Annotated in this window: 55 protein-coding genes and 1 pseudogene (1 of these 56 running past the window's edge); 43 read left to right on the top strand and 13 right to left on the bottom strand. The window is 58.3% G+C overall.

The genetic code is table 11. The features are described 5' to 3' along the window. The 10 genes from ABD837_RS07965 to ccsA (ABD837_RS07920) all read left to right on the top strand — a co-directional run. On the top strand, positions 1-153 hold the 3' end of the coding sequence (locus ABD837_RS07965; RefSeq protein ID WP_345052589.1) for an NAD(P)/FAD-dependent oxidoreductase. The gene continues 924 nt to the left of window position 1, outside the view; the window shows 153 of its 1,077 coding nt (coding positions 925-1,077); its start codon lies beyond the left edge, outside the window; the stop codon is at positions 151-153. 166 nt (positions 154-319) lie between these two features. After that, complete coding sequence (locus ABD837_RS07960) at positions 320-3,619, top strand: hypothetical protein (protein WP_345052587.1); 3,300 nt, start codon at positions 320-322, stop codon at positions 3,617-3,619. Positions 3,620-3,749: 130 nt separating this feature from the next. Beyond that, positions 3,750-4,421 (top strand): heme exporter protein CcmB, encoded by a 672-nt coding sequence (locus ABD837_RS07955; protein ID WP_425554315.1) that lies wholly within the window; start codon positions 3,750-3,752, stop codon positions 4,419-4,421. Between the two features lie 112 nt (positions 4,422-4,533). After that, complete coding sequence (ccsA, locus tag ABD837_RS07950; RefSeq protein ID WP_345052584.1) at positions 4,534-5,289, top strand: cytochrome c biogenesis protein CcsA; 756 nt, start codon at positions 4,534-4,536, stop codon at positions 5,287-5,289. Further along, on the top strand, positions 5,279-5,527 hold the full coding sequence (locus tag ABD837_RS07945) for a CcmD family protein (RefSeq protein ID WP_345052582.1): 249 nt from the start codon (positions 5,279-5,281) through the stop codon (positions 5,525-5,527). Before ccsA (ABD837_RS07950) ends, ABD837_RS07945 begins: the two co-directional genes overlap by 11 nt. A 92-nt stretch (positions 5,528-5,619) precedes the next feature. Beyond that, positions 5,620-6,048, top strand: coding sequence for a cytochrome c maturation protein CcmE domain-containing protein (locus tag ABD837_RS07940; RefSeq protein WP_345052579.1), 429 nt, complete (start codon positions 5,620-5,622; stop codon positions 6,046-6,048). Positions 6,049-6,114: 66 nt separating this feature from the next. Continuing rightward, positions 6,115-7,218, top strand: a complete 1,104-nt coding sequence (locus ABD837_RS07935) for a hypothetical protein (RefSeq protein WP_345052576.1) — start codon at positions 6,115-6,117, stop codon at positions 7,216-7,218. 62 nt (positions 7,219-7,280) lie between these two features. After that, positions 7,281-7,700 carry a nucleotidyltransferase substrate binding protein gene (locus tag ABD837_RS07930; protein ID WP_345052574.1) on the top strand — a complete coding sequence of 140 codons (420 nt, stop codon included), beginning with the start codon at positions 7,281-7,283 and terminating at the stop codon, positions 7,698-7,700. A 3-nt stretch (positions 7,701-7,703) separates the two neighbouring features. Continuing rightward, complete coding sequence (locus ABD837_RS07925; protein WP_345052571.1) at positions 7,704-8,030, top strand: nucleotidyltransferase domain-containing protein; 327 nt, start codon at positions 7,704-7,706, stop codon at positions 8,028-8,030. A 15-nt stretch (positions 8,031-8,045) separates the two neighbouring features. After that, positions 8,046-10,667: a cytochrome c biogenesis protein CcsA gene (gene ccsA, locus ABD837_RS07920; protein ID WP_345052568.1), complete on the top strand. Its 2,622-nt coding sequence runs from the start codon at positions 8,046-8,048 to the stop codon at positions 10,665-10,667. 296 nt (positions 10,668-10,963) lie between these two features. Here ccsA (ABD837_RS07920) and ABD837_RS07915 read toward each other — a convergent pair whose 3' ends face one another. Further along, a complete protein-coding gene (locus ABD837_RS07915) occupies positions 10,964-13,768 on the bottom strand; it encodes a T9SS type A sorting domain-containing protein (RefSeq protein ID WP_345052565.1) in 2,805 nt (934 codons plus the stop codon). A 199-nt stretch (positions 13,769-13,967) separates the two neighbouring features. Here ABD837_RS07915 and ABD837_RS07910 point away from each other — a divergent pair, with 199 nt between their 5' ends. The 7 genes from ABD837_RS07910 (at position 13,968) to ABD837_RS07880 (ending at position 18,446) form a co-directional block, all read left to right on the top strand. Next, a complete protein-coding gene (locus ABD837_RS07910; protein ID WP_345052562.1) occupies positions 13,968-14,756 on the top strand; it encodes a Rossmann-like and DUF2520 domain-containing protein in 789 nt (262 codons plus the stop codon). Positions 14,757-14,826: 70 nt separating this feature from the next. Further along, positions 14,827-15,162, top strand: a complete 336-nt coding sequence (locus ABD837_RS07905) for a 2Fe-2S iron-sulfur cluster-binding protein (protein WP_345052559.1) — start codon at positions 14,827-14,829, stop codon at positions 15,160-15,162. Between the two features lie 123 nt (positions 15,163-15,285). Beyond that, a complete protein-coding gene (gene iscX, locus ABD837_RS07900; protein ID WP_345052557.1) occupies positions 15,286-15,522 on the top strand; it encodes a Fe-S cluster assembly protein IscX in 237 nt (78 codons plus the stop codon). Positions 15,523-15,664: 142 nt separating this feature from the next. Next, on the top strand, positions 15,665-15,859 hold the full coding sequence (locus ABD837_RS07895; RefSeq protein WP_345052554.1) for a cold-shock protein: 195 nt from the start codon (positions 15,665-15,667) through the stop codon (positions 15,857-15,859). 152 nt (positions 15,860-16,011) lie between these two features. Further along, the gene (locus ABD837_RS07890; protein ID WP_345052551.1) at positions 16,012-16,950 is read left to right on the top strand and encodes a geranylgeranylglycerol-phosphate geranylgeranyltransferase; all 939 of its coding nucleotides are present in this window, start codon (positions 16,012-16,014) and stop codon (positions 16,948-16,950) included. Positions 16,951-17,057: 107 nt separating this feature from the next. After that, the gene (locus tag ABD837_RS07885; RefSeq protein WP_345052549.1) at positions 17,058-17,750 is read left to right on the top strand and encodes a YjjG family noncanonical pyrimidine nucleotidase; all 693 of its coding nucleotides are present in this window, start codon (positions 17,058-17,060) and stop codon (positions 17,748-17,750) included. Between the two features lie 147 nt (positions 17,751-17,897). Beyond that, positions 17,898-18,446, top strand: a complete 549-nt coding sequence (locus ABD837_RS07880) for a nucleoside/nucleotide kinase family protein (protein WP_345052546.1) — start codon at positions 17,898-17,900, stop codon at positions 18,444-18,446. Between the two features lie 363 nt (positions 18,447-18,809). Here ABD837_RS07880 and ABD837_RS07875 read toward each other — a convergent pair whose 3' ends face one another. Beyond that, positions 18,810-19,196, bottom strand: a complete 387-nt coding sequence (locus tag ABD837_RS07875) for an RDD family protein (protein WP_345052542.1) — start codon at positions 19,194-19,196, stop codon at positions 18,810-18,812. Between the two features lie 157 nt (positions 19,197-19,353). Here ABD837_RS07875 and pruA point away from each other — a divergent pair, with 157 nt between their 5' ends. After that, positions 19,354-21,018, top strand: a complete 1,665-nt coding sequence (gene pruA, locus ABD837_RS07870) for an L-glutamate gamma-semialdehyde dehydrogenase (protein WP_345052539.1) — start codon at positions 19,354-19,356, stop codon at positions 21,016-21,018. Between the two features lie 68 nt (positions 21,019-21,086). On the opposite strand, the gene ABD837_RS07865 is transcribed toward pruA, so the two are convergent. Beyond that, positions 21,087-21,506 carry a response regulator gene (locus tag ABD837_RS07865; RefSeq protein ID WP_345052537.1) on the bottom strand — a complete coding sequence of 140 codons (420 nt, stop codon included), beginning with the start codon at positions 21,504-21,506 and terminating at the stop codon, positions 21,087-21,089. Beyond that, a complete protein-coding gene (locus tag ABD837_RS07860; protein WP_345052535.1) occupies positions 21,481-23,040 on the bottom strand; it encodes a sensor histidine kinase in 1,560 nt (519 codons plus the stop codon). Before ABD837_RS07860 ends, ABD837_RS07865 begins: the two co-directional genes overlap by 26 nt. A 408-nt stretch (positions 23,041-23,448) precedes the next feature. Here ABD837_RS07860 and ABD837_RS07855 point away from each other — a divergent pair. The 12 genes and pseudogenes from ABD837_RS07855 to ABD837_RS07800 all read left to right on the top strand — a co-directional run. Continuing rightward, positions 23,449-23,841 (top strand): annotated as a pseudogene (locus tag ABD837_RS07855) (NADH-quinone oxidoreductase subunit A); the annotation flags it as partial. Positions 23,842-24,014: 173 nt separating this feature from the next. Next, positions 24,015-24,572, top strand: a complete 558-nt coding sequence (locus tag ABD837_RS07850) for an NADH-quinone oxidoreductase subunit B (protein WP_345052533.1) — start codon at positions 24,015-24,017, stop codon at positions 24,570-24,572. 92 nt (positions 24,573-24,664) lie between these two features. Then, positions 24,665-25,225: an NADH-quinone oxidoreductase subunit C gene (locus ABD837_RS07845; protein ID WP_345052530.1), complete on the top strand. Its 561-nt coding sequence runs from the start codon at positions 24,665-24,667 to the stop codon at positions 25,223-25,225. 93 nt (positions 25,226-25,318) lie between these two features. Beyond that, the gene (nuoD, locus tag ABD837_RS07840; RefSeq protein ID WP_345052858.1) at positions 25,319-26,506 is read left to right on the top strand and encodes an NADH dehydrogenase (quinone) subunit D; all 1,188 of its coding nucleotides are present in this window, start codon (positions 25,319-25,321) and stop codon (positions 26,504-26,506) included. A 15-nt stretch (positions 26,507-26,521) separates the two neighbouring features. Next, entirely contained in the window at positions 26,522-27,097 is a 576-nt protein-coding gene (locus ABD837_RS07835) for an NADH-quinone oxidoreductase subunit NuoE family protein (protein WP_345052528.1), read from the top strand. A gap of 30 nt (positions 27,098-27,127) precedes the next feature. Then, positions 27,128-28,468 carry an NADH-quinone oxidoreductase subunit NuoF gene (nuoF, locus tag ABD837_RS07830; RefSeq protein WP_345052525.1) on the top strand — a complete coding sequence of 447 codons (1,341 nt, stop codon included), beginning with the start codon at positions 27,128-27,130 and terminating at the stop codon, positions 28,466-28,468. Positions 28,469-28,594: 126 nt separating this feature from the next. Then, positions 28,595-29,611: an NADH-quinone oxidoreductase subunit G gene (locus tag ABD837_RS07825; protein WP_345052523.1), complete on the top strand. Its 1,017-nt coding sequence runs from the start codon at positions 28,595-28,597 to the stop codon at positions 29,609-29,611. 144 nt (positions 29,612-29,755) lie between these two features. Then, entirely contained in the window at positions 29,756-30,835 is a 1,080-nt protein-coding gene (nuoH, locus tag ABD837_RS07820) for an NADH-quinone oxidoreductase subunit NuoH (protein WP_345052520.1), read from the top strand. A 130-nt stretch (positions 30,836-30,965) separates the two neighbouring features. Then, positions 30,966-31,544, top strand: a complete 579-nt coding sequence (locus ABD837_RS07815; RefSeq protein ID WP_345052518.1) for a NuoI/complex I 23 kDa subunit family protein — start codon at positions 30,966-30,968, stop codon at positions 31,542-31,544. Between the two features lie 81 nt (positions 31,545-31,625). Next, complete coding sequence (locus tag ABD837_RS07810; RefSeq protein ID WP_345052515.1) at positions 31,626-32,135, top strand: NADH-quinone oxidoreductase subunit J family protein; 510 nt, start codon at positions 31,626-31,628, stop codon at positions 32,133-32,135. A gap of 75 nt (positions 32,136-32,210) precedes the next feature. Further along, entirely contained in the window at positions 32,211-32,780 is a 570-nt protein-coding gene (locus ABD837_RS07805) for a YegJ family protein (protein ID WP_345052513.1), read from the top strand. 6 nt (positions 32,781-32,786) lie between these two features. Next, a complete protein-coding gene (locus ABD837_RS07800) occupies positions 32,787-33,620 on the top strand; it encodes a hypothetical protein (RefSeq protein ID WP_345052511.1) in 834 nt (277 codons plus the stop codon). Between the two features lie 53 nt (positions 33,621-33,673). Here the strand turns inward: ABD837_RS07800 and aspS are convergent, their stop codons facing one another. Next, positions 33,674-35,437, bottom strand: coding sequence for an aspartate--tRNA ligase (gene aspS / locus ABD837_RS07795; RefSeq protein ID WP_345052508.1), 1,764 nt, complete (start codon positions 35,435-35,437; stop codon positions 33,674-33,676). Between the two features lie 452 nt (positions 35,438-35,889). Here aspS and ABD837_RS07790 point away from each other — a divergent pair, with 452 nt between their 5' ends. The 6 genes from ABD837_RS07790 (at position 35,890) to ABD837_RS07765 (ending at position 40,948) form a co-directional block, all read left to right on the top strand. Further along, positions 35,890-36,330, top strand: coding sequence for a T9SS type A sorting domain-containing protein (locus tag ABD837_RS07790; RefSeq protein WP_345052506.1), 441 nt, complete (start codon positions 35,890-35,892; stop codon positions 36,328-36,330). A gap of 153 nt (positions 36,331-36,483) precedes the next feature. Beyond that, positions 36,484-37,035, top strand: a complete 552-nt coding sequence (locus ABD837_RS07785) for a hypothetical protein (RefSeq protein WP_345052504.1) — start codon at positions 36,484-36,486, stop codon at positions 37,033-37,035. Between the two features lie 3 nt (positions 37,036-37,038). Beyond that, positions 37,039-37,476 carry a nucleoside deaminase gene (locus tag ABD837_RS07780; protein ID WP_345052501.1) on the top strand — a complete coding sequence of 146 codons (438 nt, stop codon included), beginning with the start codon at positions 37,039-37,041 and terminating at the stop codon, positions 37,474-37,476. Positions 37,477-37,587: 111 nt separating this feature from the next. Further along, positions 37,588-38,202 carry a superoxide dismutase gene (locus tag ABD837_RS07775; protein WP_345052498.1) on the top strand — a complete coding sequence of 205 codons (615 nt, stop codon included), beginning with the start codon at positions 37,588-37,590 and terminating at the stop codon, positions 38,200-38,202. Between the two features lie 181 nt (positions 38,203-38,383). Further along, entirely contained in the window at positions 38,384-39,514 is a 1,131-nt protein-coding gene (locus ABD837_RS07770) for an alkene reductase (protein ID WP_345052495.1), read from the top strand. A 147-nt stretch (positions 39,515-39,661) separates the two neighbouring features. Continuing rightward, entirely contained in the window at positions 39,662-40,948 is a 1,287-nt protein-coding gene (locus ABD837_RS07765) for a nucleoside permease (RefSeq protein WP_345052492.1), read from the top strand. A 126-nt stretch (positions 40,949-41,074) separates the two neighbouring features. Here ABD837_RS07765 and ABD837_RS07760 read toward each other — a convergent pair whose 3' ends face one another. Beyond that, positions 41,075-42,100: a cyanophycinase gene (locus tag ABD837_RS07760; protein WP_345052490.1), complete on the bottom strand. Its 1,026-nt coding sequence runs from the start codon at positions 42,098-42,100 to the stop codon at positions 41,075-41,077. A 327-nt stretch (positions 42,101-42,427) separates the two neighbouring features. Further along, the gene (locus tag ABD837_RS07755; protein ID WP_345052487.1) at positions 42,428-42,838 is read right to left on the bottom strand and encodes a nucleoside-diphosphate kinase; all 411 of its coding nucleotides are present in this window, start codon (positions 42,836-42,838) and stop codon (positions 42,428-42,430) included. 226 nt (positions 42,839-43,064) lie between these two features. Between ABD837_RS07755 and ABD837_RS07750 the strand changes: the two genes are divergently transcribed. From ABD837_RS07750 to ABD837_RS07730, 5 genes are all read left to right on the top strand, one after another. Beyond that, on the top strand, positions 43,065-44,111 hold the full coding sequence (locus ABD837_RS07750) for a DHH family phosphoesterase (protein WP_345052485.1): 1,047 nt from the start codon (positions 43,065-43,067) through the stop codon (positions 44,109-44,111). 38 nt (positions 44,112-44,149) lie between these two features. Further along, positions 44,150-45,193, top strand: a complete 1,044-nt coding sequence (locus tag ABD837_RS07745; protein ID WP_345052482.1) for an FKBP-type peptidyl-prolyl cis-trans isomerase — start codon at positions 44,150-44,152, stop codon at positions 45,191-45,193. Between the two features lie 88 nt (positions 45,194-45,281). After that, positions 45,282-45,875 (top strand): FKBP-type peptidyl-prolyl cis-trans isomerase, encoded by a 594-nt coding sequence (locus ABD837_RS07740; RefSeq protein WP_345052479.1) that lies wholly within the window; start codon positions 45,282-45,284, stop codon positions 45,873-45,875. Positions 45,876-46,022: 147 nt separating this feature from the next. Continuing rightward, positions 46,023-46,388, top strand: coding sequence for an FKBP-type peptidyl-prolyl cis-trans isomerase (locus tag ABD837_RS07735; RefSeq protein WP_345052477.1), 366 nt, complete (start codon positions 46,023-46,025; stop codon positions 46,386-46,388). Between the two features lie 28 nt (positions 46,389-46,416). Beyond that, positions 46,417-47,364, top strand: a complete 948-nt coding sequence (locus tag ABD837_RS07730) for an FKBP-type peptidyl-prolyl cis-trans isomerase (RefSeq protein ID WP_345052474.1) — start codon at positions 46,417-46,419, stop codon at positions 47,362-47,364. A 71-nt stretch (positions 47,365-47,435) separates the two neighbouring features. Here the strand turns inward: ABD837_RS07730 and recO are convergent, their stop codons facing one another. From recO to ABD837_RS07710, 4 genes are all read right to left on the bottom strand, one after another. After that, positions 47,436-48,155, bottom strand: coding sequence for a DNA repair protein RecO (gene recO / locus ABD837_RS07725; protein WP_345052472.1), 720 nt, complete (start codon positions 48,153-48,155; stop codon positions 47,436-47,438). Positions 48,156-48,290: 135 nt separating this feature from the next. Then, complete coding sequence (gene porZ, locus ABD837_RS07720) at positions 48,291-50,657, bottom strand: type IX secretion system anionic LPS delivery protein PorZ (protein WP_345052470.1); 2,367 nt, start codon at positions 50,655-50,657, stop codon at positions 48,291-48,293. A gap of 73 nt (positions 50,658-50,730) precedes the next feature. Continuing rightward, positions 50,731-51,369, bottom strand: a complete 639-nt coding sequence (locus ABD837_RS07715; protein ID WP_345052468.1) for a thymidine kinase — start codon at positions 51,367-51,369, stop codon at positions 50,731-50,733. 154 nt (positions 51,370-51,523) lie between these two features. Then, on the bottom strand, positions 51,524-51,844 hold the full coding sequence (locus ABD837_RS07710) for a 2Fe-2S iron-sulfur cluster-binding protein (protein WP_345052465.1): 321 nt from the start codon (positions 51,842-51,844) through the stop codon (positions 51,524-51,526). A gap of 36 nt (positions 51,845-51,880) precedes the next feature. On the opposite strand from ABD837_RS07710, the gene ABD837_RS07705 reads away from it, so the two are divergent. Together ABD837_RS07705 and ABD837_RS07700 are read left to right on the top strand one after the other, a co-directional pair. After that, positions 51,881-53,062, top strand: coding sequence for a hypothetical protein (locus tag ABD837_RS07705; protein ID WP_345052462.1), 1,182 nt, complete (start codon positions 51,881-51,883; stop codon positions 53,060-53,062). Between the two features lie 76 nt (positions 53,063-53,138). Beyond that, on the top strand, positions 53,139-54,110 hold the full coding sequence (locus ABD837_RS07700; RefSeq protein WP_345052459.1) for a hypothetical protein: 972 nt from the start codon (positions 53,139-53,141) through the stop codon (positions 54,108-54,110). Here the strand turns inward: ABD837_RS07700 and ABD837_RS07695 are convergent. Together ABD837_RS07695 and rodA are read right to left on the bottom strand one after the other, a co-directional pair. Continuing rightward, complete coding sequence (locus ABD837_RS07695; RefSeq protein ID WP_345052456.1) at positions 54,079-55,389, bottom strand: hypothetical protein; 1,311 nt, start codon at positions 55,387-55,389, stop codon at positions 54,079-54,081. The two genes, ABD837_RS07700 and ABD837_RS07695, sit on opposite strands and share 32 nt — an antisense overlap. A gap of 32 nt (positions 55,390-55,421) precedes the next feature. Then, positions 55,422-56,717, bottom strand: a complete 1,296-nt coding sequence (rodA, locus tag ABD837_RS07690; RefSeq protein WP_345052454.1) for a rod shape-determining protein RodA — start codon at positions 56,715-56,717, stop codon at positions 55,422-55,424. Positions 56,718-56,951: the final 234 nt, after the last annotated feature.

Here is a 56,951-nt window from a genome sequence, read left to right as displayed (position 1 = left end):
CTCAGCTTCTGCGGGGGCTACGGCTCGAAGGGCGTGATGCTGGCCCCACGCCTCGCCACGCTGCTGGCCGACTGGCTGGTGGGCCAGGCCGAAATATGGCCCGAAGCAAGTGTGCAGCGCTACAACGCCTTGCAGCCGGCTAGCGTAAGTTGACCACCCGGCGACCTTCGTAAACATTCGGCCGTAATTCTACCTTTTCGCTCCTACCTTCCCGACCCAATGTCCGCACTCAACGGCAGACAAGGGGGTTAAACCCGGACTGGAATTTTTTTCTATTCCGACGGATTAATTTTTTGATTTTGCTCGTTGCCCTCTTACTATGACTAACTCAGTATTCGTAAAGGCGGCCCTGGCCGGGCTATTGGGACTGGCAGGGGCTCTGCTGGCTCCTACCGCGCAGGCCCAAACGGCGCAGGAGCCCTTCGGCCGGGTGCGGGTGCAGTATCAGCAGCCCCGCTGGCAACAGTTCAATACTCAAAACTTCAACATTCTTTACTATCAGGGCGGCGAAGGCAGTGCCCGCCGCGCCGCCGAGTACGCCGAGAAGGAGTTGGGGCGCATCACGGCGCTTATCGGCTACTATCCGTACTCGAAAACCACGCTGCTGTTCTACAACTCGGTCGGCGACCTGCGCCAGAGCAATATCGGCCTGACCGCGACGCAGCAGCAGGTTAACGGCGGCGAAACGCCGCTGGCCCGCATGAGCAAGGTGCAGATTGCCTTTGGCGGCCAGGAAACCGAGTTCAAGCGCGAGCTCAGCACCCAGATAACCCAGGTGCTGCTCAACGACATGATGTATGGTGGCTCGCTGAAGGAAGTGCTGCAAAGCAGCTACCTGCTCCAGTTGCCCGACTGGTTTATTGGTGGGGCTTCGGCCTATGCTGCCGAGGGCTGGAGCGTGGACATGGACGGCTACATGCGCGACATGGCCAAGCGCTACCCCACCGGCAACCGCACGGCCCCGTTCTTTCTGCGCAGCTCGCCGCTGGCCGGGCAAAGCATCTGGAACTACGTGGCCGAGCGCTACGGCTACACCACTATCCAGAATATTCTGAACCTGACACGCATCACGCGCGATGTTGAGGTGGGCATCAGCTCGTCGCTAAACGTGCCGTACAAGGTTTTCTTGAAAGACTGGCTCACCTACTACCGCGACCTGAACGGCCAGCCCGTGGCTACCCTGGTAGAGCCCGATACCAAGTTCCGCCAAAACGGCCGCAACCGCCACGCCGACGTGTTTTCGCAGCCCGTTATCAGCCCCAATGGCCAATTGGTGGCCTACGCGCAGAACGAGGGCGGCCGCTACCGGGTGATGGTGGTGGACCGGGACGGTAAGCACCGCCGCATTTTGCGCCGCGGTGGCTACAAAACCCCCGACCAGCAAGTAGAGACGCGCCTGCCATTAGTGGCCTGGCGCGGCAACAGCCAGGTAGCAGTGGCCGAAATGCGCCACGGCGACATGAGTCTGCACCTCTACGATGCCGACGGCCGGGGCCTGCTGACCCGGGTACGCGAGGCCATCCGCTTCTCGCACCCCGAGTCGGTGTTTTCGGGTTTCGACCAGGTGCTGAGCATGAGCTACTCGCCCGATGGCAAGGCGCTGGTGTTTAGCGCTGTGCGCGACGGTCAGAATGACTTGTTCCTGCTCCGGGCTGGCAGCCGCAAAGTGGAGCAGCTCACCAACGATTTGTTTGACGACGTGCAGCCGGTGTTTCTGCCCGGTGGGCAGAGCCTGGTATTCAGCTCGAACCGCTACCTCGACTCGCTGGGCCGCGCCCGCCCGGCCACGTTCCAGAACGTGGTGAATAACTACGACCTGTTCACCTACCATCTCGACGGCCGCACGCTGCCGGTAGAAACCGTAGTAAGCACTATCTCGAACGAAACCCGGCCCCGGGCCCTGTCCGACGACGAGATTATGTACCTGGGTGAGGAAAGTGGCGTGCGCGCGCTCTACCGCTATTCCCTCAAAACCAAGCAGCGTACCCTGGTTAGTAACTGGCTGCCCAACACGCAGGACTTCGATTACAACTCCCAAAGCACGGCGCTGGTGTTTGTGGCGCCGGCCCAGGCTCGCGATATTCTGTACGTATACCCGCAGTACGCATTGCCCACCGCGCTGCCCCTCACCAAAACGGCCCGCCAGCAAACGCTGGAAGACCGGTCGGTAGCAGCCGTGGCGCCCAAACCGGCATCTGTGCCAACCCCTGCCGTGACGAAAACGATTGAGCTTGGTTCGGCCGCCGCACCGGCCGCCGATTCATCAGATGCCTCATCGCCCGCTACCAGCCGCAAAAAAACCGATACCGCTGTGAATACCAGCGACTACCAGTTTGAGGAAGACGAGCCAGTCTCGCCCGGCAATAACACGGCTCCTTCGGCGGCAGCTCGGCGCCGGCGTCTCACGCCAACGGCGGCCTCTAATGCAATAGCGGCGGCCGCTGCTGCGCAGGCTACGAACCCCGTGGCGGGCCCGTACCGCTACGACACGCGCTTTATGATTGACAATGTGTCGAGCGCGCTGTACGTGGACCCTTTGCTGGGCATGGGCCTGCAGTTCAAGGCTGTGCTGACGGACGTGCTCGAAAACCAGCGGCTCGATGCCAGCCTGTTTGGCCTGTTCGACCTGCGCACCAGCAACATCCGGCTGGCCTATACCAACCTCACGCACCGCTACGACTGGAGCTTGGCCTACCAAAAGCAGGCGTACTTCTTCGATGCCGGCGCCAGCGGCGTGCGCTTTGGCCGCCACGAGTTTGCCCCCACCATTGGCTACCCACTCACGCACAACCTGAGCCTGCGCGGCGGGCCCCGGCTCATGAACATCTCGCGCACCGTGCTGGGCGACGTTTCGACCGACTACGACCAGTCGTTCAACTACGCTGGTGTGAACGCCGAACTGGTTTTCGATAACACCCTCATTACCGGGGTGAACATGATGCACGGCACCCGCATGAAAGCCAGCGTGCTGAGCCTGAAAAACCTGAACGATGGAGGCTTGAGCTATGGCAAGTTTGTCATCGACCTGCGCCACTACCAGAAAATCAGCCGCTCGCTGGTATGGGCCAACCGGGCCAGCTACGGCCAGTTCTTCGGCCCGCGTGCGCAGGTATTCCGGCTTGGCGGCATGGATGACTGGCTAAACGCCGGGTACACTGATAACCGCTTCTTAAGCAACTACAGCGGCGTGGACCAGGTATTCGGCCAGGAGTTTGTAACCAACCTCCGTGGCTTCGACTATGGTGCCCGCAACGGCCCGCGCTACGTGCTTTTCAACAGCGAGCTGCGCTTTCCCATTGTGCAGTATTTTGCGCGGCGGCCCATTTACTCCGGCTTTTTCCGCAATCTGCAGCTCTCCGGCTTCGCCGATGCCGGTACTGCTTACTCGGGCAGCAACCCCTTCAGCATTGACAACTCGTCCAATACCCGTCGGCGCGAGTACAGCCAATACTTCTCGGCCACGGTTATCAACTTCCAGAATCCATTTCTTGTCGGCTACGGCGCGGGCATTCGCAGCACCCTGCTGGGCTTCTATGGCAAGTTTGACGTGGCCTGGGGCCAGGAAAACTACGTGACCACCAGCCCGCACTACTACTTCACGCTGGGCTACGACTTCTAAGGCGGCCACCCTAGATTCACTCAACCATCCAACGCGTCAGGCGGGCCTAGCTCTGCCTGACGCGTTGTTTTTTATCACCTCGCTGGGCCGTTCGGGCGTATCTTTGCGGCCCGAAACTGAACCTCCGCCTGTGCTGCTCCGCGAAATATTCACCCTGCTGGCCAAAGACTTCCGCCTCGAATGGCGGCAGCGCGCGGCGCTGGGCGGGCTGCTGCTCTACGTAGGCAGCACGGTGTTCGTATGCTTCCTAAGCTTCAGCCTGCGCGGCGGCACGCCCCCACCCCCGGCCTGGAACGCCCTGCTGTGGGTGATTCTGCTGTTCGCGGCCTTGAACGCGGTGGCCAAAGGCTTCATGCAGGAAAGCGCCGGCCAGCGGCTCTACTATTACACGCTGGTGCGCCCCCAGGCCGTGATTTTGGCCAAGATGCTGTACAACGCGCTGCTGCTGGCGGCCGTGGCGTTGCTTGGCCTGTTTCTGTACACGGTTTTTCTGGGCAATCCCATCCAAGATGCGCCGCTATTTGTTGCCAACCTGCTGCTGGGGGCCGTGGGCTTTGCCACCACCCTCACGCTGGTGTCGGGCATCGCGGCCAAAGCCGGCGGCAATGGGGCTACGCTCATGGCCATTCTCGGCTTCCCACTGATGGTACCCATGCTGCTGCTCCTCATCAAGGTGAGCAAGAATGCCCTTGATGGGCTGGACCGCGGCCTGAGCCAGCAGTCGCTGCTCACGCTCCTAGCCTTGAATATGATTGTGGGCGCGACCTCGTATGTGTTATTTCCTTTTCTGTGGCGCGGTTAAAACCCTCTTGGGTAATAAGTCATTAATAGTAAGTAGTAACACAGGCACTATTGCCCGGTTTTTCATATGATGCCTGTCTTACTCCCTATTACTTTCTATTAAATACCTACTTATGAGTACAGCGGCAATTATCGGCAGTGTGTCGGGCCTCGTGATGACGGTGGGCGGCGTGTGGGGCGGGCAGCGCCTGGTAGAGCAACGCGGCGGCGGCATGCTCTGGAAAGCCCTGGCGGTGCTGCTGATTGTGGGCGCAACGGTGGCGGGCTTTTTGGCTCCGGTGCCGGCCCTGCCCATCGTGAATGAGAGCATCCGCAACCTGTTTTTCCACGTGCCCATGTGGTTTGCAATGATTATGGTGCTGCTGGTGTCGGTATGGTATTCCATCCGCTACCTGCGCGAACCGTCGGCCCGGCTCGATGTGCTGGCGCATGAGTCGGCTAAAACCGGCATTGTGCTGGGCCTGCTGGGCCTGGCCACCGGCAGCCTGTGGGCCCGCTATACCTGGGGCGCTTGGTGGACACCCGACCCGCGCCTGAACGGGGCGGCGGTGGCCATGCTCATTTACGGCGCTTACCTGGTGCTGCGCGGCTCGTTTCAGGATGAGCAGCAGCGGGCCCGGGTGTCGGCTATCTACAATATTTTTGCTTTTGCGGCGGCTATCCCGCTGTTGTTTGTGCTGCCCCGCCTGAGCGGCCCCTCGCTGCACCCGGGCCAGACCGGCAACCCCGGCTTCAACCAGTACGACCTTGATAACACCATGCGCCAAGTGTTTTACCCAGCCGTTATCGGCTGGATTTTGTTTGCCTTCTGGGTGGCCCAGGTGAGCAGCCGCTACGTTTTCCTGAAACTGAAACACGATGAACAATAAGCTTTTTGCGCGCCCGCTGGGCCGTTTCTTCCAGTTACTGCTGCCGCTGCTGTTTTTAGCCTCAATGGCTTTTGCCCAAACGCCCGAGGCGGCCCCGGCCATGGCCGACGACCTGCGCGCCAGCGGCAAAATCTACGTGGTGGTGGCCGTGGTGGCCGTCATCGTGGCGGGCCTGCTGGCCTACCTCATCAGCCTCGACCGCAAGGTGAGCCGCCTCGAAAAGGAAATTAAAGCCTAACCGGGCACCCGAGCCCACCGTCCGGTGTTGCTTAACCCAAGGCCCCACGGAACCCCAAATAATCTGTTGAAATCCGTTAAATCTGTGGTTTTATGAAGAAGACGCACCTATTCATTGTCGCCATCATTGCGGTGGCCGCTGCCATTATCCTCAGCACCACCGCCGATGCCAGCGTGTACGTGGGTTTCGGCGAGGCTCGCACTCGCGCGGCCGAGGGCAACACCACCAAAGTGCACGTTGTCGGCAAGCTGCCCCGCGATGCCCAAAAAAAGCCGATGGGCCTGGAATATGACCCCGTGACTGACCCTAACTACTTCGCCTTTACGCTGATTGACACCACCCAGCTGGCTCAGCGCGTGGTTTACAATAACCCCAAACCCCAGGATTTCGACGCTTCGGAGCAGGTCGTTATCACCGGCTGCATGAAGGGCAACGTGTTTATGGCCGATAACATCCTGCTGAAGTGCCCCAGCAAGTACGTGAAGAAGGATTTGAAGGACGCGACGGCTTCAGTCAACTAATTTTTGACAAGCCCACTAACTCCGCAGCACCCGGTTTCTGAAACGCTTCGCCGCGTCAGAAACCGGGTGCTGTTTTCATTGGTACTGGTAGGCTTAATCTGCAAGACTGCCAACGCTCAGGTAGCCAACGACAACATCGAAAACCGCCGCGTACTGCGACTCGAAGAAACCATTACATCCAGTACCACTGGCTGCACCGTACAGCGCAGCTGCGTGGACGAGCACCTGACGGGCAAGTGCATCGAGTACCACAACGACCAGTGGTTTGAGTTCACCCCCAAGGCTTCCGGTCGTTATTTTGTGAACATCGGCGGGCAAAAATGCCGCGACGTGCGTGGGGTACAGCTAGTTGTCCTCCTGGGGCAGCCGTGCCAGCCGGCCACTTACCGAATACTAAGCTGCACCTCCCTCGGCACGCAGGACGACGTTTTTGTGACGTTGGATTCGCTGCGTGCTGGCCAGCCCTACTTGCTGGATGTGGACGGTTACCTTAAGGACTTCTGCCAGTTCTCGCTGCAGGTTAGCCAGACGGCCACGGGCATGCCCGTCAGCTACTTCCCGCCCAGCCCTACCCGGCTGCTACCTACGGCTAGCCGGATGGTGGAACTGAGTTGGAACCTGCCCGATTCGCTGGCCAATGTGCCCGCCAGCCGGGTGATGCGCCGCGAGATTCATCAATACCGCAGCACTGAAGTGCGGCGCGTGCCCGTGCGGCGCGACACTTACGGAAAGCCCGAAACCAGTTATGCAATAACTGATACCCTGCCTGGCCCGGGCATCTACGATTATCAGATAGTGACGGAACGGGCCGAACCGGGCCCGTCTGCTACCCGCCTGCGGCAGTGGTGGTATGCCTATGGCACGGCAGCCACCATGCCTTTGCCTGGCACTGTGCCCAACCGTAACGTGGTAGAACTGCCCCTACGGAAGTATCCAGCCAAGGCGCGCCTTTCGGTGGTGGTGACAGACCCGGCCAATGGGCGGATATTACTTGCCCGCCAACTCATCAACCAACCCGGCGAGCCACGCCAGCGCGAGCTGCCCGTGCGCAAGTGGCAGGAGGCGGGATTAGAAAAAATTGCCGTTGAAATCACTTGTCATCCGCCGCGCGGCGACTTTTTCGTCGACCGCTTGTTATTGAATATCCCGGCTCCGGCGGCGCGGCCGTAAATTTGCCCTCCGCTTCGGTTAACACCTGTCTTTTTCTACTGTTATTCTCTGCATCCTGTTTCATGGACACGCTCGACCTTACCGCTCTGGAACGCTGCCTGGCTACGTTGGAGCGCGCGCATGCCCGGCTGGTCGTGACCAGCCCGACAGACGATGACCACGACCTGTTTCGAGCGGCCTGCGTGAAGGAATTTGAATTGATACTGGAAATTGTGATAAAACTGTTACGCAAGGTGTTGCGAGAATACGTAACCTCAACCCGCGAACTGAATACCCTGCCATTCAAACAAATTTTGCGGCTAGCGGCACAGCACGGTCTGCTCAGCCTCGATGAAGTAGACCGTTGGCTCCTACACCGCGACAATCGCAACACCTCGGCTCACGAATATGGGAAGCAGTTCGCCGAGAAAATCGTGAGTGCCCTCCCTGTCTTCATCAGCGACACCCACGCGGCACTCATCACCCTGCGCCAACAAACCTGAGCCATGCTGCACCTACGCCCTAAAGACCTAGCATTAGTGCACGACCTCCTCGCCCGGCACCTGCCCGCCGAGGTGGCCGTGTGGGCCTACGGCAGCCGCGTGAATGGCAACCACCACGAAGGCAGCGACCTCGATTTGGTGCTGCGTACCTCCGACCTCACGGCCCTGCCGGCTGGCCTGCTCAGCAACTTCCGCGAAGCGCTGACGGATAGCAAGCTCCCGATTTTTGTGGATGCACACGACTGGGCGTTGCTGCCCGAGTCGTTTCATCCGAGAATTCTTTACCGCTACGAAGTGGTGCGCCCCGGCGCGCCCGCGGTTCTCGCCTGATTTTACTTGTTGCTTATGAACTTATTAGTAGGACAAATTGGTCACTTCAGCGTCATCGTGGCTTTTGCGGCGGCGCTGGTGGCGGCCTATAGCTATTTTCAGGCCTCGCGGGGCCGGGCGCTGGGCCAGGAAGACTCGAGCTGGCTGCGGCTAGCGCGCGGCGCATTTTTCGTGCACGGCGCAGCCATCCTCTCTGTGATTGTGTGCCTGTTCAACATTATTCACGCACACCGCTACGAGTATTACTACGCCTGGAGCCACAGCTCGAACCATCTGCCGGTGCAGTACATGATTTCCTGTTTCTGGGAAGGCCAGGAGGGCTCGTTCCTGCTCTGGATTTTCTGGCACGTGGTCATTGGCTTCTGCATCATGCGCTTCAACAAGCAGTGGGAAGCGCCCGTGATGGCCGTATTCAGCGGCGTGCAGGTGTTTCTGGTGAGCATGATTATCGGAGTGGTTGTGGGCGGCGTACGCTTAGGGTCGTCCCCATTTATCCTCCTGCGGGAGTTCCTCACCGACCTGCCGGTGTGGAAGATGAACCCCAACTTCGTGCCCAAGGACGGCACCGGTCTCAACGCCCTGCTCCAGAACTACTGGATGGTTATTCACCCACCCACGCTGTTTCTGGGTTTTGCGCTCACGCTCGTGCCCTTTGCCTTTGCAATCGCGGCGCTCTGGAAGCGCGAGCTCACGGCCTGGGTAAAACCGGCCTTGCCCTGGACGCTCATTGGCGGCGGGGTGCTGGGAGTGGGCGTGGTAATGGGCGCCTATTGGGCCTATGAAACGCTAAACTTCGGTGGCTACTGGAACTGGGACCCGGTCGAAAACGCCGTTTACATTCCGTGGCTGGTGCTGGTGGCCTCGCTGCACGGCCTGGTGCTGTGGCAGAAGCGTCGTACTGGTCTGCGCACCGCCTTTGCGCTGGTAGTGGCCACGTTCGTGCTCATTCTCTACGCAACCTTCCTTACCCGTAGCGGTGTGCTGGGCAACGCCTCGGTGCACTCGTTCACGGACCTGGGCCTGTCGGGCCAGTTGTTCATCTACATGGCCTTCTTCACGGTACTGGCCGTGGCCCTGCTGATTTCGCGTTGGAAGGAGATTCCGATTTCGGCCAAGGAACTGAACGCCTACAACCCCGAGCTGTGGGTATTTGTGGGGGCCACGGTGCTGTGCTTGGGCGCGTTCCAGGTGCTATTCACAACCAGTATTCCGGTCTACAATTCCTTTATGGGGCTTATTGGCATCAAAACCAACGTGGCCCTGCCCGCCGACCAGATTGCTCACTACTCCAAAATGCAGCTCTGGATGGGCGTGTTTGTGGCTCTGCTTTCCGGCATTGCGCAGGTGATGTGGTGGCAGCGCAACAACAAGGAAACGCTCATCAACTCGCTCAGCGCGCCCACGCTGCTCGCCCTGCTGGGCACGGCGCTGGTGGTATTGCTGGTGCGCTACAACGGCCTCACAATTTCGCCGGCCTATGTAGTGCTCACGCTGGCGGGCCTTTTTGGCGTGCTGGCCAACTTCGGGATGATTTTCACGCTGCTACGGCGCGGCGTACGCCTCTCGGGCGGCGCGGTGGCCCATCTGGGCATTGCGCTGATGCTGCTGGGCATTCTGGCTTCGGCCGGCTATTCCAACATCATCTCGCGGAACGTGTCGGGCCTCTTGTATTCGCGCGAATTCAGCGAGGACCTGAACCGCGACAACGTGCTGCTGTGGCGCAACGAAACCGCGCCCATGCACGGCTACCAGCTCACCTACACCGGCCAATATTTTGAGGTACCTGGCGTGCCCGGCTACGTGGATAAGCAGTTCTTGTTCCGCACCGACGACGAGTACAAGGCCGTTGCCCGCGCGCCCATTGCCGTGGAAGGTAAGACCTACTACGCCACCGGCGACACGGTCGAAATCCTACCCGAAAACACCTACTACCGCATCAACTACAAGAATGAGAAATCGGGCGAACAGTTCGTGCTTTATCCCCGCGCCCAGATAAACGACGAAATGGGCGGCGGCGGCCTGCTGGCTTCGCCAGCCATCAAGAAATTCTGGGGCCATGATATCTACACGCACATCAACTCGGTGCTCGACCCGCGCAAGGAAAAGCCCTGGAGCGAGTCTAAAAAGTCGGTGCTAAGTGTCGGTGACACTATTTTCCTGAACGACTACTTCGCCGTGTTCCGGGCCGTGGAAGCTGCGCACGAAACTGCCGGCCTCAACCTGCAAAAAGGCGACCTTGCCCTGCAGGCCGACATGATTGTGTACGGCGAAAAGCGTCAGTACCACGTGCATCCCGTGTTTGTGGTACGCAACCGTATGGTAGGCAGCCTGCCCGACGAGGCCGAAGACCTCGGCGTGCGCATCAGCTTCGATGCCGTCGACCCTGCCGCCGGCAAGTTCACCTTCCGCGTGAGCACGACCCAGAAAGACTACGTCATTCTGAAGGCCATGGAAAAGCCGTTCATCAACCTGCTCTGGAGTGGCACGCTGCTCATGGCCATCGGCTTTGGCCTGAGCGTGCGCCAGCGCGGCGGCAAAGGCGTGCTCAGCAACGATGCTGCGTCCGAGGCTGTGGCCGAAACGGAAGTTGCAGCCGGGCCCACCGGCCGCGCCGTGCGGCCCCAGCCGGCCGGTTAGAACGTTGCACCAATAAAGAAAAAGCCGCTCCCGGAATCAGGAGCGGCTTTTTCTTTATTGGATGTTTCCTCAGCAAGGTCACCAACTACCTTTTTAGATTGCAGTACGCGGGTTAACGATGACCGCATCTGACATCTAAATACCAACCATAGAGTCTCTACTCCAGCGTCGGGAAACGAATCGGTAGTACAGCAGAACGCATTCTTAGCAGTGCCAATTGAACGGCCAGCTGCACTTAACAAAAAGGGCCGCCCAGTTGGACGGCCCTTTTACCGAAAACGAAGCCAAGCCGAAGCTTACTTCACAATCGAAATCTGCTGCATGGTGAACTCCTGGCCGTTGCGGACTTTCAGGCTGTATATGCCCGAGGTGAGGGCCGACAGGTCGACCACGGTGCGGAGGTTGTCTTTGGCCGTGCCCGTGTACACACGCTGGCCGAGCAGGTTAGTTACTTCCACAGTCAGCTGAGCAGCGTTAGCACCGTGGATTTCCAGATTGAACTGGCCCGAGTTAGAAGGGTTCGGGAACACGCTCACGGCACGCTTCAGGGCCTCGGAAGTAGCCAGGGGGCTGGCACCAATGGTGAGGTCGTCGATTGCCAGGAAACCCTGGTTGGCCAGGCTAATTGCATGGAAGCCTACGTAGACCGTACCATTGGCCGCGGTGATGTCGGCCACGGCGGGCGTGCTCGTGTTGTTAGCCAGCTGGTAAGTGTTGGCCGTGATGTTGTTATTGGTATAGAGCGTGGTGGTCTGGCCGGCCGGGGTGGCAGCAGCACCATACTTCACTTCGAGGCGCTCACTCAGGCCCTGGCCGGCGGTGCGGTAGTAGAACGATACGCGGTAGCGCTGGGTGTTGCTCAGCGTCAGGGCCGGGGTGTAAAACCAGTCGTCGGCGCCCACGGTCGGGGTCGGGCCTACGTTGTTGTAGGAGTACACCATAGCGTTGGGAGCCGAGCGCGAAATGTTGCCGGTGGCGAGGCTGGCATCCACGGTGCCGCGGGCACGCCAGGTGAAGCCGTCGTTGTTGCTGTCCGTTACCGTGATGCCGCAGGGCAGCGACTGGCCGGTGCCCACCGCGTCGAAGTTCTGCGCATAGGGGAAGGTGCTGACGGTAGGCGCCACGCACGGCGTGCAGAAATTGATGGGGCCCGCCAGCGTGCTCTGGCCCGAGGTGCCGCACACGGTGCGCACGTAGAAGTCGTAGCAGGTGGAGGCCGTGAGGCCCGTTACCGAGCCGGGGCCGGCCGTGAAGGTAGCCGTGGTGGTGCCCGCCGAAGCCGGGTTGAAGCCCGTAGCGCCGTACACAATCTGGTAGCCGGTGCCCGCGGCAGCACCGGTAAAGGCCACCGATGCCGTAGTTGAGGTGCCGCTTACCGTGATGCTGGTAGGAGCCGGGCAGTTTGAAACCGCTTGTAGCACAGCATCAAACGCCGTCCGTAGGCCAATGGTACCGTTGGCGGCAGATAGGTTGAGGGCAGTAGGAGCTGCGTTCAACGTACCAGCGTAGCTGGGCCGGGAGGGAGTCTCCGTTTGCGTAAAGTAGGGGAAATAGGGGTCGCCGGTCGAAGCCAGGCCCACCATGCCCACAATGAAGTCGCCGGCCGGCAAAGCCACCGGGGTCGTCAGGTTGAACGTGTGCACTACGCCAATATCGGCGGCTTGTACCGTGTAATCGGCCGACCGACCCAGCAATGCCCCGGTGGAGGCGTTTATCACTACGCCATACACTGTTTCACCTTCGGTGACTTTGGAACTGCCCGGGTTATCGCCGGCGCTGCTGATAATGGTGCGCACAGCCGTTATGGTAGCCGCGGAGACCAGCGTGTATTTCGCGCCATAGTAAGAATCATCAACTTGCGGAAGCACAAACCCCGAGCTTACGTTGCCCGGCGTCGTTATCGACAGCGTGGTGGGATTCGTTACCATCACCATCGAAGTGCTGTTGTTGGAACTGTTCAGGTCGCCGGCTACGCTCACGCTGAACGTCACCGTGTTGTTGCCTGCGTTGGGCACGGGCACCGCCGTAAAGGTTACCACCGCCGTAGCACCGGGAGCCAGCGAAGCCACCGTGGCCGCTGGTGCAGTGTAGGTGTTGGCCCCGCTCACGCTCAACGTGGCCGAGATGTTGCTCAGTGCGGCCGTGCCAGCATTGCGCACCACGCCCTGAATAGTTACCGGCTGGCCGGCCGGCACCGCCAACTGGCTGTAACCATAAATAACCTGGGCGGCCGCATCCACGGGTGTTGGTACCGCAAAGCTGTAAGTGCGGCCCGGGTCGGGCAGCGGGTCGCCACCAGCTATTGTGGGCGAGTTGCGAATGTTGTGCGCATTGCCAGTAGCGGCATATGTTTTATCCTGAAAGGTGGTGGTAGCCCACGGGTTGTTCGAAGGCTTCACCGCAGTAACTACCTGTCCGACGGCACTGCTGTTGCCTTTCACCGCAATCGTAATAAAGCTGGCATTGGTGGGGTTGGCAGACGGCACAGCTGTATCGTACACGAAGTCGATGCCGCTGTTCGACTCATACAGCTTCACCTGGAAGCTGAAATTGGCAAACTGCTTGTCAATAGTTCCCCCGGCAGCGGCGGCGGCGCGGGTTTTGTCGCTCACGTTCTTCCACTGAATCGTCACCACCCGGTTGGGTGCCGTACCCGTGGTGGCCATGCGGTACTCGGGTGTGTTGGCTCCCCCCTCGAGGTCGGTATTGAAGGGCAGAATCAGGTTGGTTTGCGAGGACGAATTCAGCGGGCCACCGGTATAGGCCTGTTGGGCATAGGTCGAAAAGAACTGGCCCGTCGGGGCTACGTTGCCCAGCTTAATGTAGCCGTTGGTGTTCAGCACATATTCGGTAAAGGCCGTGCCGTTGAACGTGAGCGTGAACGGCAGCGTCTGCACAGCCGAGTTGGCATCGTCGAAGTTGGGGGTGGTGATAACCGTGCCCGTTGTGCCCAGGTCGGTGTAGGTACCAGCCTTGTTCACAACGTTAGCTGCCGTGAAAAACTGGGCCTGAGCGGCGGTGGCCGTGCCGGCTAGCACGGCCGCCAGCGCTAGGCGCCGAAAGCCCGAAACCAGCCCGGGCCGCGAATACTCGTATTTCATAAAAGGAGGAGTAAGAGTGGGTGAATATTGTATGGAGGGGGAAAAGTGATGATGGCGAGCCACCAGCTTCGGCAGTCCATTGGCGCGAGCAGCGAGCCGGAAGGTAGCTTTGCCCCTACAAGTTGCTAAACTTTTGGCAGTAATCGGACACCAGGCCAACACAGCGCGGACAACTACTTGATTTCCTTTGCATAGTCCTATGAGCTTAGTTGTTGGCCTGCGCATTGCGCTGCTTGGTACGGGGCGGGTTGCCAGCCAGCTAGGTCCAGCCCTGGCGGCAGCGGGGCACCAGGTCGTCTTTGTCTGGGGCCGCACGGCAATGGCCGCTCAAGCATTGGCCAGCCAACTACCCGGTGCGCAAGCGCTGCCAACGCTGGCTGCCCCCCTGCCGCCCGCCGACGTCTACCTGCTGGCCGTGCCCGATGCCGCCGTGCTCCCGCTACTTGCCGGTACTGCCTGGCCCACTGGCGCGCTGGTAGCGCATTTGGCGGGCGCCCTGCCGCTGTCGGTTTTCGCCGCGCAGCCGAGCGTGCGCGGGGGGGTATTCTACCCGCTGCAAACCTTCAGCCCGGGCCGGGCCATCGAGTGGCCTGCCGTGCCGCTGTGCATTGAGGCGGCCGATGCCGAAGCCGAACGCACCTTGCTGGCGCTGGCCCACAGCCTCAGCCAGCAGGTGCGCCGGCTGGCTTCGGGTCCCCGCCTGAAACTGCACGTCGCCGCTGTATTCGCCAACAATTTCACCAACCACTTGTTGGGCATTGCCGACGCCCTGCTAGCCGAGGCCGAGTTGCCCGCCGAACTACTGGCCCCCTTGGTACGCGAAACCGTGAACAAAGCTTTGGCCAATTCCCCCTTCGACGTGCAAACCGGGCCGGCGGTGCGCCACGACGCGCCCACCTTGGCGGCCCACCACACGGCGCTGGCGGCCCACCCGGCCTGGCAGGCGCTCTATGCACAGCTCACGACCAGCATCCAAGCCCAGCTTTGATGCCCGGGCCGGGGGAAGTACCTTTGCGGCAGCAAATGCCGCGTATTATTCGTCTTTAGTGATTCCTGTTTTGTCTGATTCCGCTACCACCATCACCTTCCAGTTCAACGACGGCCAGCCGGCCCAAACCCACGTGGCGGTGTCCGGCGAGTCGGTGCTCGACGTGGCGCTGAACAACGGCATCCAGCTGCAGCACAATTGTGGCGGCGTATGTGGGTGCAGCACCTGCCACGTCTACATCAACGCCGGCGGCGACGACCTGCCCGAGATTTCCGACAAGGAAGAAGACTTCATCGACCGGGCCGAGAATCCGCGCATCAACTCGCGTCTGGCCTGCCAGTGCGTGGTCGAGCGCGACATGCAGTTGGTGGTTACTGTTCCGCCCCAGCATTTTCTGGGGCATTAATTTTTTAAAATGTGGGAATATGCCTGATGTGAAAATATGTAAATGGCTCTAGGCAGCGCATTATCTTTTCACATTTGTCATCTTCACATTTTCACATCAATCCACATTTTCACATTTCAACTGATGGCCCATTTCGAGCCGCCCATGCATTGGGCCGACCACGAGGATATTGCCATGGCGCTCTACGAGAAGTTCGGCACCGACTTCAACGAGGCCAAAATTTACCGCATCCGTTTCACCGACCTCATTGACTGGGTCCTGAGCCTGGACAACTTCAACGGCACCCGCGAACAGGCCACCGAAGGCCACCTGGAGCAAATTCAGGCCAAGTGGGTGTACGAGTGGCGCGATAACCAATAATCGGCGAGCTTGTGTGCGCCGAGCCCCAACCTCATGCTGCTTTCCCGCGTAAGCGGCCCTGAAGTGGACATGCTGAATGCCATTTCAGGCATTCCGGCGGCCTTTACCCGGGCCTTTTCCACTTTCCAATTTTGTTTTTTGCATGAAAACCGGCACCATCAAATTCTTTAACGAAGCCAAGGGCTATGGCTTCGTAACCGACGACGAAACCAAACAGGACTTCTTTGTCCACGTAACCGGCCTCAACGGTGCTACCGTGCAGCAAGACGACCGGGTAGAATTCGAAACGCAGGAAGGCCGCAAAGGCATCAATGCCGTTAACGTTCGCAAAATCTGAGCTTGAAAACTCCCTGATGGCAGCACCTCGCCCCATCGCAGAAGCCTCTCCCGCAACGGAGGGGCTTTTTTGTGCCTAGTGTACTGCCCACCGCACAAATGGCCCGCCACTTTAGCCGACCTTTGCGCTTCGCCCGCCCCGCGCTTCTGCCGATGAACCCGCTGCCCCCCAAGCCGCCTGCGCCTACGCTCCCCCTGCCGCCCCCACCCGAGCGGCTGCGCACGGCGCTACCCGCGCTGGTGCGCTGGCCCAACCTGCTGATTATGCTGCTGTGTCTGGCCCTGGTGCGGGCCGGCCTGCTGCTGCCCAGGCTGCCGCTACGCGACTCGTTGCTGGCTGCGCGCTTTGGGCTGCTGGTGTGGGCGGCGCTGCTGGTAGCGGCGGCCGGCTACATCATCAACGACTACTACGACGTGAAAATTGATGCCATCAACCGGCCCGACCGGCTGGTGATTGGCCGCGTGGTAAACCGGCGCATGGCCATGCTGGCCCACATGGTGCTGAGTGGCCTGGGCGTGCTGCTGGCGGGCTGGCTGCACCCGGTGCTGGGCTTGGTTACGCTGGGCACGGCCCTGCTGCTGTGGGGCTATTCGGCGCGCTTCAAGCGGGTGGCGCTGGTGGGCAACCTCAGCATTGCCACCCTCACGGCGGCGCTGGTGCTGCTGCCCGAGCTGCAGCTGCAGCTGGAGCGCAACGACAGCCACAGCGTGGTATGGCCCTACGCGCTGGCCGCCTTCCTGCTTACCATGGTGCGCGAGATTGTGAAGGATGTGGAAGACATGCGCGGCGATGCCCAGCACGGCTGCCGCACCCTGCCGCTGGTGTGGGGCGTGGCCCGGACCAAGTGGGTGACGGGTTTTTTCCTGGCGAGTTTGGCGCTGCTCACGCTCGGCGCTACGGGCCGGCTCTTTGTGGGCGGGCACTGGCCGCTGGGCCTGTGGCTGACGTTGCTGGTGCTGCTGCCCATGGCCCAGTTGGCGCGTCTGCTTATCCGGGCCGACCGGCGGCGGCACTTCCGCCATCTGAGCACGTTCTGCAAGGGCATTATGCTGGCCGGGGTGCTGAGCATGGCCTTGGCTGGCTCATTGTAATGGTTAGTTGTTAGTGATTAACGGTTAATTGCTGGCATCAATAAGCGCCTCACGTTCATGGCCTTTTTACTTATTAACCACTAATCGTTAACCATTCATCATTATTAATGAAATACCGCCACCTCTTCTTCGACCTCGACCACACGCTGTGGGATTTTGAAAAAAACGCCAACGAAACGCTGCACACGCTGTACGAGCGGCACAATTTTGCGAGTTATGGCACCTTTTCGGCAGAAGAATTCATCGGGGTGTACAGCGACATCAACCACGCCCTGTGGCGGCTATATCAAAGCAATAAAATCACCCAGAACCAGCTGCGCGAGGTGCGCTTTGTGCGAACACTGACGCGGCTGGGCGTACCGGAAAACGCTATTCCAGCTACCATCTCTGCTGAGTTCACCGACATTTTGCCCCAGAAAGCAGCCGTATTTCCCTACACCCACGAGGTGCTCGACTACCTGAAACCCAAGTACCGCCTGCACCTCATCACCAACGGCTTCAACGACATTCAAGGCATTAAGCTGGCCTCGTCGAACCTGGCGCATTACTTTGAGGAAGTTATTACCTCCGAGCACAGCGGCCACCTCAAGCCCGACCCGCGCATGTTCCAGCACGCGCTGGAGCGTACCGGCGCTACCGCCGCCGAAAGCCTGATGATTGGCGACAACCTCGAATGCGACGTGCTAGGCGCTTATAATGCAGGCATCGACCAGGTGTATTTCAACCCCGACAAGCGCCGGCACTTCAACCAGATTACTCACGAAATCAGCTGCCTGAGCGAGCTGAAGGAGTTTTTGTAGGCCATCAGAGCAATAACAGAACGTCATGCCGAGCGCAGCCGAGGCATCTCGCGTGCAAGAGCAATCCAATCGTTCACCGATTAAGGTAGTGGCGGCACGCGAGATGCCTCGGCTGCGCTCGGCATGACGTTCTAAAACCCAAATCCCATGGTACACCTCATTGGCATCTCGGGCCGCCGGGGCAGCGGCAAAGACACCGTGGCCCGCATCCTGCAACAGCTGCAACCCGAACGCATCTGGCAGATTCGCTCCTTCGGCGACTCCATCAAATCGGTCTGCGCCGCCCTCACGGGCGAAAACGTGGCGCCCTACTACTCCCAGAAAGGCAAGGCCGAGCTGGTGCCCACTTTCCGCCGCACGCGGGGCGAAATGCTGCAGCAGGTGGGCAGCGCCCTGCGCGAGTGGGAGCCCTTGGTCTGGGTTGATGCTTTCTTCGCTGGCCTGCCGCCCGATGCCTTTGTGCTGGTGCCCGACGTGCGTTTTGCCAACGAAGCCGACCCCATCCGGGCCCGCGGCGGCCTCATGCTGCGCGTGGAAGGCGACCCGCTCCAACAGCGCGGCGACGGCACCCGCGACGACAACCACCCCAGCGAAATTGCGATGGATGACTACCCGCATTTCGACTTCACACTGCACAATACCGGCTCCCGCGACGACCTCACCCACCAGGTACGGGAGCTGCTGAGGCGGCTGTAGCCACTGCTGAAACGGCATTGCGCAAGGCAAAACGGCATTGTCGCTTCCGAAACGGCATTGCGCAAGGCAAAACGGCATTGTCAATTCCGAAACGGCATTGCGCAGACCCAAAACACCATTCGAGCAAGGCAAAACACGATTCCGCTCTTCCAAAACGGCATTCGAGCAGGCCAAAACGACATTGCTACCCACCAAAACAGCATTTGTCGCTTCAAAAACACCATTGTCCGTCCCCTAAACGGCATTGCTACTCGCCAAAACAGCATTGAGAATCGTCAAAACGGCATTCGCCTCCTCTAAAACCGTATTCGCCTGACACAAAACACCATTGCGCCACATACAATATGGCTTGCTAATGCCCTCTTAGCCTACTAAATCATTGCTACTAGCTTGGTTGGAGCAGTCCACGCATTCAGTTCCTGCCAAATAATCGCCTAATCTTCTGGCAGGGTTTATCAGCAGCATAATCACCTCAATGGGCCAAATGAGAATGGTGATGTTCCTAATAAAGCAACGTAAAGGGCTTGCGGCTGACTTGGTGCGGCGGTTTACTACTACAAACCCCAATATTCTTTTTGCTATGCTTCGGCCTTGCAAAAAGTCCTTGTTTGCATAAATAATGCACAAAACACCTATTCCAATCGACTCCTGCTTAATCAGCTTATCGATAAGCATAGCTACAGGAACGCCAACCAGCGCAATTGTGAAATGGTCCACAAAAGCAGAACAAAGGCGTTTACGACGATTCATATGATTTTTAAGTCTGACGCAAAAGTCTTAATAAAGCTGTAGAAATAGAACCAGCCCGACTCGACAGGTGCATAAGCTGCAGCGGAAGTCGTAATAACGTCTCAACTACCTTTGCCCCATCCCACCCCAAACGCTTCTTTAAACCAACCTGAATCCCATGGCCAACGGCTTTTTCAACGTCCCCATCCCCATCAACGAACCCGTCAAAGGCTACGCGCCCGGCTCGAAAGAGAAGCAGGAGCTGCAGCAGGAGCTGAAACGTCTGCGCGGGCAAGAGCAGGATATTCCGATGCACATTGGCGGTCAGCACGTGCGCACCGGCAACCTCAAGCGCATCAGCCCGCCGCACGACCACCAGCGGACCCTCGGCCACTTCCACTACGGCGATGCCAGCCACGTTAACCAAGCCATCGAGGCAGCCCTGGCCGCCCGCACCGCCTGGGCCGACATGCCCTGGGAGCACCGCGCCGCCATCTTCCTGAAAGCCGCTGACCTGCTGGCCGGTCCCTACCGGGCCCGCATCAACGCGGCCACCATGCTGGGCCAGAGCAAAAACGCTTTCCAGGCCGAAATCGACGCCGCCTGCGAGCTCATCGACTTCTTCCGCTTCAACGTGCACTACATGCGTCAGGTCTACGAGCAGCAGCCCGAAAGCCTGCCCGGCATGTGGAACCGCCTGGAGCAGCGCCCCCTCGAAGGTTTCGTGTTCGCCCTCACGCCCTTCAACTTCACCTCCATCGCCGCCAACCTGCCCGCCTCGGTGGCCATGATGGGCAACGTGGTGGTGTGGAAACCCGCCGACGTGCAAGTCTACTCGGCCCAGGTGCTGATGGAGCTGTTTGAGGAAGCTGGCGTACCCGCCGGCGTCATCAACCTGATTTACGCCGACGGTCCCGTGGTGGGCGACGTCGTGTTCAAGCACCGTGACTTCGCCGGCATTCACTTCACCGGCTCCACCGGCGTGTTCCAGCACATCTGGCAGGAAATCGGCCAGAACATCAAACACTACAAGTCCTACCCGCGCATCGTGGGCGAAACCGGCGGCAAAGACTTTATCCTCGCCCACCCTTCGGCGCACGCCAAAGCAGTGGCCGTGGGCATCTCACGCGGTGCGTTCGAGTACCAGGGCCAGAAATGCTCCGCGGCCTCCCGCGTGTACCTGCCCAGCAACCTGGCCGATGAAATCCTCGGCTACGTGAAGGAAGACCTCGCCTCCTTCAAGATGGGCGACGTCGAAGACTTCGGCAACTTCATCAACGCTGTCATCAGCGAAACTTCTTTCGATAAACTGGCCAAGTACATCGACGGCGCCAAAGCCGACCCGAACGCCGAAATCATCGCCGGCGGCAACTACGATAAGTCAAAAGGCTACTTCGTCGAGCCCACCGTCATCCTCGCCAAAGACCCCAAGTACATCACGATGTGCGAGGAGCTGTTCGGCCCCGTGGTAACGGTGCACGTCTACGACGCCGACAAGTTCGAGGAAACCCTGGAGCTGGTGGACAACACCTCGCCCTACGCCCTCACCGGCGCCATCTTTGCGCAAGACCGGTACGCCATCGACCTGGCCTCGAAGAAGCTGGTGCACGCCGCTGGCAACTTCTACATCAACGACAAGCCCACGGGCGCTGTAGTCGGCCAGCAGCCTTTCGGCGGCGCCCGCGCTTCCGGCACCAACGACAAAGCCGGCTCCATCCTCAACCTGCTGCGCTGGGTATCGCCCCGCACCATCAAGGAAACCTTCGTGCCCGTCACCGACTACCGCTACCCCTTCCTGGGCTCGGAACCCGCCGAGGATTTGAACCGCGACAAAGGCCTGTAAGCAAAACGAAACGGCCCGCATCACTCGATGCGGGCCGTTTCGTTTTGCTTACAGGCCTCAATAGCTAATCAGCAGTCACAAGGCTCATCACCGGCCGGCATACCACCAAAGCGTGACTGTATGGCCCGAATTTCTTCGCCATCCAGCGGCTTATGAATCAGGCCGGCCACCAGCTCGTACTGCTTGGATTTTTCCAAATCCTTAAGGGCCAACGAAGAAGTGAGGATGTAGATGTGACAATTACCCCGCAACGCTTCCTCGTAGGGGGTCAGGGCATCCAGGAATTGCCATCCATTCATCAGCGGCATATTCAGGTCCAGAAACACAATCTGGGGCACCCGCTGCTTTTTACCTAACAACTTGTCTAACGCCTCCTGAGCCGACCGAAACGTGCAGATGCAATTGGAAAACCCTTCGGCCCGCAATAACTGCTCGGTAAGGTATACGGCAAGGCTGTCGTCATCAATGAGGTAGGTTTTCATCAGCATGGGGCCGAAAATAGAGGGTGAATTCAGTTCCTTCATCCAGGCGGCTGGCCACCTCAATCTGCCCGCCCATGGCTTCTACATGGGCCCGCACCAAATACAGGCCGATGCCCCGCCCCGCCTGCCCCGCATGAAAGCGCCGGTAGAGTTGAAACACGTTGTTGCCCGCCTGCTGTCGGTCGAATCCGGCGCCATTGTCGCGCACGGTAACGGTAAGCCCGGCAGCCGGCATCGTGTTGGCGGTAATGTCAATGCGCAGGGGCCGGGCATCGGCCCGGTACTTGATGGCATTGGAAATCAGGTTATGAAAGATGCTGTGGAAATAGGCCCGGCTGCCCGCTACCCGCAGCTCAGCCGGAATATGCAGGTGCAATTGGCCACCCGCCGCTTGCAGCGCTTCCTGCAAGCCCAGCAGCGCCTGCTGGCACACGGCGGCCAGCGGCACCGGTTCGGGCCGGTAGCCAGCCTGCTCGTCGCGCACCGATAAAATATCGTTCACATCCGCCAGCACTTCGTCAAGCAGCTGAAGGCTGGTGCGCAGGTTTTGCAACGACGTATCGAATACGGCCGACTGCTTATCAACCCGCGCCAGCAGGTCGCTAAAGCCCAACGCATTGGCCAGCGGAGCCCGAAGGTTGTGCGAAACGATGTAGGTGAACTGCTGTAAATCGGCGTTCTGGCCAATTAATTTCTCGGCCAGCAGTTGCTGCTGTCGTTCCGCCTGCTTGCGCGGCGTAATGTCCTGCATGGCCCCAATCATGCGCACCGCTTGGCCGTTTGCATCGCGCAGCAGGTAACCCCGGTCAAATACCTCGGCCCAGCTGTTATCAGCCCGCCGAAACCGGTACTCCTCCTGCCAGAATAAATCGGTTGTTTCCAAAGCCACCCGCCGGATACCATCTACCACCCGGGTGCTGTCGTCCGGGTGCACGCAATCGGACCATCCGCCAAAAGGAGCCGAGTTTTGCGCCAGCTTATACCCGAACAATTCCTCAAATCCTTCGCCCCAATACAGCGTATCGTCGGCCACGTTCCAGTCGTAAATGGCATCGCTGGTTGCTTTCAGGGCATAAGCAAACCGCTCGTTGCTGACGCGTAAGGCCTTTTCAACCTGTTTTTCCTTGGTCAGGTCGTACACCACGCCTATCAGCTGGCAGCAGCGTCCGTGCTCATCGGCCACCGGGGTCATGCTTACTTTGCCCACCACCTGGCCCGTGGGATAATCCAACGTTTCTTCCCAAACCACGCGCTCCATGCGGGCAATGGCTTCGCGGTGTTTGGTAAGTACCAGGCTCAGCGAGGGTTCCGGAATGATGTCCTGCACATAGCGGCCTATCACCTGCTCAACCGGTAAACCGGCAATTTTCTCGAATGCCTTGTTAGCAAAGATGAACCGATATTGGTCCTCATCCTCCACGTCCAACACGAACGTGACATCGGCAATGGCATCAAAAAGCACCGACAGCTGCTGCTCTCGTTCTACCAAGGCAGCATTGGTCGCCGCGAGGCTACCCAAAGAATCAGCAGAATCAGGCATCAGGAGAAAAGGGTAATACTCAGCTTGCCCTAAAGAAAGCGTATTCCATCGACATAAAAGTCATTTGAGCGGTTTCGTGGCCAGTGTACAGGCGGACCGATGTAGGGGCGGGGTCGTACCCGGTAGGGCTTGTCCCCGCCCGTCGTTGAACGGAATCGGTCAATGGGCGTCAACGTCCGGTCGGGGGCAAGCCCTACCGGGTACGACCCCGCCCCTACATCCACTGATTCCGAAACGGCTTTGATGCCCACCATACTTCCGCCTACCGCTGCATTTGCAGCACCCTATTACCAGCCCAAAATACCACCCCCCAAGGCGCTTGCCGTTTCAACATTGCGCCCCAACCCCGTGGGCGCTACCTTTGCCCTTCAGCGCCCGTGAGGCCTGTATGCTATATAATTGACCTCTATGTACCTAGCCCTGCCGGCTGCCAATTATCAGCCCTCCGATTATCTTCCCATCGTCATTCAGTTCGGTCTGGCCCTGGCTTTTGTAGCCTTCGCCATGATTGTTTCGCACTTGGTGGGGCCCAAGCGCCACAGCACTGTGAAGGACGCTTCCTTCGAGTGCGGCATCGAGTCCGTCGGCAACGCCCGCACGCCCATTTCGGTGAAATACTTCCTCACCGCCATTGTCTTCGTGCTGTTCGACGTCGAGGTCATCTTCATGTACCCCTGGGCCGTGAACTTCCGGGAGTTGAATAAGGATGGCAGCTACTACGGCTTCATCGAGATGATAATCTTCATGGCACTGCTGCTGGCTGGCTTCTTCTACATTATTAAAAAGGGCATTCTGCGCTGGAATGAAGCGCCGGCCGGGCAAACTTTCACCAACGCGCCGGTGTTAGAAAACCGGCCCGCCCCGGTGGCGAAAGCCGCCTAATTTTTAGTGATTAGTGGTTAACGGTTAGTGATTAACTATATCCTTGACCAATCATTAACTACTAAGCATTAACCGTTAACTACTGATTCGACATGGCTGATAATCGAGTTCCTGAAATAAAAACCGTTGATGCTCCCGAGGGCGTTGAGGGTGCTGGCTTCTTTGCTACCTCGCTGGAGAAAGTAGTGGGCATGGCCCGCGCCAATTCGCTCTGGCCCTTGCCTTTCGCTACGTCCTGCTGCGGCATCGAGTTCATGGCTACCATGGGCTCGCACTACGATATTTCCCGCTTCGGCTCCGAGCGCCCCAGCTTCTCGCCCCGCCAGGCCGATTTGCTGATGGTGATGGGCACCATCGCCAAGAAAATGGCCCCCATCGTGAAGCAGGTGTACGAGCAGATGGCTGAGCCCCGCTGGGTGCTGGCCATGGGCGCCTGCGCCTGCTCGGGCGGCATTTTCGACTCCTACTCGGTACTGCAAGGCATCGACCGCATTATTCCGGTCGACGTGTACGTGCCCGGCTGCCCGCCCCGCCCCGAGCAGGTAATCGACGGGCTGATGCGCGTGCAGGACCTGGCCCGCAACGAATCTATGCGTCGCCGCAATGCGCCCGAATACCAGGCCCTGCTGGCATCTTACAACATCAAGTAATTTAGTTGTTGGTTGCCAGTTGCCAGTTGTTAGCGCATTAAACACAAATCAACAACTGACAACTGGCAACCAACAACTACCAACAACCCCGAATGACTCCTCAAGATGCTGCTGCCGCGCCCGAAGCGCCCGTTGCCGAAGACCCGATAAAGGCCCAGAATGCGCAGGTGCTGGCGTTGCTTACCCGCCTGTTTGGCGAGGGCACCTTCACCGATGTGCACGAACCCTACGGCCTGCTCACGGCAACTACCACGCGAGAGAAAATTCACGAAATCATCGCTGGCCTGCAACAGGACCAGGAATTGAAATTCCACTTCCTGACCACGATGTGCGGCATCAACTATCCCGAGAACCCGGGCCAGGAGTTGGGCATGATTTACCACCTGCACAGCATGACGAAGAATATCCGGCTGCGCCTGAAAATCTTCTTCCCTATCGCCGACCCGGTAGTGCCCACCCTCACCGACTTGTACAACGCCGCCAACTGGATGGAGCGCGAGGCCTACGATTTCTTCGGCGTCGTCTTCACTGGCCATCCCAATCTCATCCGCATCCTCAACGTGGAGGACATGGATTACTTCCCAATGCGGCGCGAGTACCCGGTAGAAGACGGAACCCGCGAAGACAAAACTGACCTGTTTTTTGGCCGCTAGGCCCTTGATTATTACATCATGGCAGTAAACGACACGCTGGAAGGCACCCACAAGATTCAGGAAGAGGCCGCTGCCCAGCGCCCCGGCCAGTTGATGCCCATTCTCAACGACTTCAGCCAAGAGCTGACGACGCTGAACCTGGGCCCGACGCACCCCGCTACGCACGGCATTTTCCAGAACATCCTGCAAATGGATGGCGAGCGCATTGTATCCGGCGTGCCCACTATCGGCTACATCCACCGCGCGTTTGAGAAGCTGGCCGAGCGCAAGCCGTTCTACCAGATTACCACCCTCACCGACCGGATGAACTACTGTTCGTCGCCCATTAACAACCTGGGCTGGCACATGACGGTAGAGAAACTGCTCGGCGTGACCGTACCGAAGCGCGCGCAATACATCCGGGTGATAATGATGGAATTGGCCCGTATCGCCGACCACCTCATCTGCAACTCGATTCTGGGCGTGGACACCGGCGCCTTCACGGGCTTCCTTTACGTGTTTCAGGAGCGCGAGAAGATTTACGAAATCTACGAAGAGGTGTGCGGTGCCCGCCTCACCACCAATATGGGCCGCGTGGGCGGCATGGAGCGCGACCTGAGTCCGGTTGCGCTCGACAAGCTCCGCGCTTGGCTGAAAAGCTTCCCGGTCGTGATGAAGGAGTTCGAAAGCATGTTCAACCGCAACCGCATTTTCATGGACCGCGTGGTAAACGTGGGCCCGATTTCGGCGGAAAAGGCCCTGAGCTACGGCTTCACCGGTCCTAACCTGCGGGCCGCCGGCGTCGACTACGACGTGCGGGTGATGAACCCGTATTCGAGCTACGAAGACTTCGAGTTTGATATTCCGGTGGGCACCAATGGCGACACCTATGACCGGTTCATTGTGCGCAACGAGGAAATCTGGCAGAGCCTGCGCATCATTAACCAAGCTGTTGACAACCTGCCCGAAGGCCCCTACCACGCCGATGCGCCGCACTACTACCTGCCCACTAAGCCGGAAGTGTATAAGAACATGGAGGCCCTGATTTACCACTTCAAAATCGTGATGGGCGAGATTGATGCCCCCGTTGGCGAGGTATATCACGCCGTGGAAGGCGGCAACGGCGAGTTGGGTTTCTACCTGATTTCGGACGGTGGCCGCACGCCCTACCGCCTGCACTTCCGCCGGCCCTGCTTCATTTATTACCAGGCTTACCCCGAAATGGCCGTGGGCACGACGCTGTCGGACGCCATTGTCATTCTTTCATCCATGAACGTCATCGCTGGCGAACTGGACGCTTAGTTTTTGTTACTGAATATGGAGCCGACCACCGCGCCCACCAAACCGCAATTTTCTCCCGCCGCCCAGGCGGAAATCAAGCGCCTGCTCACGCACTATCCGGACGACCGGAGCAAGTCGGCCCTGCTGCCGATTCTGCACATTGCGCAAGCCGAGTTCGGCGGTTGGGTGAGCCCCGAAGTGCAGGACCTGGTGGCTGAAACCCTGAAAATAAAGCCGATTGAGGTGTACGAGGTGTCGTCATTCTACACCATGTTCAACCTCAAGCCGGTAGGCAAACACGTGCTGGAAATTTGCCGCACGGGTCCTTGCATGCTGCGCGGCTCCGACGAGATGACGGCCAATCTGGAGCGCATCACCGGCGCCAAAGTGGGCGGCACTTCGCCCGACGGTAATTTCACGCTGAAAGAAGTGGAGTGTCTGGCTGCCTGTGGGTTTGCCCCCGTGGTGCAGGTGCGCGAGAAATACTACGAGCAGCTCGACACGCCGGAAGCAGTGGATGCCATGCTTAACGATTTGCGGGGCCAGCTTCATCGTCCCATCCTGTCGTGGGAGGAAAACAGCAACCTGCCCAACTCCCTGAAAAACAACTAACAGCTGGCCATCAGCACAACGCTTACCATTATGGGCCGCAAGCTATTAACTGAACATATCAACGTTGAGGGCATCAATACCTTCGACGTATACCGCAAGCACGGCGGATACCGCTCCGTGGAGAAGGCGCTCAAAACCATGACGCCCGATGAGGTAACGGAAGAAGTAAAGAAGTCGGGCCTACGCGGACGCGGTGGCGCGGGCTTTCCTGCTGGCATGAAATGGGGCTTTCTGGCCAAGCCGGAGGGCGTGCCGCGCTACCTCGTCTGCAACGCCGACGAATCGGAGCCCGGCACATTCAAGGACCGTCAGCTGATGACGAAACTGCCCCACCTGCTCATCGAGGGCATGATTACGGGCAGCTACGCCCTGGGCGCGCGCACCAGCTACATCTACATCCGCGGCGAGTTGTTGTACGTGCTGCGCATTCTCGAAAAGGCTATTGCCGAAGCCTATGCGGCTGGTTTCCTGGGCGAGAATATTCTCGGCTCGGGCTACTCGCTCGATTTGCACGTGCATCCCGGTGGCGGGGCCTACATCTGCGGCGAGGAAACCGCGCTGTTGGAATCGCTGGAAGGCAAGCGCGGCAACCCGCGCAACAAGCCGCCATTCCCGGCCGTGCAGGGTCTCTACGCCCGCCCCACGGTAGTAAACAACGTGGAAACCATCGCGGCAGTGCCGATTATCGTGAACGAGGGCGGCGATGAGTACGCCAAAATCGGTGTAGGAAAAAGCACGGGCACTAAACTCATTTCCGCTTGCGGCCACTTAAATAAGCCCGGCATTTACGAAATCGAGCTGGGGTTGCCAGTGGAGGAATTCATTTACTCCGATGAGTACTGCGGTGGCATCTGGAAAGGCCGCGACCTGAAAGCAGTAGTAGCTGGAGGTTCATCGGTTCCTATTCTGCCCAAGGAACTCATCCTGAAAACCGCAGCCGGCGAAAACCGCCTGATGACTTATGAGTCGTTGAGCGACGGCGGCTTCGTGACGGGCACCATGCTGGGTTCGGGCGGCTTCATTGCGATGGACGAAACGACGTGCATCGTGAAGAACACCTGGAACTTCTCGCGCTTCTACCACCACGAATCGTGCGGGCAGTGCTCGCCCTGCCGCGAGGGTACCGGCTGGATGGAAAAGGTGCTGCACCGCCTCGAACACGGCCACGGCTCGATGCACGACATCGACCTGCTGGTGAGTGTGGCCAAGCAGATTGAAGGCAACACCATCTGCCCGCTGGGCGAAGCGGCCGCGTGGCCGGTAGCGGCTGCCGTGCGACACTTCCGCCACGAGTTCGAGTGGCACGTGACCAGCCCCAAAGAAGCTACGGTTCCCGGCGCGGCATATCGCGGCGCGGCCGTGCTGGCTTAATTTTAACTTCTGTCATGCTGACGAAGGAAGCAACTTATCACGGCTGCCTTCATCAGAACCAATTATTACCCGAGTACTGCGAACGTGATAAGATGCTTCGCAAGCTCAGCATGACAAAACTATCTAATGGCTAAAATAACGTTCGACGGCATTGAGGTGGAGGTTCCGGATGGAACCACCATCATGAACGCGGCCCGCCAGCTTGGCGGCGGCATCGTGCCGCCCGCCATGTGCTATTACACCCCGCTGAAGGGCTCGGGTGGCAAGTGCCGAGCCTGCCTGGTGAAGGTTTCGGCCGGCTCGGCCAAAGACCCGCGCCCCATGCCCAAGCTGGTAGCCTCGTGCATCACGACGGTGCAGGATGGCATGGTGGTCGAAAACACCATCAACCAGCAGGTGATGGACGTGCGCAAGGGCATCGTGGAGATGCTGCTCATCAACCACCCGCTCGACTGCCCGGTGTGCGACCAGGCCGGGGAGTGCAGCTTGCAGGATTTCGCCTTCGAGCACGGCCTGAGCACCACCCGCTACGAGGAAGAGCGCCGCACCTTCGAGAAAATCGATATCGGCCCGCTCATCCAGCTGCACATGACGCGTTGCATCCTGTGCTACCGCTGCGTGTACACCGCCGACCAGCTCACCCCCGAGCGCGTGCACGGCGTGCTGGGCCGCGGCGATGCCTCGGAAATTGGCACCTACATCGAAAACATCATCGACAACGAGTTCAGCGGCAACGTTATCGACGTGTGCCCAGTGGGCGCGCTCACCGACAAAACCTTCCGCTTCAAGCAGCGTGTGTGGTTCACGAAGCCCGTGAATGCCCACCGCGACTGCGAAACTGACAAGTGCAACGGTCACGTAACCCTCTGGTACAAAGGCAAAGACGTACTCCGCGTAACCGCCCGCAAGGACGAGTACGGCGAAGTGAAGGAGTGGATTTGCAACACCTGCCGCTTCGACAAAAAGGAAACTTCGGACTGGGTATTGGATGGTCCTGCACACATCAATCGCGCTTCGGTTATCGCGCAAAACCACTACGAATTGCCGGTGGTAAACCCGCAGGTAATTCAGGATTTGCCCGAAAGCACTACCCGCGAGTTGGAGCGCAACCCACCGCTGCGGTTGGGTGGCTTGAATAATTAAGTAGTAGAACGATAATAAACAGAACGTCATGCTGAGCGCAGCCGAAGCATCTCGCGTGCAGCAGTAATCCAATCGACTTAACGATGCGAGCGAGATGCTTCGGCTGCGCTCAGCATGACGTTCTAACGAAATAGAAACTCTTATATGACTCTCCCCGCTCTGGGCTGGCAAGGCCTCGTCGTTCTGGCAACTTTCGGCATTTCGCTCCTGATTGCCACGTATTGCACCTACGCGGAGCGCGTAATTGCTGCCTTCTTGCAAGACCGGGTTGGCCCGGACCGCGCTGGTCCGTTCGGCCTGCTCCAGCCGCTGGCTGATGCCGTGAAGCTCTTCACCAAAGAGGAATTTTTCCCGGCGGGTGCCAACCGTGCGCTGTTCGTGTTCGGCCCCTGCCTGGCTATGATTACGGCCCTGATGTCGTCGGCGGTGATTCCGTTCGGCAACTTTCTGCAGTTCGGCGACACCATTATTCACCTGCAAGGCATCGAAATCAACGTGGGCATGCTCTACGTGTTCGGCATCGTGTCGCTGGGCGTGTACGGCATTATGATTGGCGGCTGGGCTTCGAACAACAAGTTTTCGCTGCTGGGCGCCATCCGGGCAGCTTCGCAGAACATCAGCTACGAGCTGGCAATGGGCTTGGCCCTGATTGCGGTGCTGATGATGTCGGGCACGCTGTCGTTGCGCGAAATCACGTTGCAGCAGTCGGTAGCGGGCGAGTGGCACTTCTGGAACATTGCCAAGCAGCCGCTGGGCTTTCTAATCTTTATCGTCTGCGCTTTCGCCGAAACCAATCGCACGCCCTTCGACTTGCCCGAGTGCGAAACCGAGCTGATTGGTGGTTACCACACTGAGTATAGCTCCATGAAAATGGGCCTGTACCTATTCGCCGAATACATCAACGTGTTCGTGGCTTCGGCCGTGATGAGCGTACTGTACTTCGGTGGTTTCAACTTCCCCTTTCAGTACGAAATGCGCGACTGGCTGGTATCGAGCCGTGGCCTAGAGCTGGTAACGGCCCAGAACATCATCACCATCCTCGGGCTGGTGGGCCTGTTCGGCAAAATCTTCGCATTTATCTTTTTCTTCATGTGGGTGCGCTGGACGCTCCCACGCTTCCGCTACGACCAGCTGATGCGCCTGGGCTGGACCATTCTCATCCCCTTGGCCATCTTCAACATCCTGCTCACGGGCGGCCTGATTACGTTCGGCATCATTAAATAACTCGTTTGTCACGCCCATCTGGCGTCCCGAAGGAAGCATCTTATCACCGCTGCTTTCGTCAGAATTCGTTACTCAGCAGCTTTGCGAACCTGATAAGATGCTTCGCAGGCCCAGCATGACAGAAACCATTATGGAATCCTTAAGCAAACGCGCTAAAGTTCTCGAGAAGAAGCCCATGACTTTGGCTGAGCGGGCGTACCTGCCAGCTATATTCCAGGGCTTGTCGATTACGATGCAGCACTTTTTCCGGGCTGCTACCAAGAAGCAGGTCACCATTCGCTACCCCGAAGAGACGCGTCCCTTCTCTCCCGTGTTCCGCGGCCTGCACGTTCTGAAGCGCGACGAAGCCGGCCGCGAGCGTTGCACGGCTTGTGGCCTGTGTGCCGTGGCCTGCCCCGCCGAAGCCATTACAATGGTAGCCGGCGAGCGCAAAAAGGGCGAGGAGAACCTTTACCGCGAGGAGAAGTACGCGGTGAGCTACGAAATCAACATGCTGCGCTGCATCTTCTGCGGCCTGTGCGAAGAAGCCTGCCCGAAAGCCGCCGTGTACCTGCAAGCCGACAAAATGGCCCCACCACGCTTCGAGCGCGATGAGTTCATCTACGGTAAGGACCGGCTAGTAGAGCCTGTAACGCCGGATAACCGCTCGAAGCGCGGCATCCAGCTCACGCCTGAGCAGGCCGACAAGCTGCGCACGCAGCTGACGTAACCACGACGTAGCGCGGAATTCTTGTCCGCGACTCACCCATTGACTTCACCCCCAACGCGGACTAAAAGTCCGCGCTACTGTATGTCTCCTCTCTTCCTGTTTCTCTCGTTCGTGGCCCTGCTGAGTGCATTGGGCGTGGTACTGGCCAAAAATCCGGTACACAGCGTCCTGTTTCTCATCCTCACGTTCTTCACGCTTTCGGGCCACTACCTGCTGCTGAACGCGCAGTTTCTGGCGGCGGTGAACATTATCGTGTACGCCGGTGCCATCATGGTGCTGTTCCTGTTCGTGATTATGTTCCTGAACCTGAACGAGGAAACCGAGCCGCATAAGCCGGCGTTGGCTAAGTTTGCTGCCGCTATCGCCGGCGGCTCGCTGCTGCTGATTCTGGTAGCTGCCTTGCGCAACGTGAACCCTGCCGGCTACGACCCGACCAATTTCGATTCGCAGATTGGCATGGTCGACCGGCTAGGGATGGTGCTGTTCAAAGAATATGCGCTTCCATTCGAGCTGGCGTCCATCCTGTTGCTGGCCGCTATGGTGGGCTCGGTGATGCTGGGCAAGCGCGAAACGGGCGAGCGAAATTTCTGAACTAACCTATTGCCAATAAAAATAGCCAGTCCTATTCGGTCTGGCTATTTTTGTACCTACATAACCCCTAATTGAATGCGTCTTACGCTCTTCATTCTACTCATAATTATCCTCTCCTTTTCTGCTTGCACTTCTGAGGATACTTCAGCATCGAAAGGCATCTATGATGTAGAAGCTGGTGACCCCGAAATGCTGGCGACAATGAGAAAAGCACGGGCTACCCTGCCACACTTTCTAGCCGCAGTTCAGCAGCACGATAGTGCCTCTTCCAACTTTGCAGTGAAGCTCCCCTATGCAGATGGAGATGAAATGGAATACATCTGGCTTGGTAAGCCTGCCTTTGAAAGCGGTAAGTGGTATGGAACGGTAGACAATACACCTGAATATACCCATGAGGTAAAAGAAGGTGAAAGAGTCGCATTTGATACGGCTAAAGTTGCTGATTGGAACTACACCAAAAGTGGCGAATTGATAGGTGGTTATAGCATACGGCTACTGCGAAATCGAATGAAGCCAGAAGAGCGGGCAAAGTTTGATAAAAGCATCAGTTGGATTATTAAACAGAAAGCGGCGACTGAATCCTCAGTCGCCGCTTTCTGTTTCTCAGGTTCCTTATTATTGCGGTGGGATGCAAACAGCAAATAGAAACCGATGGCAACGGACGGAGTAAAAATTATTGACGGCGATTTAGCGCATGATGTATACGGTACATTCATAGGCCTCTATGATGCGGGGGAATCAATAGAAACCATTAAGAAAGTCATTGAGCAGTTTCAGGCCGACAATGATGACGTTGATAATGAAATATTCATCACAGCTTATGCGCTTGCGCTTTGGGAAGTTGGCCAACTGGATAAAGAAACACTCTCCCAAGTAGCGCTCGCTATCAAGCAAAACGCCTTTGCCAACTACTTAACGCAGTCAGAAGATGCTCCAAGTGAAGGCCGCAAAAGGCAGCATGTTTTAAACCGGTTCTGGAATAAAATCACGCAACCTAACCTCCGGCCCAGGAAAAGAAAAACGTACAAGGCTCAAACTATATTCGTTTTCGCTGAGGGCGACGTTCTCTCTTTTCAAATGCCTGATGGCACGTATAGAGCAACTATTCTGCTTCTGGTTTCACAGCATCGCGGCCGCTTCAACTACATGTTTGCTATGCCTACTTACATCGGCCCAGCAAAAGCGACCCTTGATGACGTGCAACATGGGGAAATAATTGGAAGGACTATCGAGCCAATTGGTCGCATCGGGTTCGATGTTATCGGCATAGCTCATAAAGACTTGCTTGCTATTACCGCTATGTTTGAGCGGATTGGCTGTCTTGAAATAAAGCAAGCAGCGAAATGCTGCGGCGCGCAAGCCGGAGCCGTTGAGTTCGAAAGTTTCGCTTCTGCTTTTGCTAATTTCAACAACATTACTGGGGTCAAAAAGACTTCAAAAACTCATCCCAAGCAGGTATTCTTCGTTCAGCAATTGCTCCAATAAAAAAGCTGCGACTGAATTTCAGTCGCAGCTTCCCTTTCCAAAGCTTCAAAAACCTACTTCGCTACCACGGCCGTCTGAATGCTCAGCTCCTTGAGCTGCACCTCTGAGATGGGCGAGGGCGAGTCAATCATCACATCACGTCCCGAGTTGTTCTTCGGGAAGGCGATGAAGTCGCGGATGGAGTCCGAGCCGCCGAAGAGGCTGCACAGACGGTCGAAGCCGAAGGCGAGGCCGCCGTGGGGTGGCGCGCCGTACTCGAAGGCGTCGAGCAGAAAGCCGAACTGGGCCTGGGCTTCTTCGGGGGTGAAGCCGAGCAGCGAGAACATGCGAGCCTGCACAGCGCGGTCGTGGATGCGGATGGAGCCGCCCCCAATTTCGACGCCGTTTATCACGAGGTCGTAGGCGTTGGCGCGGGTCTGGCCAATGGTGGCGGGGTTATCGAGCAGGGCCAAATCCTCCGGCTTGGGCGAGGTGAAGGGGTGGTGCATGGCGAAGTGCCGGTTTTCCTCTTCGCTAAATTCGAGTAACGGGAAGTCAATCACCCACAGCGGCGAGAACGAGTTGGGGTCGCGCAGGCCCAAGCGGCGGCCCATTTCGAGGCGCAGCTCGCTCATGGCCTTGCGGGTTTTGGCTTCGGGGCCGGCCAGGAGCAGGATGAGGTCGCCAGGATTGGCGTTGAAAGCGGCCTTCCACTTCTGCAACTCCTCCTGCGAATAGAACTTATCGACCGAGGATTTCACCTGGCCGTCGGCCTCCACGCGAGCATAGACGATGCCGGTAGCGCCGATTTGCGGCCGCTTCACCCACTCAGTCAGCTCATCAATCTGCTTGCGGGTGTAGGCGGCGCAGGTGGCCGCGTTGATGCCCAGCACCAGTTCGGCACTCTCGAAGACAGGGAAGCTCTGGCCCTTCACCGTTTCGGTGAGGTCGGCGAACTTCATTTCGAAGCGGGTGTCGGGCTTGTCGTTGCCGTAGTCGCGCATGGCGTCGGCGTAGGTCATGCGGGGCACGGTGGGGAAATCGAGGCTTTTGATTTCCTTGAACAGGTAGCGCACCAGGCCTTCGAACATGTCGAGGATGTCTTCCTGGGTCACGAAGGCCATTTCGCAGTCTATCTGCGTGAATTCGGGCTGGCGGTCGGCGCGCAGGTCTTCGTCGCGGAAGCACTTCACAATCTGGAAGTAGCGGTCGAACCCCGACACCATGAGCAGCTGCTTGAACGTTTGGGGCGACTGCGGCAGGGCGTAGAACTCGCCGGGGTTCATGCGCGAGGGCACCACAAAGTCGCGGGCGCCTTCGGGCGTGGACTTGATGAGCACGGGCGTTTCGACTTCAATGAAGTCCTGGCCGTCGAGGTAGCGGCGCACGGCCTGGGCCATTTTGTGGCGCAGCATCAGGTTGTTGCGCACGGGCGTGCGGCGCAGGTCGAGGTAGCGGTACTTCATCCGCAGGTCGTCGCCACCGTCGGTGTCGTCTTCAATGAGGAAGGGCGGCAGCTTGGCGGGGTTCAGCACCTCCACTTTCTCGGGGCGAATTTCAATGCCGCCGGTCGGGATTTTGTCGTTTTTGGAGTAGCGCTCGGCTACTTTGCCAGTCACCTGGAGCACGAATTCGCGGCCGAGGTGGCGCGCGGTTTCGCGCACGGCGTCGGCCTCCACGCCTTCTTCGAGGGTGATTTGGGTGAGGCCGTACCGGTCGCGCAGGTCAATCCAGAGAATGGCGCCCTTGTCGCGAGTGCGCTGCACCCAGCCGCAAAGCGTGACGGTTTGACCAATGTGTTCGGGGCGGAGTTCACCGCAGGTGTGGGTACGTAGCATGGCAATAGGGTTTCGGGCAAAGTTAGGCCTTGCGGACGGGGCCTGCCACCGTAGCGCAAACTTTCTACTCGCGTACCCGAACGGCTTCCGACAGCTCAAAAACTTGAACTAAAAGTTCGCGCTACGGCCCAACGGAGCCTTCGACAAATCTGTAGCTGCCCGTAGCACGTGCTACGGGCCACTTGAGAAAAGTATAGGTGCCCGTAGCACGTGCTACGGACCACTTAAGAAAAGTATAGGCGCCCGTAGCACGTGCTACGGGCCATCGGAGAAAAATATGGGTGCTTGTAGGAAGCCCACGGGTGGCGGGAGAAAACGCAGCGCTTCCGCTTTCCCCATTTCTTCGGCAGCATGGACAGCTCCACAACCCGCGACGGCCGTTTTTGGTACGGAGTATGTAATAGCCGCTAACGACGGCGTTCCTTTGTCATCTCAATCCCTTCAAATCTCCCATGAAATTCCTCCCCGCGCTCGCTTTGGCTACTGCCCTGTTTGCGGCTGGCACTGCCCAGGCTCAGACTAAAATCAAGACCAAAACCAAGTCCGACGCCACCGGGATGGAGATTAAATCGAAGGGCACGGCCGGCGCTGTCACGCTCGATGGTCCCATCAAGCGCGTGGAAACGCTCTCGGGCATCGACGTTTTCCCCAAGCCGAACTCGACTGATATCCTGCTCAGCTTCACGCAGCAGTTCACCAAGCCCGGTACGCTGGTGATGACCGACTACAAGAACAAGGTGATGTACCAGACCGAGCTGGACCCCGCCAACAACACCGGTGCCCCCGTGAATTTGGGCAAGATTCCAGCCGGCACCTACCTCGTGGAGGCCAAAACCGGCAATTACGTGTACTGGAAGAAGGTGCGCATTAAGTACCCCGCGGCCCGCCGCTAGGTCGCATTTTATGCTTGGCAGCACGTCATGCTGAGCTTGTCGAAGCATCTCTACCGCAGGAGTAATTCAATCGTTCAGATTGCGTTGCGCAGTAGAGATGCTTCGACAAGCTCAGCATGACGTTCTTTTGTCTTGTTCTATCCCTTTGTTGCTATGAAAATTACTCCATTTCTGCTGCTGTTGCTGGGCCTGCTGGCTTTTGCCCCCAAGCCCAAGCTTACGACCGTGAAGCTGGCCTCTTCCCTGTCGGTGGGCGTGCCGAAGGAGTTTTCGGCGCTGCCCGACGACGGCATTGCCGTGAAATATCCCTCGCCGCGCAAGCCGCTGGCCGTCTACACCAACCCCAGCGGGCGTGTTGACTACAGTGTAGCCGTGCGCCCCACCACTTTCGAGAGCTTTGACTATGGCGTGTTGCTGAAGATTTACAAGTCCAGCATTCAGCGGCTCTACACCAAAGTCGATTTCATCAAGGAAGATATTCGCACCGTGAACGGGCGCGACTTCATGTATTTCGAGTTCGTATCAACGGTATCGGACTCGCGGCGCAACAGCCAGCTCACGCCCATAAAGCGCTACCAGGTGGTGCAGTATGCCATTGAAGGCTCGCAGTTGTACGTGTTCACCTTTGTGGCCCCCGCCGACGAGCAGGCCCAGTGGCAGCCCACGGCCCAGGCCGTGATGGGCGCTATTGCCATGAAGAAGTAAGCCGTGCCCACCGACGACGCATATTTCATGGCCCAAGCGCTGGCTGAGGCCGAAAAAGCCTTGGCTGCCGATGAAATTCCCATTGGGGCCGTGGTCGTGTTTGAGAACCAGATTATCGGCCGCGGCTACAACCAAACCGAGCGCTTGCGCGACGTAACGGCCCACGCCGAGATGCTGGCCCTGACTGCCGCTGCCAACTACCTCGGCAACAAATACCTGACCGACTGCACGCTCTACGTCACCATCGAGCCCTGCGTGATGTGCGCCGGCGCTAGCTACTGGGCGCAGTTGAAAGCGGTAGTGTTTGGGGCCGACGAGCCCAAAGTGGGTTTCCGGCGTCATGGACAGCTTTTGCACCGGCGCACGCAGCTGCGCGGCGGCATCCAAGCGGCTGCCTGCGCCAAACTGATGCAGCAATTTTTCAGTATGAAGCGGAAATAATCTACTTTTGAAGCAAGCATACCCGTTGGTACCCGCAACTATGCGCGCAGCTGGCGGTTCAAGCTGATACACTTTCTGCCCTCTCTTCACCAATCCAAAACCCTTTTAGTTATGGCTTTCGAACTTCCCAAACTTCCGTACGCTTACGATGCGCTCGAACCTACGTTTGACGCGCAAACCATGGAAATTCATCACAGCAAGCACCATCAGGCTTATGTAACCAACCTGAACGCAGCAATCGCGGGTACGGAAATGGAGAACCAGTCCATCGAAGAGATTCTGCACAACATTGCCAAAGCTCCGGTAGCTGTGCGCAATAACGGCGGCGGTCATTACAACCACTCCCTGTTCTGGACTATCCTCTCGCCCAGCGGCGGCGGACAGCCCACCGGCGCAGTAGGCGAAGCCATCACCACCACGTTTGGCACGTTCGACAAATTCAAGGAGGAGTTCACCAAAGCTGGCACCACGCGCTTTGGCTCGGGCTGGGCCTGGCTGTGCAAGCAGTCCGACGGCTCGGTGCAAATCTGCTCGACCCCGAACCAGGACAACCCGCTGATGCCCGAGTCGGGCTGCAAGGGCATGCCCATTCTCGGCCTCGACGTGTGGGAGCATGCTTACTACCTCAAGTACCAGAACCGTCGCCCCGACTACATCGCCGCCTTCTTCAACCTCATCAACTGGGATGAAGTAAACAAACGCTTTGCTGCCGCATACGCCGCGTAGTTTCGGTAGCGCCTCGTTTTAAGTCAATGCCCAAAAGGCCCGTCTCCAGCAGGAGGCGGGCCTTTTTTATTGCGAACACAGCTTATAAAAGCCAGTCGAAAACAATTCGTGTACGTACCTGCTTTATCACCGCGTTTCATCACCCCGGCAACTCACGCACACCGCCACTTCCCCTGTACTTATGTCAAGCAAAGCTTTTGAGCCCGCCAAATTAGGCAACCTCACCCTGACCAATCATTTCGTAATGGCCCCCATGACGCGCAGTCGCGCCTTGGGCAACATGCCCAACGAATTGATGGCCGAGTACTACCGCCAGCGCGCCACCGCGGGCCTCATCATTACCGAAGGCACTTCTCCCTCGGCCGATGGCTTGGGTTATGCCCGCATTCCCGGCCTGTTCAACCAGGAGCACGTCACCAACTGGCAGCGCATCACCGAAACGGTGCATCACCACGGCGGCCACATTTTCGTGCAGCTGATGCACGCTGGCCGCGTATTTCACCACCTCAACCTTCCCGAGGGTGCCGAAGGCATCGCCCCCTCGGCCGTGCCTGCCCAGGGCCAAATGTGGACCGACCAGCAGCAGATGCAGGACCAGCCCGCGCCCCGCGCCCTGCGCGCCGACGAGCTGGCCCGCGTGCGCGACGAGTTCGTGCACAGCGCCAAGCTGGCCCTCGAAGCCGGCTTTGATGGTGTGGAACTACACGGCGCCAACGGCTACCTGCTCGAGCAATTCCTGAACCCCGCCAGCAACCAACGCACCGATGAGTACGGCGGCAGCGTGCAGAACCGCGCCCGCTTCGTACTCGAAGTAACTCGCGCCGTAGCCGAGGCCATTGGCACCGAGCGCACCGGCATTCGCCTTTCGCCCTGGGGCGTGTTCAACGACCAGCCGAACTACCCCGAGATTGACGCAACCTACGCTTACCTTGCCGAAGAGCTGCAGAAAATTGGCGTCGTGTATCTGCACCTCGTCGACCACCAAAGCATGGGCGCGCCCGCCGTACCGGCCGAAATTGTGCCCGTTATCCGCGAGAAATTCACCAACACACTCATCCTGAGCGGCGGGTATACCACCGTGGCCCAGGTTGACGCTGCCCTCGCCGGCAACGCCGACCTCGTTGCCATCGGTCGCCCCTTCATCTCGAACCCTGACCTAGTGGAACGCCTCGAGAAAGGCCTGCCCCTGGCCGAGAGCGACCAAGCCACTTATTACGCCCCCGGCCCCAACGGTTTCGCCGACGGCTACACCGACTACCCAACGGCCGACGGCCAGCCCGCCGGTACGTTTTCGGCCACCTACGAGGCGTAAAACTGCCTTCAGTGCCTAATGAAGGCCCCTGCGAAGTTGTCCCGAGTCCGGGCACTTCGCAGGGGCTTTTTTATTTATCTTTGACGGTCACGGCCCATGCGCCGCGCTTGCATCTGTCTTATCCCACCCCTTTTGCCCCGTCCCCGCATGAATACGAAGTTGCGCCTTACCATCCTGAGTTTCCTCCAGTTCTTCATCTGGGGCTCGTGGCTGATTACGATTGGCGCTTATTGGTTTCAAACGAAGCAATGGTCTGGTGCCCAATTTGGCGCCATCTTCTCGACCATGGGCATTGCTTCCATCTTCATGCCCTCGCTCATGGGCATTGTGGCCGATAAGTACGTGAACGCCGAGAAGCTCTACGGCATCCTGCATATCCTGGGCGGCATCACCCTCTGCACCATTCCCATGGTCACCGACCCGGGCATGTTCTTCTGGGTAATTCTGCTGAACATGATTTTCTACATGCCCACGCTGTCGCTGTCCATTGCCGTGTCATTTTCGGTGCTAAAAACCGAAGGGCTGGATGTGGTGAAGGATTACCCGCCCATCCGGGTGTGGGGCACCGTCGGCTTTATTGTAGCCATGTGGACGGTGAGTTTGCTCGGCTTCGAGAAGTCGGCCAGCCAGTTCTACGTGGCGGCCGGCGCGGCTATTCTACTGGGTATTTACTCATTCACGCTGCCCAAGTGCCCGCCGCAGTCGGCCAATTCATCTAACCAGAGCCTGGTAGAAATTCTGGGCCTGAAGTCGTTTGCGCTGCTACGCGACCGCAAGATGGCTACCTTCTTTATTTTCGCGCTCCTGCTGGGTGCGGCCCTGCAGCTGACCAATGCGTACGGCGACACCTTCCTGCACGATTTTGACAAGAACCCGGCTTACAAGGACACCCTCACGGTGAAGTATCCGGCCATCATCATGTCCATCTCGCAAATTTCGGAAACGCTGTTTATTCTCGCTATTCCGTTCTTCCTGCGTCGCTTTGGCATCAAGCAGGTGATGCTGTTCAGCATGATTGCCTGGGTGCTGCGCTTCGGTCTGTTTGCCTACGGTGACCCTGGCGCCGGCCTTTGGATGATTATCCTCTCGTGCATTGTGTACGGCATGGCCTTCGACTTCTTCAACATCTCGGGCTCGCTGTTCGTCGAAACCCAGACGCAGCCCAGCATCCGAGCCAGCGCGCAGGGCTTGTTTATGATGATGACCAATGGCTTCGGAGCCGTGCTGGGCAGTTCGCTCAGCGGCGTCATTATCCAGCACTACTTCACCGATGCCAACGGCGTGAAGGACTGGCACAGCATCTGGCTCACGTTTGCGGGCTATTCGCTGGCCATTGCGGTACTGTTCGTGTTTATTTTCAAGCACAAGCACACTACCCAGCCGGTGGAAGCGCTGGAACCAGCCAATTCCCTGCTTACAATAGAACAAGCATAGCCCGGGCCCAGCCGGTGGATTAGGCCTGTTCCGTAATCACCGGCTGCACTGCTTGCTTCGTAATGCTAAAAAAGCCCTGCTGAAAACAACAGGGCTTTTTTAGTTACAACCTGCGGCCAAGGCGGGTTAGTAAGAAATTCCGAGGAGGCCGCGGTCTACGTAATAATATTGGCTGCTGCCGCCTACTCCGTTCCAAGTGCTGAAATTGAATGTGTTGGTGCCTGCAGCGGTGCCCGTGGCCTTGTACACCCGCACCGCTTGGCGGCTACGGTACCAATCTAGGCTGCTGCTGGCCGTGCAGCGTTCGGGGCCACTGCTGTTTTGCTGTAGGAAAAAGGCCGTACCCGTACCAAATATTTTGCTCAGGCCGGCATCGTCGATGCACACCGCTGTCGATTCGTCGAGGCCTACGCCCTTGGGCACGATGCCGTAGTCCTGGCTCATACGAGCCAGAAACGTGACAAGGCGTCCGCGCCGGTCGGGGTTATTGAAATGGTCGTCGGTGATGGTGTTACTCAAGTAAGGGGTGTCCAGAAAATCGTCGCGTCCCAAGGTAATGTTGGTATCGTAAGGGTTAGCCAGGGCCGCAGCGCTTGTAATGGTAGCATTCAGCGCGCCGTAATAAATGCGCCCCTCGATGGCGTTGCCGGCCGAGGTCCCGCCAATGGTGCACTTCTTCACATTGCGTAGGTAGTTCAGAGCATCTTCTACCTTGGTGTCTTTCCAGAAATTGACGTAGTTGGCTTGGTCGCCGCCAGCAATGAACACCGCCTCAGCCCCCCGGATTTTAGCTTCCACCTGCGGGTCGTTGGCCAGCGTGCGCGAGTTAATAAGCAGCGTTTCGCAAGAGTTGACTCCGCCCAAGCCGTACACATAAGCATTGTAGGCATCGGTACCGGTTGCGCGCAGCACCACAAAGTCTCCGCCGCCGGCCTTGCCTATCATCCATTGGATGGCGGCGTCCACGTCGGGGCCGCCGCCCATGAGCACCGTGCCGCCAGCGGTGGTGCGGGTTACGTCGGCCGCATCGCCCACCAAGCCCAGGGAGGCGGTGGCATCTGCTTTAGTAACGGCTGGGGCTATATCGGCTGGTTTCGACTGGCAGGCGGCTAGCAACAGCCCAAGGGAAACAAGCAGGATTTTTTGGCGCATGAGGAAATTTTTAGGTGGAAAGGTGTGGACCTGCAGTGGATTTGCTCACCCCAATGTACTGAAAAAGCCTATATTTATGGGCTACATTGGTCCTTCCTCCTGTTATACCTTGTGCTTTGTCCTCAGCCTTCGTACCTCTGCAGCAGGAAATTTTCCTGCTATCCTCTCACCGGAATTAACTTTACTACAAAAAATCGCTCCTAATTAATGGGTCGAAATAAGCTCGACAATACAAGATTGGTATAAAAACAGTCTGTTTTTGGTATAAAGAAAAAGCCCGCTCTGCATACGCAGAGCGGGCTTTTTGCTGCCTTGCGGCGGAAAATATTACTTGTTGCCGAAGAAAAACTCGCCTTCAATCTGCGCGTTTTCGTCCGAGTCGGAGCCGTGCACGGCGTTAGCCTCAATGCTCTTGGCGTACTTCTTCCGGATGGTGCCATCCTCGGCGTTGGCTGGGTTGGTAGCGCCGATGAGGGTGCGGAAGTCGGCCACCGCATTTTCTTTTTCGAGAATAGCCGCCACGATAGGGCCGCTCGACATGTATTTCACGAGGTCGTTGTAGAACGGCCGCTCGGCGTGCACAGCGTAGAACTGACCGGCGCGCTCGGCGGTGAGGTTAATTTTCTGGAGCTCCACGATGCGGAAGCCGCCGGCCTCAATCATGCCCAGGATGCCACCAATGTGGTTTTCCTGAACGGCATCGGGCTTAATCATCGTGAATGTGCGGTTGGTGGCCATTGCGTTGGTCGGGGGAAATTGGATGTTGAAAAAACGTGTTACCCTGCAAAAGTAGCGACAAAGCCAGCCGCTGGCATTGGGTGGGCCGGCGGGAAGGTTCCGCACTTTTGCGAGAACCTTCCAAAGGGGTCGCGCTGTTAAGAAAAGATTTCTTCCGACTTTTGCCGGCCCAATTCTTTGTAAGCCACCGGCCCGCCGTTTCTAACCAGGGCCATTCTCGTTGTCGATGTCCAGTTCCATTTCCGCCCTGCGGGCGTTGTTGGCGCAGCCCAAACAGGTTGTCATCACCACCCACCACAAACCCGACGCCGACGCGCTGGGCTCCTCGCTGGCCTGGGCAGGCTACCTCAAGCAAAAGGGCCACCACGTCACGGTCGTGACCCCGTCGGATTACCCCGCCTTCCTGAACTGGATGGAGGGCAACGACGAGGTTGTTATCTACGAGAAGCGCCAGAACGACCGGCAAGTGCGCGACCTAATTGCCCGCGCCGAGGTCATCTGCTGCCTCGATTTCAGCTGCCTGGGCCGCATCAACGAGCTGGGTGAGTACATCCGGGTGGCCAACGCCACCAAGGTGCTCATCGACCACCACCAGCAGCCCGAGGACTTTGCCGACATCGTATTCTCGGTGCCGACGGCCGCCGCTACGGCTGAGCTGATTTTTGAAATTATCCGCGACCTCGGCGACCAGGACCTCATCACCAAGGGCATGGGCGAAGCGCTGTACGCGGGCATCATGACAGATACGGGCTCGTTCCGACACCCCAGCACCTCGCGCAACGTGCACTTGATTATTGCCGAGCTGTTGAAGGTGCAAATCGACCTGTCGTCGGTGCACCGCCGCATCTACGACTCGCATTCCGAAATCCGTCTGCGCTTTCTCGGGTTCATCCTCAAGGACAAGCTGGTGGTGAACCGCGAGCTCAACACCGCCTACATCGCCATCACGCAGGACGAGTTGCGCCAGTACCAAAGCAAAACCGGCGACACCGAAGGACTAGTTAACTATGCCCTCAGCATCGAGGGCATTGTGTTTGCGGCCGTGTTTATTGACCGCGGCGTGGCAGTTAAAATTTCTTTCCGCTCGGTGGGCAGCTTCTCGGTTAGCGACTTTTCGCGCAAGCATTTCGACGGCGGCGGACACCACAATGCGGCCGGCGGCATCAGCTACGAGCCGCTTGATGCAACCGTTGAGCGCTTTCTGGGCATCCTTCCTGAGTATAAGGAGCAGCTCACGGGAGTACCTGCCGCCATAGCGCCGCCGGTGGCGTAACTTTACACCGTTTCTGACCCTTCACCTTTTTTATTTTCATGCGTTTTTCCTCCCGCTCTGCGCGGCAGCTGGCCCTGGCGGCCGGTGTGCTGGGCTACGCTTCCCTCACCGCCTGCAACAAGAGCGACGGTGACTTTGCCAAAACCAAGTCCGGCATCGAGTACAAGATTTACAAGAAAGTGGACGGCAAGTACGAGCGCCGCGAAATCGGCCCCGACGGCGACCCAACCTACAAAGACCGGCTGGGTAAGTACCTGATGGGCCACACCGAATACCGCACCGGCAAGGACTCGGTGCTGCAAAACACCCGCACCGACATGGGCATGGCCGTGCCAATGCCTTTGCAGGAGCTGAAACAGAAGGGCATGCCCGACGAGGCGCTCTCATTGCTGCAGCCCGGCGATAGCGGCGTGTTTCGCTTCCAGGTCGACTCGCTCATCAAGCCCAAATCGGGCCAGTCCGTACCGCCCTTCCTGAAGCGCGGCGGCAGCTTCGTGCAGATGTTCGTGGCCACCCAGCCCAAACTGGTTACGGCCGAGGAAGAAAAGGCAATGGAGCCCGAGTTGCAGAAGCGCTCGATGGCTGCCCAGATTAAGAAGCGCATGGCTTCGCCCGAGTTTCAGAAGCAGGTAGCCGGCCAGCAGCAGTCGCTGAAGACCATGCTGGGCACCTCGAAAGTTGTCGCGCAGATGAAAAAGGACGACGCTTTGCTCCAGGACTACATCAAGAAAAACGGCCTGACCATGCAGAAGACGCCCCTGGGCGTGTACTACCAGGTGCTGAAGCCCGGCACAGGCGCGAAGCCCAAAACCGGCCAGATTGTGAGCGTAAACTACAACGGCACCCTACTGAGCGGCAAGCTGTTCGATTCGTCGGACAAGCAGGGCAAGCCCATCGATTTCCCCCTCGGCTTGGGCCAGGTAATTCCGGGCTGGGACGAAGGCCTTGCCATGCTGACCCCCGGCAGCAAAGCCATTCTGCTGATTCCGTCGCCGCTGGCCTACGGCGACCGTGGCGCCGGAGCCGACATTCCGGCCAACGCACCGCTGCGCTTCGAAGTGGAACTGGTTGCAGTTCAATAACTGTTTTTTCTCTCGATTCCGGCCAACGGGTGGCGCGGCGCCACGGCCCGGGCCCCCGCTGGCCGGAATTATGTTAGTGCTTCCCGATATGAATACCTCTCTGCTCCGAATGCGCCATTGGTTGTTGGCCGCCTTGCTGCTAGTCGCAACTCCCGCCCTATGGAGCTGCAACAGCCAAACCACGCTGCAAAAGCAGCTTACTGCGCACCAGGACCAGCTTAAGCAAATCGACGAAGACACGATTCAGAGCTACCTGCGGCGGAACAACCTGCTTGGCAAGGCTACCCGCACCAACTCGGGCCTCTACGTAGTAAGCGTGGTGGACGGCACCGGTGCCGCCGTGAAAGCCGGTGACAATGTGCGCCTCAAATATGTTGGCAAGTTCCTGAGCAATGGCGCTCATCCGGCTTCCGACGGCTACCCCGCTTCGCCGGGCGACCCGCGCTACCCACAAGGGGCGATTTTCGACAACTCTGCCGATAACCATACGCCGTGTGGATGCACCGTATTTACGGTTGGCACCCTGACGGCCGGCTTTAATGAGGGCCTTTTGCTGATGCGCGTGGGCGACCGCAAGCTATTTCTGGTCCCCTCACGCCTGGCTTATGGGCCCAGCGGCAACACGGGCATCCCAGCCGACGCTGCGTTGCTGTTCGATGTGGAAATACTAAGCATTCAATAAACCATTCGGTACATGGCAACAAGCACAGCGAGCGGCCAATGGCACACGTGGTTCCAAGTGCTTGTACTGGTTGCTTTGGCACTAGGTGCGCAGGCGCAGACCGGCCACAGCCCTGCTTCTCCCCTGCCGTTACTTGACACTTTGCAAATGCCCCCGCAGCGCACGCCCAACGGCGTGCGCTACGTGTTTCGGGAGCGAGGTACCGGCCCCTTGCCACAGCCTGGCCAGCGCGTGAGTGCCCGTTACACCGGCTTTTTGCCCGACGGGCACATCTTTGATGCTTCGGAAGCCCAAGGCGGTCTGCTCAGATTTCGGGTCGGCCGGCACGAAGTAATTGCTGGCCTCGACGAGGTAATGCCGCTGTTGCCCGTGGGCTCGCGCGTGCGAGTCTGGGTTCCGGCCACGCTGGGCTACGCTGCAAAGGGCGTGCGCTACCCCGACGATGACGACCGTTACCTGATACCGCCCGGCACTCCGCTGGTTTTCGAGTTGGAGATTGTTGGCGTCCGCTAACCGGCCTCGCTGTTCTATTTCTTTTTCTATGAAACGTTTTCTTTTTGGTGCGCTGGCTGGGTTGTTAAACCTGGTCCAACCTGCTCAGGCCCAGGACCAGCCCTTTGCCCGCCTGCCTTCGGGCACCGAATACCGCTTGTTTCGGGCCGACGCAGCCGGCAAGTATCAGCCCCGTACGCTAGCCCCCACCGATGCACCCTACGCCAGCCGGGCCGGCCAGGTACTCACGGTGTTCATGGAATTCCGCACCGGGCGCGACTCGGTGCTGATGAGCTCGCGCCGCATGCAACCTACCGCCCAGCCAGTGGCCCTGCCAGCCAAGCCTGCACCCGGCGGCCTCGAAGAGGCACTGGGCTTGCTGCTACCCGGCGATAGCGCGGTGTTCCGCTTTCCGGCCGATACGGTGTTTGCCAAAACGTTTGGCCGAGCCGTGCCGCCGTTCATCAAGCGCAGCGGCAATATCCTAACGGTGCTGGCTAGTGCCCGCGAACTGCTGACAATGGAGCAAATGATGGCCCGCCAGCAGCAGTTGCAGGCCCAAGTGGAGAAGAAGGCGGCCCAGCAGGCCGTGGCCCAATCCGCCAAAGACAATGCCCTCATCCTGGCCTACCTCAAGAAAAACCACGCCACCGCCAAGAAGACAATTGGCGGGACCTATTACATCATCAAGAAAGCCGGTACTGGCTTACCTCCCAAGAAGGGCCAGACGGTGCGGGTACTCTACCGCGGCACGGTACTGAGTACGGGCAAGGAATTCGATTCAACCGCCAAGCGCAACAACGAGCCGTTCAGCTTCACGCTGGGTGTGGGCCAGGTAATTCCGGGTTGGGACCAAGGCATTGCCATGCTCACCAAGGGCAGCAAAGCGGTGCTGCTGATACCTTCACCGCTGGCCTACGGTGCACGTGGGGCCGGGGCTGACATTCCGCCGAATACCGTACTGCGCTTCGAAGTAGAGCTCGTAGACTTTAAATAGTTGTCAGTTATTCGTTGACAGTTGTTAGGCTTTCGTGCCCTGACAACTGTCAACGAATAACTGACAACAAATCAATTCAGCACTTCTGAGAGGATTTCGAGCGAGCGAATCTCGCCCATTTGCTCCACGTGCAACTGGTAATAGCGGATGAGCACGTTCAACAGTTCGTGACGCACGCGGCCGTTGGGAACGGTGCTGCTGGCAGGGTCGTGCAACAGCTCGTCGAAGTAATGGTCGAACTCGCGCAGACGCAGCATGGCGGGGCCGGTTGCACCGGGAGCCGTGGCGGCATGGCCAGCCATAATTACCTGGTCGGTGAGCTCCCCCCCCGAACTGATGCCGAAACCCAGGTAGGTAGCCAGTTCCAGCAGAAAAACCAGCGCGAAGTTCTCGGCGCCGGCCTTTTGCAGGTCAAATGCCAGGATGGAATCGTGTAGAAACTGAAACAGCGGCTCGTTCTGTTCTTCCTCGCGCACCGCCCGTCCCACTACTTCCGACAGAAACAGCACCACGCTGCTTTTCGCCACCTCGTAGGGCAACGTTTGGAAGGGCTCGGCGCAGCGAAATTCGGAGAGGCGGGTGAGGCCGCTGCTGCCGCGCGCGACGTAGGCCACCAACTCCAGCAGGGTAAAGGGCTGAAAAAGGGCAATGCGCCCGGGAGGTTTGGCTTTGCGCACCCCGTTCACCACGTAGGTCTGCACGCCCAGGCGCTCGGTGTACACACGGGTAATAATGCTGGTTTCCCGATATTTAAGGTAGCTGAGGACGATGCCCCGGGTTTTAATTAGCATGTTTCGTGATGTGGGAATGTGGAAATATGCGTGATGTAAAAATGTCGCCGGCCTGCAAAACAGGCTATTTAATCCATCCTGTTGTTTTCACATTTGCCCCATTTTACACATTCTCCACATCCGCACATTCTCCAATTATCTACTCAATACGGCCACTTTGCTTACGCAGCCGTTTTTGCCGTCGGCATCGGTCGAGAGTACCAGATAAATACCCGAACGCACGCGCTGGCCGTCGGGCATGGTCATATTCCACGTCACGGCACCACCGGCCGCCGTGGTCGCATACACCAGGTGGCCGGCCACATCGGTAATTTTAACGATGGCATTGTTGGCTAGCCCGGTAATACCCACCAGGCCCTGAAAATCGGGCCGGACTGGGTTGGGAAAGGCCGCCGCACATTTCGGCTCGCCTTCGGTGATGGTAGCCCCACCCCGGTAGGTCACGACGCCCGCATCGGTAGCTACCCAGACTTCGCCGGTTTTGTCGTTCACCTTCACGTCCACTATGCGGTCGGAGGGCAGCGGGCTGTTGGCCGTGGTGAAGTGCAGCAGGGCTTCGTCGGCGTCGGGGCTGAAAAGCCACAGGCCGTGGTCGGTCCCGAACCATTTGCGGTCGCCCCCATCAACGGCAATGGCGCGCACGGCCTCGGTGAACAAGGCTGGAAACCCTGTGCCTTCGCCGCGCTGCACGCTGGGCAGGGTGAACCCCTGCGTGGACTGAAATGGCCCGCTGGGGTCGTTGAATACGGCCACACCCTTGATGGTGGCCGCCCACATGTAGCCCCGACGGTCCTTGGCCAACTCGTAAATCTGGTTGTCGGGCAGGCCGTTGGCCATGGTGAAGAAACGCGGCGGGTTAGCGTTATCGGGGTCAATAGCAAAGATGCCCGGGGCCGCACTGGAGCCGCCGCCACGGTCTGCCTTTCGCGATACCGACACCCAGGCATAGCCATAATTGTCGAGGGCAATGCGGTCGAGTGCGTCGAGGCCCGGCGCGCTGGGAATAACCTGCCAGGTGGTAGCAGCCGGGTCGAAAAGTGACAAACCGGAAATGCCTTGGCGCAGGTGCCGGTTCACTACCCACACTTTGCCCTCGGGTGTCGCCGCTACGTCGGTAATTTCAACCCGGTTGGCATCACCAAAAGTCCCTAGCAATGGGTTAGCGGCCGGCGTGTTCTGCCCAAACCGTCGGAACTTACCGGGCCCCTGCCATTCGAGCAGCCCTCCGCCGTAATTAGCCACGTACAAGGTGCCGTCGGGGGTGCGAGTGCCGTGCACCGGGCTGGTGGGGTTCGGAAAATCAGTGGGGTTCGGAAAAGTCGTTGCAGTGATGTTCGTCCACTGCCCGTTGGCGTACTCGTAAAAGCCGCCCCGCAAAAAGTTGGGCTGATAACGCTCCGAATAAGCCCCCGTGAACACGTCAACGGTATTGGTGCGGGCATCGGCGAGCAGGCCGAAGGCCAGGTTGGTTTCGGGGCCATTGGCAAGGAAAGTTTCGGCGGGCTGGCCCGGCCGCAGCCGTTGCAGGCCTGCCTGGTAATTGGCCAGATAATAGCTGCCATCGCGCGAGCGCACCGCATCCTGGATAGAGTTACCGCGTACAGGCGCTACCACCACGCTAACCTTCTCAGCCGCGTCGATTCGGCGCACACCCGCGTCGTCGTCAATCAGTAAAATGCCGATGCTGCTGGCCCGCAGGTTGCGAAACTGCGCCGTGTAAGTGTTGGGCACGCCCTGCCACGCCCCAGCTCCGGCCGGGTTGAATACGTACACGCTCCCCGCGAACATAGCGCCCACGGCCGCATACACTTTGCCATTATAGGCGGCTACGTAGTGGTATACCTGCTGGGTGGTGCTCAGCGGCACGGGCAGGTACTGCGTCCAGCTGCGGTAATCGAGCAGGTTGCTAGTGAGCGGGCCGCGCAACAGCCCGGCCGATGTGGCCGCATAGAGGTAGCCATTGGCTACCGCAGCATCGTACACATTGACTACGGTACCACCGGGCCCAATATTGCTGTAGGTATCGCTCACCTCTAGTTTATTCAGGTCGATGACAACCAGTCCGAACGTGGTGGACAAATAGGCCCTGCCGGCTTCAACGGACAATTGGTTGATGACTTTACGGCCCTGAATAGATTTGCGCAGCACGTCGCTCAGGTTGTGCACCCGTCCGCTGGCCGTTAGCACATCAATGTTGGTGTTGCGGTAGGCCACCACGGTTTGGCGGGTCGTCGAGTCGTAGGCAACGGCCACAGCCGCTACGTCGCTAAGCCCATCGCGGTGCGAGAGCACCTGAGTTGTGTTCAGCTTCTTATCAAAAAAATAAAAAGCGTTTTCGGCTACCACATACACCCGGTCCCCGTCGTCGGCTAGCCGAATGGGGTGGTTGGTGGGCAAGTGCAGTTGCCAGTCGCCATAGCCCGCCGTGCTCTGGGCCTGGGCCATTCCGGCCACTAGCATCACTCCAACTACTCCAGCCAACCAGCGGAAAAAGTGCAACATACGCGCAGCAAAAAGGCAATGTGAAAGGGAAACGGCTCGCCGGCCGCTGAAGCAAAACGCCGGGCAGGGCGGTTTAGTGCGCAGCCTGGGCCGGCACAACCGTAGCTGGCTCGGCCGCTGGGGCCTTAGCCTGCAGCCCTTCCAGAAAGCAGGGCCGGCAGCGGGCCTCGTAAGAGTCGGTTTCGCCGAGCAGTACCTGGCTGGCGCTGGCCACAATACGGTACGAGTAGGAGGCAATTTCACCGCAGCACACGCACACAGCGTGCACCTTGGTTACGTACTCGGCCGTTGCCAGCAGCGCCGGCATGGGGCCAAAGGGCCGGCCGAGGTAATCCATATCGAGCCCGGCCACAATAACGCGGGTACCGTTGTTGGCCAACTGCGCACAAACATCGACCAAGGAGTCATCGAAGAATTGTGCTTCGTCGATGCCCACCACATCGGAGCCGGCTGCGAGCAGCAGGATTTCCGAGGCAATGGCCACCGGCGACGAGCGAATGCGGGCAGCGTTGTGGCTCACCACGTCTTCGGCGTGGTAACGGGTATCGAGGGCGGGCTTGAAGATTTCGACCCGCTGCCGGGCAATACGGGCGCGGGTAAGGCGGCGAATCAGCTCTTCGGTTTTGCCCGAGAACATGGAGCCGCACACTACCTCAATCCAGCCCCGGCGCGGAGCGTTGTGGCGATTGCCGACGCGGGGTTCAATAAACAAAGTGCAGTGTGTTTGGAGTGGTTGGAAGCCTAAAGTTAGCGACGAACGGCCAAGCGAAAAATGAGCCCTTCATCAAGTAAATCCCGCCATGAAAGCGAACCGGCTGACTAGCTGCCTTCTCGCGTTCATTGCTGAGCTATGAATAGTTGGGCGGCTAGCAATACTGCATGTGTGGCAGTTTGGTCGCTTCGGGCACGCGGCCGGTTACCTCGCCGGCCGGCAGCCGGGCCTGGCAGGTGAGGCGCTCGGTGGGCAGCAGACGGCCAGCTTCCCGGTACCGCTCCTCGGCGGCAGTGAGCGGGCCCAGATGCCCGGCGCCGGCCAGCACCTGCACACGGCAGGTAGTGCAACGCCCCTTGGCCCCGCAGGCGTGCATCCAGTCGTGCCCGGCGGCTTGCAGAGCCGCCAGCAGCGTAGCTCCGGGAGCCACTTCAATGGCTGCGCCGGGCAAGTTTTCAATCGTTAGCAGGGGCATTTGTGCCTAACTTGGGCCACCGAAACCGGCTTTTTTATGAACGACAAATATAGCCTCGCCAAATGCGCGCAATACGGCCGCCGCTTGGCTGCCCGGCTCTGCGACCAGCACTTTGGCACCCAGCCCGATGCCACGCTCGACGGCCCGGCCGTGCTCAAGTTCACGCCTGTGCGTCAACTCAACCTGTTGGTAATTCGCCAGCTCCTGGGCCAGTGGCAGGCCGAGACTGCCCAACTGCGGAGCGCCTATTTCGACTTTGAAGCAGCGCCGGTGCAGGCCGCTCTTACGCAGTTTATGAACGTGCTTTCGCGTCATATCCGGCTCGAACGTGCCGCCTTCGAACCCCTGCTGGCTCAGGCCGCCGCCGATACGCTGGGTCTGGTGGCCGCCCCACTGGGCAGTTTCCAACGCCTGTTGCTGGGCACGGCCGAAAGCCCGACGACGGCCACCCTGCGCGATGCCGTACGCTACATCGATATCGACAAAGCATTTTATCAGGGATTTCTCGACAGCCTCTCGGCCAATAATTCGCTGAGCCGCGATTTCCTTACCCACCGCTTCGAGCTCTATCACGCAGCCAACTACCGCGCCCATCAGTCCATGCAGCGCCTGGTCGAAGAGCTCAGCACCCTGCTGCCCCTCACCACCGCCGATTTGTTGGAAGATGGCCCGGTGTCGTCGCTGAATACGACCGCGACGGATGCGTCTGCGGCCGCTGCCGAATCAGTCATTGCAACGCCGGCCGTAGCTACGCCCTCGTTCGTGAGCAATGCAAGTCCCGCCGCAGTAGAAGCTGCGGCGCCTACGGCCATACCCGTTCCCGCTGCAGTTCCTATCCCGGCGCTCACATTGCCCGATACCGAAGCTGGCTCCCTCCCATTACATGAAAAGCTAAAGGCCGGCCAGCCCACTGTTCCTGCCCTGGCGGACACCCTTCGCTCCACGGCCACGCCCGCATCCTTAGCCGAGCGTGCCGGTCCCAAGGTAGAGACCCTGCGCGAAGCCATTTCCATTAACCAGCGCTTCAGCTTTATCAACGAGTTGTTCAACGGCGAGAATATGGACTACCACGCCGCCATTCAGCACCTCGACTCGCTACCCACCGCCGAGCAGGCCCGCACCTACGTTACCGGCGACCTTTCGCAGCGCTACGACTGGAGCCGCAAGGAAGAGCACGTCAACAAGCTGCTGAAGCTCATCGAGCGCAAGTTTGCCTAATCTCGCGTCCATCGTGCCCCTATTTGGCCCGCGATTACGTCGCTGGTTGCTGCCGTGGTTGCTAGCCGTGGCAGCCTTGGCCAACCTGGCCTACCCGATGTATGTGCATTACGATTTCTCGCATTCCCTCGACACGCGCAGCTATCTGCGCATGGCGAGCGGACGGTTCGACAGTGTTAATGTCACGCGGCGCTATCGGGTACTCGTACCAGCAGTCGCTGCGGCTGTAGCGGCTCCCATCACTCAGGTGTATGCCCGTATCTGGCCACAGCGGCCGGCTGGCCAGTGGCCCTTGCGCTTCGCGTTTTATGTCGTCAATTGCTTACTGCTAGGAGCTGCGGGCGCTTGCTGGTTCCACGCTGCCCGACAGGCAGGGGCCACACCAAATGCCGCCGCCCTGGCTATGCTGGCCGTGCTCAGTAGCCGCTGGGCCGAATATGCGGCCGGACTCCCTCTCACCGACAGTCTGTATCTACTGGTGTTTGGCTTAGGCTACTACGCAATACGGCGTGGTTCTGGTGGCGGCTGGGCATTGGCGCTGGCGCTGCTACTCGGGCCATTAGCGAAAGAGTCTTTTCTGTTTCTGGTGCCTTGGCTGCTGTGGTTTGGCCGGCCGGCTCTGTCGTGGCCCCGCCAACTCGCAGCACTAGCCAGCGGACTGGCCATGCTATTCATCTTACACCAATTGGTTGATACCCGGTTAGGCGTGCCTACCGGCCAATCCATCACCAATGCCCTCGCCCATTTCGACAACCTCGCTTATTCGCTTCGCCGGGCAGCTTCGCCCAAAGGCTTAGGTGAGCTGCTAAGCATTTTTGGCTTGTTCACCTTCATTCCGCTATTGGTGCTCGCGTTGCAGCGACGCATGTTGGCAACAACAAACCCTTTTGCACCAATGGGCAAAGCTGAAGTCAGTTTAGTGGTTGTAGTTATCGCGCACATGCTGCTATCCGGCGATTTGGGCCGCATGGGCTACTTGGCCTCATCTGCCTTTTGTGTGTTGCTCGCCTTAATATTCACAAACTGGCGCCGTTTGCTGTCAGTTTAGCAGCAGGACCGCGCATTCCCATCAGTGCTAACCCTAATAACAGAGGCCAGGCTGGCATGAGGAAGCGTGCCGCACCAAGTGGCCCCGTCAGCAGGGCTAGATAGACAAGTAAGCCCACTGCTAGCCATCGTGCAACCTGCCACTCTCTTGGGCCGCGCCCAAGTTGGCAAAATCCCCACGCAGCCAACACCACTCTAGTAGTATTCGCCAGTAGCACCACAAGCAAGGCTGCAAGTTGCCCCAATGGAAGTTGCCGCACAGCTCCCCAGAGCCCACCCGTGCGTACCTGCGCCAGCAGCCCACCACCCTTTAGTGGCTCCAAGCCTAAAAACTCACTAATATCAAAGCGGCCAGGGTCCAGGAAAAACGCGACCATCCCCGTTAGGTGCTGCCGGGCATACACCCACGGGTGAGCCAACAGCACGGCCTCAGACTTTTGCTGAATTACCTGTTGGCGGGCCGCGAAATCGGCTTTTGCATCAGCCTCGCGCAACACCTGAGCCACCCAACTCTCCTCAGCTGCGGGGCCTTCTAGTTGCCGTACCACGCCAGCTGCATTATAGTGCAGCAAATTTATCTCTGTAATACTGGAAAAGTGGAAATAACCGGTACGTTGCTGATTCCAAGCCATATACACTCCCATCACCAGCAATGGCACCATCCCAATAACGAACACTAGTGCTCGACGCTGCTTCCACCCGAATACTATACCCGTCGCCCCCGCTCCTACTGCAAGTAGGCAACACACCGGCTTAAGCAGTAATGCGAGCGTCACCGCACCCGCTACAGCAATCCAAAAGTGTAATCTACCTGTACGATAAAAGGCGGTTAAGCCAGCTACCATAACTAATAACAAACCCTGCAAAAACGCTTCACTCATTACCGCGTTGGCATAAATTAGCTGCGCTGGGAATGTAAGCGTCAGAGCAATGGCCCCTGACCAATGCTTTGACGACGGACGCACCCGTTGCGCCCACCAGTTCAGCACGGTGCCCAAAGCCAGCAGGCTTAGCCCGTTTTGCAACACCAACACTAACCACGGATAAGCTCCTGTTCCACCCAAGACTGCCAACACCGTCGGGTACCCAGGCGGTCGAATCGTAAATTCTTGAACCGCTTGCCCACGGGGCACTTCCATAGGCCATGCCCGGGCATACAGCTGACCATGGTGCACCAAGTTTTCTGCCGCAACCCGATACCGGTCTGAATCAGGAAAATTCCAATGGTCGCTTTGTAGTGCCCAGGCCAGCGCCAGCATATGCGCCAACACCAGCACCATCCACACCCAGCGTGGTACCAGTGCACGCTCCATCAGCGCACCAAGTCCTGTTTGCGGTACGCATCTAGCGCCAGCAGACTAAACAATAAAATGGTAAACGACCACAACGATGACCCTCCGTAGCTGAAAAATGGTAGTGGAATTCCCACCACTGGTGCTAGCCCCATTGTCATCCCCATGTTCACTGTCATATGTAAGAATAATACACTAGCTACACAATAGCCATACGTCCTTCCAAACACCGATTTCTGGCGTTCAGCCACATAAATAATGCGCCAAAGCAGGGCCATAAATAGGCCGATTACTGTTAAACTTCCCATCCAACCAAACTCCTCCCCTACTGTGCAAAAAATGAAGTCGGTGCTTTGCTCAGGAACAAAATCAAACTTCGTCTGCGTGCCCTGTAAAAAGCCCTTACCCACCAATCCTCCCGAACCAATCGCAATTTTACTTTGCGTCACATTCCACCCTTTGCCCAAAGGGTCTGAAGAGGGGTTAAGCAAAATCTCAATGCGCTGCCGCTGATGAGGTTGTAATACGTTATTATAAAAGAAGTCAACTCCCACGACCATCCCAATCACCGCTAGCCATACTCCTATTGCTACCGGCAAATGGTGTCGCAAAATCCGTCGATTTAATCCTATTACGGCTACTAGTATTACCGTGAAAGCAATAACCAGCCAAAGTTTCGGCACTAATAGGGCTAATAATAAAATCATCCCCGCAGCTGCCAGCAGTAGCAGAATAAGGGGTGACATGCCCTCTCGAAAGTAAGCCAACAGTAACGCCCCAAACACTAAAGCCTGCCCCGATTCATTTGAAGCAACAATAAGCAGCGGAGGCAACAACGTAATCCCTGCAAGCATCAACTGGTCACGCCAGTTTTGGTAACGCAGGTTGATGCTTGACATAAACCGAGAAGCCGCCAGTGCAGTAGTAAATTTTGCAAATTCTGCCGGCTGTAGCCGGACGGGGCCCAGTTCTAACCATGACCGTGACCCCGCTATCGGCCGTGCCACCACCATGGTCACGAGCAACAACACAATCATTCCTGCATACAGCGCATATGCCAATGTATCATATGCTTTATAATCCACCACCAGCAAAATGACAATGAGCACAAGCGCAGTCCCAATCCAGAGTAACTGTTTGAACCAGTTAAAAGCCATTAGCTTATCAAAGCTCATACTCGCCAACGGATTCTCTGGAGCATCCGGCGAATAGCTAGAGGCATAGATGCAAACCCATCCCAACCCTATCAGAACCACATAAAGCAGCACCGTTATCCAATCAATGCTTCGGCTATAACGTGCTGGCGAAATTTGCACAAAAAACAGTTAAGAATAAGTCTCAAAAATACGCCTTAATAAGCACTACAAGCGAGCAAGTGTCTTTGCAACAGTGAAATTCTGTTCCTACAGCTCCGTGGTCAACAGTTTCGGCACTAGCTGACCGACTTAACAGCAAAATGCCCCGTTCTGCTGGTAAAAGCGGAGCGGGGCATTACGTGTAAAAAGGTTGGCGGCGACCGACTCTCCCACCGGTGAAGGCAGTACCATAGG

The organism is Hymenobacter glaciei, assembly GCF_039539585.1.
In the GTDB taxonomy this organism is placed as follows: domain Bacteria; phylum Bacteroidota; class Bacteroidia; order Cytophagales; family Hymenobacteraceae; genus Hymenobacter; species Hymenobacter glaciei.
This window is presented reverse-complemented; position numbering and strand designations above follow the sequence as displayed.

What these genes read in the sequence shown, in the direction of transcription:
- ABD837_RS07730 (WP_345052474.1), top strand. Translation starts at nt 46,417, where the DNA reads ATGAAACGTTTTCTTTTTGGTGCGCTGGCTGGGTTGTTAAACCTGGTC.
- ABD837_RS07960 (WP_345052587.1), top strand. Translation starts at nt 320, where the DNA reads ATGACTAACTCAGTATTCGTAAAGGCGGCCCTGGCCGGGCTATTGGGA.
- ABD837_RS07710 (WP_345052465.1), bottom strand. Translation starts at nt 51,844, where the DNA reads ATGCCCCTGCTAACGATTGAAAACTTGCCCGGCGCAGCCATTGAAGTG.
- ABD837_RS07815 (WP_345052518.1), top strand. Translation starts at nt 30,966, where the DNA reads ATGGAATCCTTAAGCAAACGCGCTAAAGTTCTCGAGAAGAAGCCCATG.
- ABD837_RS07880 (WP_345052546.1), top strand. Translation starts at nt 17,898, where the DNA reads ATGGTACACCTCATTGGCATCTCGGGCCGCCGGGGCAGCGGCAAAGAC.
- ABD837_RS07890 (WP_345052551.1), top strand. Translation starts at nt 16,012, where the DNA reads ATGAACCCGCTGCCCCCCAAGCCGCCTGCGCCTACGCTCCCCCTGCCG.
- pruA (WP_345052539.1), top strand. Translation starts at nt 19,354, where the DNA reads ATGGCCAACGGCTTTTTCAACGTCCCCATCCCCATCAACGAACCCGTC.
- ABD837_RS07850 (WP_345052533.1), top strand. Translation starts at nt 24,015, where the DNA reads ATGGCTGATAATCGAGTTCCTGAAATAAAAACCGTTGATGCTCCCGAG.
- nuoH (WP_345052520.1), top strand. Translation starts at nt 29,756, where the DNA reads ATGACTCTCCCCGCTCTGGGCTGGCAAGGCCTCGTCGTTCTGGCAACT.
- ABD837_RS07790 (WP_345052506.1), top strand. Translation starts at nt 35,890, where the DNA reads ATGAAATTCCTCCCCGCGCTCGCTTTGGCTACTGCCCTGTTTGCGGCT.
- ABD837_RS07735 (WP_345052477.1), top strand. Translation starts at nt 46,023, where the DNA reads ATGCCCCCGCAGCGCACGCCCAACGGCGTGCGCTACGTGTTTCGGGAG.
- ABD837_RS07910 (WP_345052562.1), top strand. Translation starts at nt 13,968, where the DNA reads ATGAGCTTAGTTGTTGGCCTGCGCATTGCGCTGCTTGGTACGGGGCGG.
- ABD837_RS07875 (WP_345052542.1), bottom strand. Translation starts at nt 19,196, where the DNA reads ATGAATCGTCGTAAACGCCTTTGTTCTGCTTTTGTGGACCATTTCACA.
- ABD837_RS07800 (WP_345052511.1), top strand. Translation starts at nt 32,787, where the DNA reads ATGGCAACGGACGGAGTAAAAATTATTGACGGCGATTTAGCGCATGAT.
- ABD837_RS07825 (WP_345052523.1), top strand. Translation starts at nt 28,595, where the DNA reads ATGGCTAAAATAACGTTCGACGGCATTGAGGTGGAGGTTCCGGATGGA.
- ABD837_RS07925 (WP_345052571.1), top strand. Translation starts at nt 7,704, where the DNA reads ATGCTGCACCTACGCCCTAAAGACCTAGCATTAGTGCACGACCTCCTC.
- iscX (WP_345052557.1), top strand. Translation starts at nt 15,286, where the DNA reads ATGGCCCATTTCGAGCCGCCCATGCATTGGGCCGACCACGAGGATATT.
- ABD837_RS07745 (WP_345052482.1), top strand. Translation starts at nt 44,150, where the DNA reads ATGCGTTTTTCCTCCCGCTCTGCGCGGCAGCTGGCCCTGGCGGCCGGT.
- ABD837_RS07835 (WP_345052528.1), top strand. Translation starts at nt 26,522, where the DNA reads ATGGAGCCGACCACCGCGCCCACCAAACCGCAATTTTCTCCCGCCGCC.
- ABD837_RS07785 (WP_345052504.1), top strand. Translation starts at nt 36,484, where the DNA reads ATGAAAATTACTCCATTTCTGCTGCTGTTGCTGGGCCTGCTGGCTTTT.
- ccsA (WP_345052584.1), top strand. Translation starts at nt 4,534, where the DNA reads ATGAGTACAGCGGCAATTATCGGCAGTGTGTCGGGCCTCGTGATGACG.
- ABD837_RS07765 (WP_345052492.1), top strand. Translation starts at nt 39,662, where the DNA reads ATGAATACGAAGTTGCGCCTTACCATCCTGAGTTTCCTCCAGTTCTTC.
- ABD837_RS07945 (WP_345052582.1), top strand. Translation starts at nt 5,279, where the DNA reads ATGAACAATAAGCTTTTTGCGCGCCCGCTGGGCCGTTTCTTCCAGTTA.
- nuoF (WP_345052525.1), top strand. Translation starts at nt 27,128, where the DNA reads ATGGGCCGCAAGCTATTAACTGAACATATCAACGTTGAGGGCATCAAT.
- ABD837_RS07860 (WP_345052535.1), bottom strand. Translation starts at nt 23,040, where the DNA reads ATGCCTGATTCTGCTGATTCTTTGGGTAGCCTCGCGGCGACCAATGCT.
- ABD837_RS07845 (WP_345052530.1), top strand. Translation starts at nt 24,665, where the DNA reads ATGACTCCTCAAGATGCTGCTGCCGCGCCCGAAGCGCCCGTTGCCGAA.
- ABD837_RS07695 (WP_345052456.1), bottom strand. Translation starts at nt 55,389, where the DNA reads ATGGTGCTGGTGTTGGCGCATATGCTGGCGCTGGCCTGGGCACTACAA.
- ABD837_RS07775 (WP_345052498.1), top strand. Translation starts at nt 37,588, where the DNA reads ATGGCTTTCGAACTTCCCAAACTTCCGTACGCTTACGATGCGCTCGAA.
- ABD837_RS07865 (WP_345052537.1), bottom strand. Translation starts at nt 21,506, where the DNA reads ATGCTGATGAAAACCTACCTCATTGATGACGACAGCCTTGCCGTATAC.
- ABD837_RS07810 (WP_345052515.1), top strand. Translation starts at nt 31,626, where the DNA reads ATGTCTCCTCTCTTCCTGTTTCTCTCGTTCGTGGCCCTGCTGAGTGCA.
- ABD837_RS07760 (WP_345052490.1), bottom strand. Translation starts at nt 42,100, where the DNA reads ATGCGCCAAAAAATCCTGCTTGTTTCCCTTGGGCTGTTGCTAGCCGCC.
- ABD837_RS07915 (WP_345052565.1), bottom strand. Translation starts at nt 13,768, where the DNA reads ATGAAATACGAGTATTCGCGGCCCGGGCTGGTTTCGGGCTTTCGGCGC.
- ABD837_RS07940 (WP_345052579.1), top strand. Translation starts at nt 5,620, where the DNA reads ATGAAGAAGACGCACCTATTCATTGTCGCCATCATTGCGGTGGCCGCT.
- ABD837_RS07740 (WP_345052479.1), top strand. Translation starts at nt 45,282, where the DNA reads ATGAATACCTCTCTGCTCCGAATGCGCCATTGGTTGTTGGCCGCCTTG.
- ccsA (WP_345052568.1), top strand. Translation starts at nt 8,046, where the DNA reads ATGAACTTATTAGTAGGACAAATTGGTCACTTCAGCGTCATCGTGGCT.
- nuoD (WP_345052858.1), top strand. Translation starts at nt 25,319, where the DNA reads ATGCCCATTCTCAACGACTTCAGCCAAGAGCTGACGACGCTGAACCTG.
- recO (WP_345052472.1), bottom strand. Translation starts at nt 48,155, where the DNA reads ATGCTAATTAAAACCCGGGGCATCGTCCTCAGCTACCTTAAATATCGG.
- ABD837_RS07770 (WP_345052495.1), top strand. Translation starts at nt 38,384, where the DNA reads ATGTCAAGCAAAGCTTTTGAGCCCGCCAAATTAGGCAACCTCACCCTG.
- ABD837_RS07750 (WP_345052485.1), top strand. Translation starts at nt 43,065, where the DNA reads ATGTCCAGTTCCATTTCCGCCCTGCGGGCGTTGTTGGCGCAGCCCAAA.
- ABD837_RS07755 (WP_345052487.1), bottom strand. Translation starts at nt 42,838, where the DNA reads ATGGCCACCAACCGCACATTCACGATGATTAAGCCCGATGCCGTTCAG.
- porZ (WP_345052470.1), bottom strand. Translation starts at nt 50,657, where the DNA reads ATGTTGCACTTTTTCCGCTGGTTGGCTGGAGTAGTTGGAGTGATGCTA.
- ABD837_RS07705 (WP_345052462.1), top strand. Translation starts at nt 51,881, where the DNA reads ATGAACGACAAATATAGCCTCGCCAAATGCGCGCAATACGGCCGCCGC.
- ABD837_RS07885 (WP_345052549.1), top strand. Translation starts at nt 17,058, where the DNA reads ATGAAATACCGCCACCTCTTCTTCGACCTCGACCACACGCTGTGGGAT.
- ABD837_RS07895 (WP_345052554.1), top strand. Translation starts at nt 15,665, where the DNA reads ATGAAAACCGGCACCATCAAATTCTTTAACGAAGCCAAGGGCTATGGC.
- ABD837_RS07930 (WP_345052574.1), top strand. Translation starts at nt 7,281, where the DNA reads ATGGACACGCTCGACCTTACCGCTCTGGAACGCTGCCTGGCTACGTTG.
- ABD837_RS07805 (WP_345052513.1), top strand. Translation starts at nt 32,211, where the DNA reads ATGCGTCTTACGCTCTTCATTCTACTCATAATTATCCTCTCCTTTTCT.
- aspS (WP_345052508.1), bottom strand. Translation starts at nt 35,437, where the DNA reads ATGCTACGTACCCACACCTGCGGTGAACTCCGCCCCGAACACATTGGT.